Source organism: Corynebacterium fournieri (assembly GCF_030408775.1).
Lineage (GTDB): Bacteria > Actinomycetota > Actinomycetes > Mycobacteriales > Mycobacteriaceae > Corynebacterium > Corynebacterium fournieri.
This window is the reverse complement of sequence record NZ_CP047210.1, coordinates 956692-1011617: the sequence shown is the minus strand read 5'-3', so window position 1 is coordinate 1011617 and position 54926 is coordinate 956692. Positions and strand designations below refer to the sequence as shown.

Annotated in this window: 58 protein-coding genes (2 of these 58 only partly in view); 21 read left to right on the top strand and 37 right to left on the bottom strand. The window is 66.0% G+C overall.

Annotated elements, in window-relative coordinates:
• A protein-coding gene (locus tag CFOUR_RS04960; RefSeq protein ID WP_085956569.1) for a DUF262 domain-containing protein crosses the window boundary here: on the bottom strand, nucleotides 1–291 show its beginning. 1491 nt of this gene lie to the left of the window's left edge; the window shows 291 of its 1782 coding nt (coding positions 1–291); the start codon lies at nucleotides 289–291; its stop codon lies beyond the left edge, outside the window.
• A 22-nt stretch (nucleotides 292–313) separates the two neighbouring features.
• Entirely contained in the window at nucleotides 314–1207 is an 894-nt protein-coding gene (locus tag CFOUR_RS04955) for a cation diffusion facilitator family transporter (RefSeq protein ID WP_085956570.1), read from the bottom strand.
• Between the two features lie 268 nt (nucleotides 1208–1475).
• Here CFOUR_RS04955 and CFOUR_RS04950 point away from each other — a divergent pair, with 268 nt between their 5' ends.
• Nucleotides 1476–2060, top strand: coding sequence for a hypothetical protein (locus tag CFOUR_RS04950; protein WP_085956571.1), 585 nt, complete (start codon nucleotides 1476–1478; stop codon nucleotides 2058–2060).
• 125 nt (nucleotides 2061–2185) lie between these two features.
• Here the strand turns inward: CFOUR_RS04950 and ilvC are convergent, their stop codons facing one another.
• From ilvC to CFOUR_RS04935, 3 genes are all read right to left on the bottom strand, one after another.
• Nucleotides 2186–3202 (bottom strand): ketol-acid reductoisomerase, encoded by a 1017-nt coding sequence (ilvC, locus tag CFOUR_RS04945; RefSeq protein ID WP_085956572.1) that lies wholly within the window; start codon nucleotides 3200–3202, stop codon nucleotides 2186–2188.
• A gap of 73 nt (nucleotides 3203–3275) precedes the next feature.
• Nucleotides 3276–3794 (bottom strand): acetolactate synthase small subunit, encoded by a 519-nt coding sequence (gene ilvN, locus CFOUR_RS04940; RefSeq protein WP_085956573.1) that lies wholly within the window; start codon nucleotides 3792–3794, stop codon nucleotides 3276–3278.
• Nucleotides 3795–3796: 2 nt separating this feature from the next.
• Nucleotides 3797–5623, bottom strand: coding sequence for an acetolactate synthase large subunit (locus CFOUR_RS04935; protein WP_085956574.1), 1827 nt, complete (start codon nucleotides 5621–5623; stop codon nucleotides 3797–3799).
• 288 nt (nucleotides 5624–5911) lie between these two features.
• On the opposite strand from CFOUR_RS04935, the gene CFOUR_RS04930 reads away from it, so the two are divergent.
• Both CFOUR_RS04930 and ilvD read left to right on the top strand, forming a co-directional pair.
• Complete coding sequence (locus tag CFOUR_RS04930; RefSeq protein ID WP_085956575.1) at nucleotides 5912–6448, top strand: PH domain-containing protein; 537 nt, start codon at nucleotides 5912–5914, stop codon at nucleotides 6446–6448.
• 4 nt (nucleotides 6449–6452) lie between these two features.
• Nucleotides 6453–8291, top strand: coding sequence for a dihydroxy-acid dehydratase (gene ilvD, locus CFOUR_RS04925; protein ID WP_085956576.1), 1839 nt, complete (start codon nucleotides 6453–6455; stop codon nucleotides 8289–8291).
• Here the strand turns inward: ilvD and CFOUR_RS04920 are convergent, their stop codons facing one another.
• Nucleotides 8292–9143: a DoxX family protein gene (locus CFOUR_RS04920; RefSeq protein WP_101706337.1), complete on the bottom strand. Its 852-nt coding sequence runs from the start codon at nucleotides 9141–9143 to the stop codon at nucleotides 8292–8294.
• A gap of 181 nt (nucleotides 9144–9324) precedes the next feature.
• Between CFOUR_RS04920 and CFOUR_RS04915 the strand changes: the two genes are divergently transcribed.
• Entirely contained in the window at nucleotides 9325–10731 is a 1407-nt protein-coding gene (locus CFOUR_RS04915) for a YkvI family membrane protein (protein WP_085956577.1), read from the top strand.
• 220 nt (nucleotides 10732–10951) lie between these two features.
• Here the strand turns inward: CFOUR_RS04915 and gatB are convergent, their stop codons facing one another.
• A complete protein-coding gene (gatB, locus tag CFOUR_RS04910; RefSeq protein WP_085956578.1) occupies nucleotides 10952–12454 on the bottom strand; it encodes an Asp-tRNA(Asn)/Glu-tRNA(Gln) amidotransferase subunit GatB in 1503 nt (500 codons plus the stop codon).
• A 36-nt stretch (nucleotides 12455–12490) separates the two neighbouring features.
• On the bottom strand, nucleotides 12491–13438 hold the full coding sequence (locus tag CFOUR_RS04905) for a GNAT family N-acetyltransferase (RefSeq protein ID WP_085956579.1): 948 nt from the start codon (nucleotides 13436–13438) through the stop codon (nucleotides 12491–12493).
• Nucleotides 13439–13504: 66 nt separating this feature from the next.
• Here CFOUR_RS04905 and CFOUR_RS04900 point away from each other — a divergent pair, with 66 nt between their 5' ends.
• The gene (locus tag CFOUR_RS04900) at nucleotides 13505–14026 is read left to right on the top strand and encodes a hypothetical protein (RefSeq protein WP_085956580.1); all 522 of its coding nucleotides are present in this window, start codon (nucleotides 13505–13507) and stop codon (nucleotides 14024–14026) included.
• Nucleotides 14026–14847, top strand: coding sequence for a PrsW family glutamic-type intramembrane protease (locus CFOUR_RS04895; RefSeq protein WP_085956581.1), 822 nt, complete (start codon nucleotides 14026–14028; stop codon nucleotides 14845–14847). The genes CFOUR_RS04900 and CFOUR_RS04895 overlap by 1 nt, the downstream gene beginning before the upstream one ends.
• Here CFOUR_RS04895 and CFOUR_RS04890 read toward each other — a convergent pair.
• The 6 genes from CFOUR_RS04890 to CFOUR_RS04865 form a co-directional block, all read right to left on the bottom strand.
• Nucleotides 14814–15329: a mismatch-specific DNA-glycosylase gene (locus CFOUR_RS04890; RefSeq protein ID WP_085956582.1), complete on the bottom strand. Its 516-nt coding sequence runs from the start codon at nucleotides 15327–15329 to the stop codon at nucleotides 14814–14816. The genes CFOUR_RS04895 and CFOUR_RS04890 overlap by 34 nt on opposite strands.
• A gap of 18 nt (nucleotides 15330–15347) precedes the next feature.
• On the bottom strand, nucleotides 15348–16379 hold the full coding sequence (locus CFOUR_RS04885) for an ATP-dependent 6-phosphofructokinase (RefSeq protein WP_085956583.1): 1032 nt from the start codon (nucleotides 16377–16379) through the stop codon (nucleotides 15348–15350).
• 10 nt (nucleotides 16380–16389) lie between these two features.
• Entirely contained in the window at nucleotides 16390–17652 is a 1263-nt protein-coding gene (locus CFOUR_RS04880; RefSeq protein WP_290180146.1) for an MFS transporter, read from the bottom strand.
• A 22-nt stretch (nucleotides 17653–17674) separates the two neighbouring features.
• Nucleotides 17675–19156: an Asp-tRNA(Asn)/Glu-tRNA(Gln) amidotransferase subunit GatA gene (gatA, locus tag CFOUR_RS04875; RefSeq protein WP_085956584.1), complete on the bottom strand. Its 1482-nt coding sequence runs from the start codon at nucleotides 19154–19156 to the stop codon at nucleotides 17675–17677.
• A gap of 6 nt (nucleotides 19157–19162) precedes the next feature.
• A complete protein-coding gene (gene gatC, locus CFOUR_RS04870) occupies nucleotides 19163–19462 on the bottom strand; it encodes an Asp-tRNA(Asn)/Glu-tRNA(Gln) amidotransferase subunit GatC (protein WP_085956585.1) in 300 nt (99 codons plus the stop codon).
• Nucleotides 19463–19530: 68 nt separating this feature from the next.
• A complete protein-coding gene (locus CFOUR_RS04865; RefSeq protein WP_085956586.1) occupies nucleotides 19531–20670 on the bottom strand; it encodes a cytochrome P450 in 1140 nt (379 codons plus the stop codon).
• An 82-nt stretch (nucleotides 20671–20752) separates the two neighbouring features.
• On the opposite strand from CFOUR_RS04865, the gene CFOUR_RS04860 reads away from it, so the two are divergent.
• The 4 genes from CFOUR_RS04860 to CFOUR_RS04845 are packed head-to-tail and all read left to right on the top strand — an operon-like array spanning nucleotide 20753 to nucleotide 23208.
• On the top strand, nucleotides 20753–21418 hold the full coding sequence (locus CFOUR_RS04860; protein ID WP_085956587.1) for an ACT domain-containing protein: 666 nt from the start codon (nucleotides 20753–20755) through the stop codon (nucleotides 21416–21418).
• A gap of 55 nt (nucleotides 21419–21473) precedes the next feature.
• Entirely contained in the window at nucleotides 21474–21926 is a 453-nt protein-coding gene (locus CFOUR_RS04855; RefSeq protein ID WP_085956588.1) for an ArsR/SmtB family transcription factor, read from the top strand.
• A complete protein-coding gene (locus CFOUR_RS04850; protein ID WP_085956589.1) occupies nucleotides 21926–22933 on the top strand; it encodes a serine hydrolase domain-containing protein in 1008 nt (335 codons plus the stop codon). The genes CFOUR_RS04855 and CFOUR_RS04850 overlap by 1 nt, the downstream gene beginning before the upstream one ends.
• A complete protein-coding gene (locus CFOUR_RS04845) occupies nucleotides 22930–23208 on the top strand; it encodes a hypothetical protein (RefSeq protein WP_085956590.1) in 279 nt (92 codons plus the stop codon). Before CFOUR_RS04850 ends, CFOUR_RS04845 begins: the two co-directional genes overlap by 4 nt.
• Here CFOUR_RS04845 and ligA read toward each other — a convergent pair.
• Nucleotides 23153–25180 (bottom strand): NAD-dependent DNA ligase LigA, encoded by a 2028-nt coding sequence (ligA, locus tag CFOUR_RS04840; protein WP_085956591.1) that lies wholly within the window; start codon nucleotides 25178–25180, stop codon nucleotides 23153–23155. The two genes, CFOUR_RS04845 and ligA, sit on opposite strands and share 56 nt — an antisense overlap.
• Before the next feature lie 70 nt (nucleotides 25181–25250).
• Between ligA and CFOUR_RS04835 the strand changes: the two genes are divergently transcribed.
• A complete protein-coding gene (locus CFOUR_RS04835) occupies nucleotides 25251–25925 on the top strand; it encodes a 3'-5' exonuclease (RefSeq protein ID WP_085958306.1) in 675 nt (224 codons plus the stop codon).
• A 108-nt stretch (nucleotides 25926–26033) separates the two neighbouring features.
• On the opposite strand, the gene CFOUR_RS04830 is transcribed toward CFOUR_RS04835, so the two are convergent.
• The 4 genes from CFOUR_RS04830 to CFOUR_RS11385 form a co-directional block, all read right to left on the bottom strand.
• Entirely contained in the window at nucleotides 26034–26315 is a 282-nt protein-coding gene (locus CFOUR_RS04830; protein ID WP_085956592.1) for a hypothetical protein, read from the bottom strand.
• Nucleotides 26312–27163: a uroporphyrinogen decarboxylase/cobalamine-independent methonine synthase family protein gene (locus tag CFOUR_RS04825; protein WP_085956593.1), complete on the bottom strand. Its 852-nt coding sequence runs from the start codon at nucleotides 27161–27163 to the stop codon at nucleotides 26312–26314. Before CFOUR_RS04825 ends, CFOUR_RS04830 begins: the two co-directional genes overlap by 4 nt.
• The gene (gene mnmA / locus CFOUR_RS04820; RefSeq protein ID WP_085956594.1) at nucleotides 27160–28239 is read right to left on the bottom strand and encodes a tRNA 2-thiouridine(34) synthase MnmA; all 1080 of its coding nucleotides are present in this window, start codon (nucleotides 28237–28239) and stop codon (nucleotides 27160–27162) included. Before mnmA ends, CFOUR_RS04825 begins: the two co-directional genes overlap by 4 nt.
• Nucleotides 28240–28353: 114 nt before the next feature.
• Nucleotides 28354–28650: a hypothetical protein gene (locus tag CFOUR_RS11385; protein WP_435383888.1), complete on the bottom strand. Its 297-nt coding sequence runs from the start codon at nucleotides 28648–28650 to the stop codon at nucleotides 28354–28356.
• On the opposite strand from CFOUR_RS11385, the gene CFOUR_RS04815 reads away from it, so the two are divergent.
• The 8 genes from CFOUR_RS04815 to CFOUR_RS04780 all read left to right on the top strand — a co-directional run bounded on the left by CFOUR_RS04815 (nucleotide 28600) and on the right by CFOUR_RS04780 (nucleotide 36013).
• Nucleotides 28600–30546: a heavy metal translocating P-type ATPase gene (locus tag CFOUR_RS04815; protein ID WP_413540763.1), complete on the top strand. Its 1947-nt coding sequence runs from the start codon at nucleotides 28600–28602 to the stop codon at nucleotides 30544–30546. The genes CFOUR_RS11385 and CFOUR_RS04815 overlap by 51 nt on opposite strands.
• A 34-nt stretch (nucleotides 30547–30580) precedes the next feature.
• Nucleotides 30581–30871 (top strand): metal-sensitive transcriptional regulator, encoded by a 291-nt coding sequence (locus CFOUR_RS04810; protein WP_085958307.1) that lies wholly within the window; start codon nucleotides 30581–30583, stop codon nucleotides 30869–30871.
• Nucleotides 30872–30926: 55 nt separating this feature from the next.
• Nucleotides 30927–32039 carry a sensor histidine kinase gene (locus tag CFOUR_RS04805; RefSeq protein ID WP_085956596.1) on the top strand — a complete coding sequence of 371 codons (1113 nt, stop codon included), beginning with the start codon at nucleotides 30927–30929 and terminating at the stop codon, nucleotides 32037–32039.
• Nucleotides 32036–32716 carry a response regulator gene (locus CFOUR_RS04800; protein WP_085956597.1) on the top strand — a complete coding sequence of 227 codons (681 nt, stop codon included), beginning with the start codon at nucleotides 32036–32038 and terminating at the stop codon, nucleotides 32714–32716. Before CFOUR_RS04805 ends, CFOUR_RS04800 begins: the two co-directional genes overlap by 4 nt.
• A gap of 83 nt (nucleotides 32717–32799) precedes the next feature.
• On the top strand, nucleotides 32800–33714 hold the full coding sequence (locus CFOUR_RS04795; RefSeq protein ID WP_085956598.1) for an ABC transporter ATP-binding protein: 915 nt from the start codon (nucleotides 32800–32802) through the stop codon (nucleotides 33712–33714).
• Nucleotides 33711–34457, top strand: coding sequence for an ABC transporter permease (locus CFOUR_RS04790; RefSeq protein WP_085956599.1), 747 nt, complete (start codon nucleotides 33711–33713; stop codon nucleotides 34455–34457). The genes CFOUR_RS04795 and CFOUR_RS04790 overlap by 4 nt, the downstream gene beginning before the upstream one ends.
• A gap of 3 nt (nucleotides 34458–34460) precedes the next feature.
• Complete coding sequence (locus tag CFOUR_RS04785; protein WP_085956600.1) at nucleotides 34461–35210, top strand: ABC transporter permease; 750 nt, start codon at nucleotides 34461–34463, stop codon at nucleotides 35208–35210.
• A 14-nt stretch (nucleotides 35211–35224) separates the two neighbouring features.
• Entirely contained in the window at nucleotides 35225–36013 is a 789-nt protein-coding gene (locus tag CFOUR_RS04780) for a spermidine synthase (RefSeq protein WP_085956601.1), read from the top strand.
• Here the strand turns inward: CFOUR_RS04780 and CFOUR_RS04775 are convergent.
• Genes CFOUR_RS04775 through CFOUR_RS04755 form a run of 5 tightly spaced genes read right to left on the bottom strand, consistent with a single transcriptional unit; the run spans nucleotide 36010 to nucleotide 41052 of the window.
• Entirely contained in the window at nucleotides 36010–37065 is a 1056-nt protein-coding gene (locus CFOUR_RS04775) for a glycoside hydrolase family 25 protein (protein WP_085956602.1), read from the bottom strand. The two genes, CFOUR_RS04780 and CFOUR_RS04775, sit on opposite strands and share 4 nt — an antisense overlap.
• 51 nt (nucleotides 37066–37116) lie before the next feature.
• Complete coding sequence (locus tag CFOUR_RS04770; protein WP_290180123.1) at nucleotides 37117–38226, bottom strand: cysteine desulfurase family protein; 1110 nt, start codon at nucleotides 38224–38226, stop codon at nucleotides 37117–37119.
• Between the two features lie 10 nt (nucleotides 38227–38236).
• Entirely contained in the window at nucleotides 38237–39376 is a 1140-nt protein-coding gene (locus CFOUR_RS04765; protein WP_085956603.1) for a THUMP-like domain-containing protein, read from the bottom strand.
• Complete coding sequence (locus CFOUR_RS04760) at nucleotides 39366–40241, bottom strand: NUDIX hydrolase (protein ID WP_085956604.1); 876 nt, start codon at nucleotides 40239–40241, stop codon at nucleotides 39366–39368. Before CFOUR_RS04760 ends, CFOUR_RS04765 begins: the two co-directional genes overlap by 11 nt.
• A 16-nt stretch (nucleotides 40242–40257) precedes the next feature.
• Entirely contained in the window at nucleotides 40258–41052 is a 795-nt protein-coding gene (locus CFOUR_RS04755) for an ABC transporter ATP-binding protein (protein WP_085958308.1), read from the bottom strand.
• Between the two features lie 152 nt (nucleotides 41053–41204).
• Between CFOUR_RS04755 and CFOUR_RS04750 the strand changes: the two genes are divergently transcribed.
• Nucleotides 41205–43232, top strand: a complete 2028-nt coding sequence (locus CFOUR_RS04750; protein WP_085956605.1) for a maltotransferase domain-containing protein — start codon at nucleotides 41205–41207, stop codon at nucleotides 43230–43232.
• An 8-nt stretch (nucleotides 43233–43240) separates the two neighbouring features.
• On the top strand, nucleotides 43241–45430 hold the full coding sequence (glgB, locus tag CFOUR_RS04745) for a 1,4-alpha-glucan branching protein GlgB (RefSeq protein ID WP_179154756.1): 2190 nt from the start codon (nucleotides 43241–43243) through the stop codon (nucleotides 45428–45430).
• Here the strand turns inward: glgB and CFOUR_RS04740 are convergent.
• The 13 genes from CFOUR_RS04740 to atpB all read right to left on the bottom strand — a co-directional run.
• Entirely contained in the window at nucleotides 45427–46257 is an 831-nt protein-coding gene (locus tag CFOUR_RS04740; RefSeq protein WP_085956606.1) for a tetratricopeptide repeat protein, read from the bottom strand. The two genes, glgB and CFOUR_RS04740, sit on opposite strands and share 4 nt — an antisense overlap.
• A gap of 1 nt (nucleotide 46258) precedes the next feature.
• The gene (locus CFOUR_RS04735) at nucleotides 46259–46561 is read right to left on the bottom strand and encodes a thiamine-binding protein (RefSeq protein WP_085956607.1); all 303 of its coding nucleotides are present in this window, start codon (nucleotides 46559–46561) and stop codon (nucleotides 46259–46261) included.
• 10 nt (nucleotides 46562–46571) lie between these two features.
• Nucleotides 46572–46859: an Rv1322 family protein gene (locus tag CFOUR_RS04730; protein WP_085956608.1), complete on the bottom strand. Its 288-nt coding sequence runs from the start codon at nucleotides 46857–46859 to the stop codon at nucleotides 46572–46574.
• Nucleotides 46859–47551 (bottom strand): endonuclease NucS, encoded by a 693-nt coding sequence (gene nucS / locus CFOUR_RS04725; protein ID WP_085956609.1) that lies wholly within the window; start codon nucleotides 47549–47551, stop codon nucleotides 46859–46861. Before nucS ends, CFOUR_RS04730 begins: the two co-directional genes overlap by 1 nt.
• 22 nt (nucleotides 47552–47573) lie before the next feature.
• Nucleotides 47574–48074, bottom strand: a complete 501-nt coding sequence (locus CFOUR_RS04720; RefSeq protein ID WP_179154757.1) for a DUF2550 domain-containing protein — start codon at nucleotides 48072–48074, stop codon at nucleotides 47574–47576.
• A gap of 96 nt (nucleotides 48075–48170) precedes the next feature.
• Complete coding sequence (locus tag CFOUR_RS04715; RefSeq protein WP_085956611.1) at nucleotides 48171–48539, bottom strand: F0F1 ATP synthase subunit epsilon; 369 nt, start codon at nucleotides 48537–48539, stop codon at nucleotides 48171–48173.
• Nucleotides 48540–48550: 11 nt separating this feature from the next.
• Entirely contained in the window at nucleotides 48551–50068 is a 1518-nt protein-coding gene (gene atpD, locus CFOUR_RS04710; protein WP_230471720.1) for a F0F1 ATP synthase subunit beta, read from the bottom strand.
• 3 nt (nucleotides 50069–50071) lie between these two features.
• On the bottom strand, nucleotides 50072–51049 hold the full coding sequence (locus tag CFOUR_RS04705; RefSeq protein ID WP_085956612.1) for a F0F1 ATP synthase subunit gamma: 978 nt from the start codon (nucleotides 51047–51049) through the stop codon (nucleotides 50072–50074).
• Between the two features lie 49 nt (nucleotides 51050–51098).
• On the bottom strand, nucleotides 51099–52763 hold the full coding sequence (gene atpA, locus CFOUR_RS04700) for a F0F1 ATP synthase subunit alpha (protein WP_085956613.1): 1665 nt from the start codon (nucleotides 52761–52763) through the stop codon (nucleotides 51099–51101).
• Nucleotides 52764–52771: 8 nt separating this feature from the next.
• Complete coding sequence (locus CFOUR_RS04695; protein WP_085956614.1) at nucleotides 52772–53605, bottom strand: F0F1 ATP synthase subunit delta; 834 nt, start codon at nucleotides 53603–53605, stop codon at nucleotides 52772–52774.
• Nucleotides 53606–53610: 5 nt separating this feature from the next.
• On the bottom strand, nucleotides 53611–54183 hold the full coding sequence (locus CFOUR_RS04690; protein ID WP_085956615.1) for a F0F1 ATP synthase subunit B: 573 nt from the start codon (nucleotides 54181–54183) through the stop codon (nucleotides 53611–53613).
• Nucleotides 54184–54231: 48 nt separating this feature from the next.
• Nucleotides 54232–54477: an ATP synthase F0 subunit C gene (locus tag CFOUR_RS04685; RefSeq protein WP_034999811.1), complete on the bottom strand. Its 246-nt coding sequence runs from the start codon at nucleotides 54475–54477 to the stop codon at nucleotides 54232–54234.
• Between the two features lie 97 nt (nucleotides 54478–54574).
• Nucleotides 54575–54926, bottom strand: the 3' end of a protein-coding gene (gene atpB / locus CFOUR_RS04680; RefSeq protein WP_085956616.1) for a F0F1 ATP synthase subunit A. 443 nt of this gene lie beyond the right edge of the window; 352 of the gene's 795 nt are visible here — the last part of the coding sequence; its start codon lies off the right edge, out of view — the gene reads right to left on this strand; the stop codon is at nucleotides 54575–54577.

Genomic DNA, 54926 nt, shown 5'->3' with positions numbered 1-54926 from the left:
CTGGTAGAGGGAGGTGAGGCGCTGTTGACCGTCGAGAAGCAACAGCCCTGGCTCCACGCCGTCTGCGCGCACCCCTTCAATCGGGCGCGGCTTAAACCGTTGCCCGGTGTTGCGGGTGTCGAGCGCGAGAAACGCACCAACCGGGTATCCGCGCAGCACCGAGGCCACCAGGGTGCGGATTCTATCGACGTCCCACAGGTACGCCCGCTGGAAGTCGGGCAGCTGCAATTCTGCACGCTCCGCGCGGGAAAATAGGTCCTTGAGCGAATAACTCGGTGTGGTGAAGCCCATGGCCCTCAAGGGTAGTTCAGTTTCAGCACACCTTCTCGTGGGAGATGTGCTCCGGCGGCTCGACCTGCACCGTGGCGTGCTCCACCCCAAGCTCCGCGAGCGCAGCCTGCACGCGGTCGAGGAGCTGGTCGCGGTCCACGCCGGGGGCGGCAACAACGTGGACGGTAGCGAGCACGTTCACCCCGTCGAGGGACCACAGGTGCAGGTCGTGCGTGCCGGCGGCGCCTTCCACTCTGCGCAACGCGCGCTCCACCTCTGCGGTGTCGAAACCGGCCGGAACGTGTTCCAGCATGACCCGGGTCGAGCGGATCATCAGCTGCCACGCCCGCGGCAGCACGAGCGCGGCGATGATCAGCGAGGCGAGGACGTCCGCGCCGGTAAATCCCGTCGTCGCAATCACTGCGCCTGCGACGAGCACCGCCACCGAACCGAACATGTCCACCAAGACGTGCAGGTAGGCACCTTGGACGTTGATGGAGCCACCGCGGTGCCGCGCGAGCACCCAGGCAGACAGCGCGTTGGCCACCAGGCCGATCACGGCGATCACCATCATCGGGCCCACGTCCACCGGTTGCGGGTCGCGCACCCTGCGCACGGCCTCCACCACGATCCACACGGAGATGCACAGCACCCCGACCGCGTTGAGCAGCGCCGCGAGCACTTCCGCTCGCCGGTAGCCGTACGTTGCGGTTGCAGAGGCCGCCTTTTTGCCCACGAGGATGGCCACGAGAGAGATGATCAGCCCCGCGGCGTCAGAAAGCATGTGCATCGCATCCGCCAGCAGCGCCATGGATCCGGAGAGCAATCCGCCGACCACCTCTGCGACGAAGACTGTGCCGGTGATCGCGAGCGCGATCGCGAGCGCCCGCAGCGGAGTGCCAGGCTGCGCGTGGTCGTGGTGCGCGTGATCGTGCATCTCAAGCTCCCTTCGCAATGCTTCTCGACGACCAACGGTATGCGCCAAAACGCTTAATGACAATTAATTGAAAATAGTTTCCCCTCCCCACGGCCACCCGCCCGTGCTGGGGAAATGCTGAGTTACGTCGCCTTCCTAACACACGATCTGCGGCTACGCTCGGGGAAGGTTTGTTACAGTGGGCGGTCGTTCACCGAGGATGCTGGCACGTCCACGCGTCCCTCGCGAACGTTTGCCAGCACTTGTGTTAGCACGAAAGGAATTTACAATGAACAACCCCATCGACCCGAAGCGTAACCCGAAGGATTTTGCCAAGGACGCAAAGAACCTTGGCGAGGATAAGATTCAGGATGCTAAGCACTTCGGCGAGGACAAACTGAACGATCTGCGCGGCCACAAGCACGCGGATGACGTGAAGGAAGTTAAGAACGTCAAGGACGCCAACGTCGATCCGAACAAGGATGTCCGCGTTGAGCGCACCACTACCGAGCGCACCACCTCTACCCCGGCTCGCACCACCGGCGGCTCCACCGCTGTGACCGAGGAGAGCAACGGCGGCGGCTGGTGGAAGTGGCTGCTCGGCCTCCTGGTCGCTCTGCTGCTGCTGTGGCTGCTGTGGTCGCTGTTCTCCGGCAACGACGATGAGGGCGGCACCGTTACCTCCACCACCACTGCCGCAACCGAGGTTGTCTCCGAGACCACCACCCTCGACGGCGCAGAGGAGTCCGCAGCTACCGGTGCTGCGAACGAGTCCGCTGCCGGCGAGGCCGCAGACGACACCGTCACCCAGACCGAGGTTGTCGACGAGATCACCGAGACCCTCGCACCGGAGGGCGCACCGGCGACCAACTAGTCGCTCGCGATAAAGCACCACCCCGCGTCTCCCCTTTCGGGAGCGCGGGGTTTTTGCTGCGCTGATGCGCAGACACAAAAACGCGGCGGAGCCGAGATGGCCTCCGCCGCGTTTGTTCGCCGGGGTTAGCGCGCGGTGTCGCTGAGTGGCGATTTCACCCAGCTCATCATTTCGCGCAGCTCAGTGCCGGTCTTTTCGATCGGGTGCTGGGAGACCTTCTCGCGCAGATCCTCCAGCTCCTTGTTGCCGCCTTCGACGTTGGCGACAAGCTGCTTGGTAAAGGAGCCGTCCTGGATATCCTTCAGGATCTCGCGCATGCGGTCCTTCGCGCCGTCGTCGATCACGCGCGGGCCGGAGAGGTAGCCGCCGAACTCCGCGGTGTCGGAGATGGAGTAGTTCATGTTGGCCAGTCCGCCTTCGTAGATCAGGTCCACGATCAGCTTCATCTCGTGCAGGCACTCGAAGTAGGCCATCTCCGGCTCGTAGCCGGCCTCAGTCAGCACCTCGAAGCCCTTCATGATCAGGTCTTCCAGGCCGCCGCACAGCACTGCCTGCTCACCGAAGAGGTCGGTGACGGTCTCCGCTTCGAAGGTGGTGGGGATGACGCCGGCGCGGGCGCCGCCGATCGCGGCGGCGTAAGACAGCGCCAACTCCTTGCCGTTGCCCTGCGGGTCCTGCTCCACGGCGATCAGCGCCGGCACGCCCTTCCCGTCGACGAAGGTGCGGCGGACCAGGTGGCCCGGCCCCTTTGGCGCGACCATCGCAACAGTGATGTTGTCGGCCGGCTTGATCAGGTCGAAGTGGATGTTCAGACCGTGGCCGAAGAACAGGGCGTCGCCGTCGTTGAGGTTCGGCTCGATGTCGTCAGTGAAAATCTGGGCCTGCGAGGTGTCCGGCGCCAGCAGCATGATCACGTCGGCCCACTTCGCGGCCTCCGCGTTCGTCTTCACCTCAAAGCCTGTCTCGCGGGCCTTGTCCGCGGACTTCGAGCCATCGCGCAGGCCGATGACCACCTGGACACCGGACTCGCGCAGGTTCTGTGCGTGGGCGTGGCCCTGGGAGCCGTAGCCGATGATGGCGACCTTCTTGCCCTGGATCAGGGACAGATCTGCGTCGTTGTCGTACAGCACGTCGATTGCCATGTGTTCGTCACTTCCTTCATTATGTGAGACGGTCATTTCACATTATGACATACCCGTCTCTGGGTTTGGGGTTCTACTCAGGCTTTGCCATTGTCTTGGATCCGCGCGACAGCGCCACCGCACCGGAGCGCGCCAGCTCGCGGATGCCGAAGGTCTCCATCACCTCCAAAAACGCCTTGAGCTTCGCGGAGTTTCCGGTGGCCTCGATGATCACGGAGTCCACAGCCACGTCTATCACGCGGGCGCGGAACAGGTTCGCCGCGTCCACCACCTGCGGGCGGGTGAGGTTGTCCGCGTTGACTTTGACCAGGAGGAGTTGGCGACCGACGGAGGTATCGCTGTCCAGCTCGAGCACCTTGTGCACCTGAATGAGCTTGTACAGCTGTTTCGTGATCTGCTCGACGGCGTGCTCCGACGCATCCACGACAACGGTGAGGCGGTTGATGCCCTCCGTCGCAGTCTTCGCGGAGACCAGAGAGACCAGGTTGTAGCCACGGCGCGTAAACAGCGCGGTGACGCGGGTGATAATGCCGTCGACGTCCTCGACGAGCACCGACAGGGTGTGTCGAGTGATGGTGTCTTGCTGCGCCATGGTTAGTTTCCCTCCTGCTCGAGCGCTTCAATGGTGCCGTTGATCGCCTCCGGCGTCTCCGCCGCAGACTCTTCCTCACCGAAGAACGGGCGCATCCCGCGCGCGTACTCGATGTCGGAGTTGGACGTCCCGGCCGCGATCATCGGCCAGACCTGCGCGTCCTCGCCGACGACGAACTCCACCACCACCGGGCGGTCGTTGATCTCGCGGGCGCGCCGGATCGCCTCCTCCACCTCGTCGGCGGACGTGACGCGGAACGCGACCGCGCCGAGCGCCTCGGACAGCTTCACAAAATCCGGCACGTAGACCTCGCCACCGAGCTTGGTGTGGGAGTAGTTACCCTCGTAAAACAGGTTCTGCCACTGGCGCACCATGCCCAGGTTGCCGTTGTTGATCAGGCACACCTTGATGGGAAAGCCCTCGAGGGCCGCGGTGGTGATTTCCTGGTTAGTCATCTGGAAACAGCCGTCGCCGTCGATCGCCCACACTTCTTTGTCCGGCATGGCCGCTTTCGCGCCCATCGCGGCGGGGATGGCAAAGCCCATCGTGCCTGCGCCGCCGGAGTTGATCCAGTGCCGCGGCTTGTTGTAGTCGATGAACTGGGCGGACCACATCTGGTGCTGGCCCACGCCGGATACGTAGATGGCATCCTGGCCCGCGGTCTTGGACAACGTCTCCAGCACGAACTGGGGCGCGAGAGACCCGTCGGCGTGCTCTTCGTAGCCGCGCGGGAAGCGCTCCTTCAAGTCCTGCAGGCGCGCAATCCACGGCTCGATGCTCGGGGCCTTGTACTTGCCCTTGTGGCCGAAATAGTCGCTCAGCTCCGAAAGCACCTTCTTGGCGTCGCCGACGATCGGCACGTCGGCGGCGCGGATCTTGCCCACCTCGGCCGGGTCGATGTCGGCGTGAATGACCTTCGCCAGCGGGGCAAAGGTGTCGGTGTCGCCGGTGACGCGGTCGTCGAAACGCGCGCCGATGGCGATAAGCAGATCGGACTCCTGGAACGCGCCCACCGCCGGCACGGTGCCGTGCATACCAGGCATACCCAGGTAAAGCGGGTGGTCCTGCGGGAACGCGCCGAGCGCCATCAAAGTGGTCACCACGGGGATGCCGGTCGCCTCCACGAACTCGGCGAGCTTCTTGTGCGCGTTGGCCTTCACCACACCGCCGCCAATATAAAGGACAGGGCGCTTCGCCTTGGCGATCATCTTCGCCGCCTGCGCAATCTGGCGGTTGTGCGGCTTCGTGTTCGGCTTGTAGCCAGGCAAATCAACCTTCGCTGGCCAGCGGAACTCGACCTCCGTGTTCTGCACGTCCTTCGGAATGTCCACCAGCACCGGGCCCGGACGGCCGGTGGAGGCGATGTGGAAGGCCGTGGCGATTGCGCTGGGTATCTCTTCCGCCTTCGACACCATGAGGTTGTGCTTGGTTATCGGCATAGTGATGCCGCGGATGTCCGCCTCCTGGAACGCGTCGGTGCCCAGCAACGGTGATCCGACTTGCCCGGTAATCGCCACCAACGGCACCGAATCCAGGTAGGCGTCCGCGATTGGGGTGACCAGGTTGGTCGCGCCCGGCCCGGAGGTGGCCATGCACACGCCGACCTTGCCGGACGCCACGGCGTAGCCCTCCGCGGCGTGGCCAGCGCCCTGTTCGTGGCGCACCAGCACGTGGCGGAGTTTCGTGGCGCGAAACAGCGCGTCGTAAAGCGGGAGCACGGCGCCGCCAGGCAGGCCGAAGACAATCTCGGTGCCAAGTTCTTCGAGGCTGCGCACGACGGCGTCCGCACCCGTCATGCGCTCGGGCGTACGTTCTTTTGAAGCTCCCATGTGAAGGCTCCTTGTTAGCTCGGTTGGCTCGACTCTTTCCTACGTTGCGATCCCCTACAACAAAAGCCCCCGACGAGCGTCGTGCTCTCGAGGGCGCTTGGTGTGTGAGCGGCGTGTAAAACGCACCCGCTACGGCCAGCGCCGTCGGGCTACGAGAATTACAAGTCGCTCGTTGATCACGGTTTCGAACTTTAGTGGCCCACGTAACTTGATTCGAGTTTTTATTCAGGTATTTAAATTGCGGGCTATTGCCTATCGACGTTCCAAAGGTGACTACCATCGCCAACTATGACTGACACGCCGGAGCGCACCCAGCACGTTTTCAAACCCACCCGCGAACACATCCTCGCCATCGTGATCGCAACTGGCATCGCGCTCATGGGCATCCTCTGGGCCCCGAAATACCTGGCCTGGCTGCTCATCTTCCCGGCGCTGTGGCTGGCCTGGGTACTGTCGTCCTCCACCACCGTGGACGAGCGCGGCATCACCGTTAAGTACTTGGTGCGCAAGAACGTCACCCTGCCGTGGCGCGACCTCCAAGGCCTCGCCTTCAAAGGCTCGCGCGTCAACGCCGTGACCGTCGCCGGCGCGGAGCACCCGCTGCCTGGCGTGACGTTTAACTCCCTGCCGGAGCTCGCCGAGGCGTCCAACGGGCGCATCACCGACGTCATCACCGCCGCTGCCGAGGCCGCGGACGGCAAGTACGAAATCATCGACAAGGGCGGCCACAAGGTCTTGCTTTCCCGCGAGGAGTACGACGCTTACGTGGCCGAGCACCCCGACCTGCCGGGCCCCAGGCCCGCCGCTTCCGACTCGAAGGAGTAATACCGTGATTCCGCTTCGCTCTCGCGTCACCACCGTCGGCCGCCAGGCCGCAGGTGCCCGCGCGCTCTGGCGCGCCACAGGCACCGGCGAAAACGAGTTTGGCAAGCCGATCGTGGCCATTGTGAACTCCTACACCCAGTTCGTGCCAGGCCACGTGCACCTGAAGGAGGTCGGCGACATCGTCGCAGACGCCGTGCGCGCAGCTGGCGGCGTGCCCAAGGAGTTCAACACCATCGCCGTCGACGACGGCATCGCCATGGGCCACGCCGGCATGCTCTACTCGCTGCCGTCGCGCGAGATCATCACCGACTCGGTGGAATACATGGTCAACGCCCACACCGTGGACGCGATGGTGTGCATCTCGAACTGCGACAAGATCACCCCGGGCATGCTCAACGCCGCGATGCGCTTGAACATCCCCGCAGTGTTCGTCTCCGGCGGGCCGATGGAGGCCGGCAAAGCCTTTTCCGTCGGCGGCGTGACCAAGCCGAAGTCCGACCTCATCGACGCCATCGCACTGTCCGCCAACGACGACGTCACCGACTCCGAGCTGGACGACATCGCCAACAGCGCCTGCCCCACCTGCGGCTCGTGCTCCGGCATGTTCACCGCAAACTCCATGAACTGCCTCACCGAAGCGCTCGGCCTGTCCCTGCCGGGCAACGGCACTACTTTGGCCACCCACACCGCACGCTGGGAGCTGTTTGAAAAGGCCGGCCGCACCATCATGGAGCTGTGCGAGCGCTACTACGGCCAGGGCGACGAGTCCGTCCTGCCGCGCAGCGTGGCAGGCGTCCACGCCTTCCGCAACGCGATGGCGCTGGACATGGCGATGGGCGGGTCCACCAACACGATCCTGCACATCCTCGCTGCGGCGCAAGAGGGCGAGATCGACTTCGACCTGCACGACATTGACGATCTGTCCCACCAGATCCCCTGCCTGTCCAAGGTGGCTCCGAACGGCGAGGCGCACGTGGAAGACGTCCACCGGGCCGGCGGCATCCCGGCCATCCTGGGCGAACTCAACCGCGCGGGACTACTGCACGATGACGTGCATTCCATCGCGTATCCGTCGCTAAGCACATGGCTCGCGGACTGGGACATCCGCGGCGGCAGCGCAACCGAGGAAGCGCTGGAGCTCTACCACGCGGCGCCCGGCGGCGAGCGCACCACCAAGGCGTTTTCGCAAAGCGCGCGGTGGGCGGAGCTGGACACCGACGCGCACACCGGCGTCATCCACGACGCGGAACACCCGTTCACCTCCGACGGCGGCCTCGTTGTCCTGCGCGGCAACCTCGCCCCCGACGGCGCGATCTTGAAGACCGCCGGCGTGGAGGAAGGCCTGTGGGAGTTTTCCGGTCCGGCCCGCGTGGTGGACTCGCAGGAGCAGGCGGTTTCCATGATTCTCAACCGCGAAGTGCTCGAGGGTGAGGTTGTGGTGATCCGCTACGAGGGCCCCGCGGGCGGGCCGGGCATGCAGGAGATGCTGCACCCGACATCGTTCCTCAAAGGCGCCGGATTGGGCAAGAAGTGCGCCCTGATCACCGACGGCCGATTCTCCGGCGGCACGTCCGGGCTGTCCATCGGGCACATCTCCCCCGAGGCTGCCGCGGGCGGGCTGATCGGCTTGATCGAAAACGGCGACACCATCTCGATCTCGGTGTCCAACCGCGAGCTCACGCTCGACGTGCCTGACGACGAGCTTCGCGCCCGCCGCGAAACAATGGAAGCCTCCGACAACCCCTGGACGCCGAACCGCGTCCGTGAGGTGTCGAAGGCGTTGCGCGCGTACGCATCCATGGCCACCAGCGCCGATAAGGGCGCTGTGCGCCAGGTGGACTAGCTAGGAGAACGGGTTGACCTCGGTGCCGAACCACCAGATCAGCCCGGCCGCCGCCAGGCCGAGCACCGCGCAGATCCAGCTGGAGGCCAGCGGGCGCTTGGCCCAGCCGCGCGAGGCGTCGATGCCGTAGCGGCCCGGACCGGTGAACTGCACCGCCAGGGACGCGGCCAGGAGCATGACCGGCACCCAGGTCTCCGGGCTCCACGCGAAGACGTTGAAGCCGTCCGACTGCTGCGTGAACGCGTGCAGCGCCATGAACCCGGAAACCGTGATCGCCACCAGCGCAGCCACCGGGGTGAGCAGGCCGAGGACCAGGAATACGCCAGCCGCCAGCTCCAAGGTCGGCACGACAACGGCGAGACCGTCACCGTACGGGTAGTCGGCAAAAGCGCTTTCCAGCCCGGAGATGCCCTCGTTGCCGCCGAGTCGGAAGAACGTGCCCACCGAGCCGATGATGAAAAACGCGCCCAGCGCCAGGCGCAGCAGGAACAGGCCGAAATCCGTGGTGCCGCGGCGCGTGTCGTCCTCCACCACGACCGGCTCGGCGGTCTCTGCGTAGGTCGGCTCAGTGCTCTCCGCCACGGCGGTCGACGCAGCCGGCGCCGCGTAAGCAGGCTCACGCTCGACGGAAGCGGTCTCGAACGCGGTGGTCTCCGGAGCCTGCGCCTGCGGGATCAGCGGGCCGGAGTCCTGCTCGCCGCGCGGGACGATCTCCGTCGGCGCCGCCTTTCCGGTGCGGGTGTACATGCCGCCGGACGTGGTCTCTCCGGTGTAGGCCGGAACGTCCGGGCCGTTCAGGTCGGTCAGATCATGTTGCTCATTGGGAGTCAGATCACGTGGGTTGTTTGCCATGTCCAACAATGTATGCGAAAACGCTGCCTATTCCTTGGTAACGCGCCGTTGAAACAGGAAAAGCAAGCCTGTGCGCTGCACCGTTGAGGCGGGAAACCTGTGGACGTCGTTTAGCAAAGGCCCTCCAATGGTGTTACCGTCGATCCCGTTCATTTTTAATTCACTTCTATTGAGGATTGTTATGGGTAAAACATTCAAAGTTGCCCTTGCGCTGGTGGGACTCACCGTCGGCGCGGGCTTTGCCTCGGGCCAGGAGGTGATCCAGTACTTCCTGTCCTTCGGTTACTGGGGCATCCTCGGCGCCGCAGTCGCAGGCCTGAGCATCGCCGTCTTCAGCGGCTGGGTCTACCAGCTCGGCTCCTACTACATGGCCGACGACCACAGTGCTGTGTTCAAGAGCGTCTCGCACCCGTGGATGGCCAGGTACATGGACATCACCACCATGTTCACGCTGTTTTGCATCGGCTTCGTCATGGTCGCAGGCGCCGGCGCGAACCTGGAGCAGCAGTTCGGCTTCCCCACTTGGGTGGGCTCCGTCATCATGGTCGTGCTGCTGTTGCTGTCCGGCCTGCTCGACGTGGACAAGCTGACCAGCGTCATCTCTTTCATCACCCCGCTGCTGATCATCTGCCTGCTGGGTGCGTTCGTGATCACGCTGACCAACATGCCGGACAACGTCGGCCAGATCAACGAGATCGCACAGACGAATCCGCACGCCTCCGGCACCTTCGATAACTGGCTGATCACCGCGTTGAACTACGCCACGCTGGTGATGATCATGGACACCTCCATGATGCTCGTGTTCGCCGGTTCCCACATGAACCCGGCGCTGGCCGGCAAGGGTGGCCTGCTCGGCGGCATCATGTTCGCCGTCCTGCTCCTGATCTTGACCTTCGTGCTGTTCATGAACATGGAAAACGTCATGAACGCGGACCTGCCGCTGCTCAAGGTGTTCGACAACATGCACCCGACCGTGGGCGTATTCGTCTCCATCGTCATCTACCTGATGATCTACAACACCGCAGTGGGCCTGTTCTACGCGCTGGGCCGCCGCCTGAGCCACGACAAGCCGAAAAAGTTCTTCCCTTACTACGCCATCGTGGTGCTCATCGGCTTCGCGCTGTCCTTCATCGGCTTCGCGGACCTGGTCGGCTGGGTCTACCCGCTGCTGGGCTACCTGGGCCTCGTGCTCGGCGTGGTCATGGGTGTCGCCTGGTTCCGCGACCGCAAGAACATCCAGGAAGAGACTGGCCGCCGCGAACGTCTGGCGGCGCTGGCGGAAACGCAGCTCACCCCGGGCACCGATGACCTGACTCCGGAGGAGCGCCACGAGATCGATTCGCTGACCTCCGACTCCCACGTCGGCGACCAGGAGCTGTGGCAGTCCGTGCAGGAGGAGGTCGCCGCCGACATGGACGCGGACTCTTCCAACGACTTCAGCCTCAAGGATGTCCCGGCGCTCGACCCGGAATCCAAGGGTTACGGCGCCGCGCCCGACACTCCGGGCGACAACATCCAGTGGGACGCGTACGAGGAGATGTACAAGACCGGCGAGTTCCCCGCCGTGAAGAAGCCTGAGACGAAGTAAGCAGTAGCTTTACGACGCCTCCCCGCCCCGGCCAGCCCCGCGCTGGCCGGGGTTTTGCGTTGCGGGCCCAGTCCCCGCCCCGGCTTCGTCGGCGACCGCGGCGGCCCCCGGCCTCGTCGGCGACTGCGGCGGGGAAATGGAAAACCGGCTACCCACTCCCGGCTACCAGCACGATTTTCGCCTGGTAGCCGGCTCTAGGTAGCCGGTTTCGGGGTGGTTGCTACTCCGCGAGCTTCTTCGCGATGAGCTGGTTGACCTGGCCCGGGTCAGCCTTGCCCTGCGTCGCCTTCATCACGGCACCGACGATGGCGCCGGTGACCTTCTTGTTACCCGCGCGGTACTTCTCCACGATGTCCGGGTTGGCGGCCAGTGCCTCGTCCACAGCCTTCTCGATGGCCCCGTCGTCGCGCACGACCTCCAGGCCGCGGGCGGCGACAACCTCGTCGACGTTGCCTTCGCCGGCGATGACGCCGTCGATGGCCTGGCGGCCCAGCTTGGTGGTCAGCTTGCCTTCCTTGACCAGCTCGACCACGCGGGCGACGTCCGCCGGGGTGACGCCGATCGCGTCGAGGTCCTTGCCCGCCTCGTTGGCCTTGCCGTTGATGTAGGAGACCCACCAGGCGCGCGCCTCGTCCGGAGTGGCGCCGGCCTCGACGGTGTCCACGATCAGGTCGAGAGCACCGGCGTTGACAAGGTCGCGGAACTCCTTCTCCGGCAGCTGCCACTCCTCCTGGATGCGGGCGCGGCGCACCCAGGGCAGCTCCGGCAGGGTCGCGCGGATCTCCTCGACCCATTCCGGCTTCGCAATCACCGGCGGCAGGTCCGGGTCGTTGAAGTAGCGGTAGTCAGACGCCTCTTCCTTCGGGCGGCCCTTGGAGGTTGTGCCGTCCTTTTCCTGGTAGTGGCGGGTTTCCTGGACCACTTCCCCGCCGTCGTCCAAAACGGCGGCTTGGCGCTGCATCTCAAAGCGCACGGCCTGCTCGACGGACTTCAGCGAGTTGATGTTCTTCGTCTCGGTGCGGGTGCCGAACTTTTCCTGGCCGACCGGGCGCAGGGACACGTTCGCGTCGCAACGCATGCTGCCCTGGTCCATGCGCGCGTCGGAGACGCCGAGGGCCTTGACCAGCTCACGCAGCGCGCCGACGTAGGCCTTTGCCACCTCGGGGGCGCGCTCGCCGGCGCCGATGATCGGCTTGGTCACGATCTCGATCAGCGGAATGCCCGCGCGGTTGCAGTCCACCAGCGACGCGGTCGCGCCGGTGATGCGGCCGGAGGCGGAACCGAGGTGGGTGAGCTTGCCGGTGTCTTCCTCCATGTGCGCGCGCTCGATTTCCACGCGCCACTCGGTGCCGTCTTCGAGCACGACGTCGAGGTAGCCGTCGTAGGCGATCGGCTCGTCGTACTGGGAAATCTGGTAGTTCTTCGGCTGGTCCGGGTAGAAGTAGTTCTTGCGCGCGAAGCGGGAGCTCTCGGCGATCTTGCAGTTGAGCGCAAGCCCGATCTTGATGGCCCACTCCACGCCCTTGGCGTTGACCACCGGCAGCGCACCCGGCAGGCCGAGGGAAACCGGGTCGATGTTCGTGTTCGGCTCTGCGCCGAAGTGGGCGGAGGAGGTGGAGAACATCTTCGTCTCGGTGGCGAGCTCGACGTGCACCTCAAGGCCCATTACCGGGTCGTACTTTTCCAGTACCTCGTCGTATTCCATCAGGTCGTACGCAGTCATGCGCCCCAGTCTACTGCCCCGCCCCGCGCGCCCGCGCTACAGCTCGCCGCGTCGCGCGACCCACACAAACGCGGCGATTTTCTCGCGTCCCACAGCGAGCGCATTGCCTATCGACGGCCCATTGCCCGCGTGAATCGTCCCCCACAACGTGTCGGTGGCATTGGCCGGCAGGACGTCGCAAAGCAACTGCATCACCGCTGGTGCGAAACCGCGCCCGCGCGCATGGTCGTCGAGCAAGAATTCGTAGACCTGGAACCCGCGCATGCCGTTGGCGTCGTCGCGGGCCGCGGCGATGACCCCGGCGCGCTGGCCGTCCACCTCGACCGTGCACAGCGCACCGGTCTCCGCGCAGCTTTGCAGCTGCTCCAGGGTCGCGTTCTCCGTCCAGGTGCGGACTTCGGGGTTTTGCTTGGCTACGTTGGTCAGCACCTCGTCGGCGTAGGCCGCCATCTCCGCGGGATCTGCTGGGGTGAGCCGGACGCGCTCGTATTGCGGCCGACGGGGCCGCTCGCGCAGCTCGGAGACTAAGCCGGCCAGAATCCACTGGTCGACGTCCGCGTCCTCGGGCGGGTTCGGCAGCTCGAAGCGGATGGCCAGCGGGCTGAACTCCGCGAACTCGCGGTGGAGCTGCTCCGCGTAAAAGCGCAGTCCGTCGTGCTCCGGGGGCACGGATGTCGCGACGACGTGCACGAACGCCTTGTCGGGGTCCAGGCCCAGAAAGCGGATCCCGGCGACGCACCACTGCCCGTCGGCGAACTCGACACGCCGGTTTGCCCACGCCAGCGGGTCGGGCACGTCCGGGCCGCCGAGAGGTTTCAGATGGTCGCGAAAGCCCGCGCCGAACTCCTCGTTTGCCACATGCTGCGCCTGCGGGCGCATCTCTGCCACCGCTAGCTCGCGGCGCTGGTCTGCGATGTACCACTCGTGCAGTTGGCGCGGCATCCACGCCTCGTAGGCAGCCGCCATCTGGTTGAGCAAAGTCATGGGAGACACGCTAATGCCAAAAGTACATATAGGTGGCCGCTGCGGTAAGGAGCGATTTTCCCTATAATGCCCGAAGTGTTTTACCCGGACTTCTCTGACAGAAATACCCGCACCGGAACCGTAGGGCTTGTGGCGGCCGGCGCTTTGCTCCTGGCGGCCCCGTTCATGGCCCAGGCGGCAACGCAAAGCGACGAGCCCGAAGTCCCCGAAGTCACGGAGGTGACTGCGGGTGGCGTCACACTGCGCAACGCAGACGGCTCGGTGCTGCAGTGCCCCCAAACTGACGGTGGCTCCGACACGGCGAAATGGGATTGCGGCGACACGCGGATCCAGCTGCGCACCGAAGACTCTTTAGGCGATGAAGCCGAGCTCGCCAACGCCGTCACGCGCTTGTATTGGCTAGCCTCGAATGGCGAACGAATCACCCCGGACGAGCTCGATCACCCTGCCTCCGGTGTCTATGCGGTGCACCACGACGGCGTGTCTATCGCCGCCACCGAACGCGACAACCTGACGGTGTACGTCGCGGCTTCGGACACCGACGGCCACGAGATCGTCGACCGCTTCGTCGCTGAGGAGGCCCGTTGATGCGAACGAACGTCGTACTCCAAGCCCTCGGCGGACTCGCTATTTTTGCGTGTGCGGCACGCTACATCTTCGCGCTCACCCAAGTGCTATGGACGCCCGTGTTCGGTGCAGTGGCGGCCGCGTTCGTCCTCATCGCCGTGGCGGCGCTGTGGCTCCTGTTGCGCCGGCACCCTGGGCGGCCAGAAGCTTCGTGGTGGCTGCCAGTTGGCGTGATCGCCGGAGTGGGCGTGAGCGGCGTAGTCCCACGCGTCAACTCCGCCTACCTCACCGCGACGCAGCAGCTGCCCGACGCTGTGACGTACCTGTTTTCTTCGATTCCTGAGGAGACCGCCAAGTTGCTGGCTGCGTTGCTCGTCATCTCCGCCTTCGCACCGGTGCGCCGACCCGTCGAGGCGGCTGTGGTCGGCATGGCGGTCGGAGCAGGCTTCACGGTCGGCGAGACGCTGAGTAATTCCGCAGTCGCGGCGGTGCTTGATCTGCACTCGGAGTACCGCGACGGTGTGGTTGCCATGCTTGCGTTGGTTGTTTTGGGACCATTTGCTCACGCGGTCTATACCGGGGTGGCTGCGTGGGGCCTCGGTGTATTCCTGTGTCGCACCGACCAGCCCCTCGGCTGGCGTCTCTCCCGGCTCGCGGGCTGGTTTGTGCTGGCCGCCGCGCTCCACGGTGCCTTCAACGGCTCCCGTGAGCTTCCCGGCACTTTCGGAATTGTGGCTATGTTGGCAGTCTCTGTCCTGCTCTGGGTGCTGCTCATCTGGCTCTATCGCCGCTCCTGCCGCATCGGCCGTCAGGAGCCGGTCGCTTCCCACACCTCGCGGTAGCTCTCCGCGAGGGACGCCAGCGTCTCGTGGGCGTTGAGCCCGCTGGGGTTGCCCACCACCCACACCGGCACCCCGGCGAACGTTTCGGGTTGGAGGCCGCGGGTGGCCTTTGGTCGTCGATAGGCATCGCGATAGGCCCCAACTCCCGCGAACATCACGGCCTTTGGCTCATGCTTTGCGACGACGTCCCGCACCACCTCACCTCCCTTGACCAACTCCGCCTTGGTCAGTTCGGAGGCGCGCGGCGTCATGCGGTTCACCAGGTTGGTAAATCCGATGCCGAGCTCGGCAAGCATGGCGGCATCCTTGTCGGACAGCCCCTCGTTGGCGTGGACGCGGTACGGCGTGATGCCGGCAGCCTCGAGCGCGGGCCAGAAGCGGTTGCCGGGGTAGGCGAACGGCGCGTCGACTTCCTCGGTCAGGCGGCCGGGGTTGATGCCGACGACGAGCAGGCGGCAAGGATCCGGAACTCTATCTCTCATAGCGTGAGCGTGCGTGCGCTATGTAAACATCGCGCGCGCGGTGGCGTAGCGGTGTTCCGGCACCGTCTTCAGGTGCGCAACCGCGTCCTCGAGGGCGACCAGTTCGATGTCCTCGCCGTGCAGGGCAACACAGCTGCCGAAGTTGCCCTCGTGCGCCGCGCGGGTAGCGTGCACACCGTAGCGGGTGGCCAGCACGCGGTCGTAGGCGGTCGGCGTGCCACCGCGCTGGGTGTGGCCGAGCACGGTGGTGCGCACGTCGTAGCCGAGGCGCTTTTTCACCTCGTCGCCGATGATCTGGCCCATGCCGTTAAAGGTGATGTGGCCGAACTCGTCTTCTTTGCCCAGCCCGGCATCCATCGTGCCTTCCTTGGGTGTTGCGCCCTCGGCGACGACGATGATGCCGTACTTCTCCCCCATCTGGAAGCGGCGCTCCATGGCCTTGCAGATCTCCGCGATGTCAAAGGGTTCCTCGGGGATCACGGTATAGTGCGCGCCGCCGGCCATGCCTGCGTGCAAGGCAATCCATCCCACGTGGCGTCCCATCACCTCCACGATGAGGATGCGGTTGTGGGACTCTGCAGTGGTGTGCAGCCGGTCGATCGCGTCGGTGGCGACCGAGACAGCCGTGTCGAAGCCGAAGGTGTAGTCGGTCGCGGCGACGTCGTTGTCGATGGTCTTGGGCACGCCCACGACAGGAACGCCGTTGTCGGAGAGCCACTTCGCGCCCTTGAGCGTGCCTTCGCCGCCGATGGCGATAAGCGCGTCCACACCGGCATCGTCCAAGTTGGCCTTAATCTGGTCCAGCCCCGCCTTGAACTTGTCCGGGTGCAGGCGGCCGGTGCCAAGCACAGTGCCACCGCGCAGGAGCAGGGAGTCCATGTAGGCGTCGTCGTACAGGTCGACGCGGCGGTCTTCCATCAGGCCCACCCAACCGTCGCGGTAGCCCACGACGGTGGAGCCGTATTCCGTGTTGGCGGTACGGACGATGCCGCGGATAACAGCGTTGAGGCCGGGGCAGTCGCCGCCGGAGGTCAAGGTGGCAAGTCGCATACCCGCCAGGCTACCCGCGAAGCCCCAGCGACGACACTGCCCCGACAGCCATGGCCACCAGCGGCAGGGCCAGCGCCCAACCTGCGGTGGAAGCGACCTCGCCGGAGGCGAGCACCATGCCCACCAGCGCGACACCGAGCACGCTGCCCACCTGGCGCGCCGTGTTGTAGAGCCCGGAGGCCGCCCCCGTCTCATGCTCGGCGATCCCGCGCATAGTCACTGCCGCGTTGGGTGCCCACACAAACGCCCCGCCGATACCCAGCAGTGATGTCACCGCCGTAAACCACCACACCCCGGCACCGGAGTGGATGAGCGCGATGGCGAGCGCCAGCCCGGCAGCGGAAACAGCAAACCCGGCCGCGCAGAGCTTGCCCGGGTCGCGCCGGTCGGTCAGGTATCCCGCCACCGGGGTGAGCACGAGCGCGAACACGGACATCGGCGCGGTGATGGCCCCGGATGCCGTCGGCGAGGCGCCAGCCACGGTTTGCAGCCAGTACATCAGCGGGATGAACATGGACGCGACGGTGAACCCCATCGCCGCCACCCCGAGCGCTCCGAGGGCGAACGAGCGGTCCGCCAACAGGTCCACGGGCAAAAAGCCGTCGTCAGTGCCGTTGCGGGCCGACAGCACCAAAATGCCGAGCAAGACCGCTCCGAACAGGATGGCGGGCCACCGGCCGAACTGAATGCCGTAGACGAGCAGCCCCAGCCCGCCGAAGGACAGCAGCGCCGACAGCAGAGTCACCCGCTCGCCGCTGCGCGGCAGACGCGGCAGGGCGGCAAATCCGGCGATGAGGGCGACTGCGCCGAGCAAGGCCTGGGACAAAAATGCGGCGCGCCAGCCGAATTGCTGAGCCACTGCCCCACCGGCCACAGGCCCGATCAGCGAGGCGACAGAACCGATCACGCCCCACACGGCGAAAGCACGGCCTTGCTTGTCGTGGGCGAACACGCGCGGGATCAGCCCGAACGCCTGCGGCAGGAACACCGCCGCGCCCAGACCTTGCAGCCCGCGCGCAACCATCAGTGAACCGAACGACCACGACGCCCCAGCGAACACCAGCGCCGCCACGTAGACGGCCAAGCCGATGAGGAAGATGCGGCGTTGGCCGAAGGCGTCGCCAAGCTTGCCTGTGGCCGGCATCGGTGCGACCGTGCACAGCAGGTAAATGCTAGTCAACCACACCGCGCCGGAGACCTCGAAGGGCAGAAGCGGGGTGATCACGGGCATGAAGCCCTGGTCGATCAGCACAAGAAAATACCCCGCAGCCAAGGCTGCGAGGGTATTCCAGGGGTTAACGGCCGGCTTCAAAAGCGGCACCCACGCGGTACAGACGCGCGTCCTCAAACGCGGGGGCGATCAGCTGCAGGCCCACCGGCAGGTTGGTGTCGGATGCCTCGCCCGCCGGAACCGACATGCCGGGCAGGCCAGCCAGGTTCAGCGGCAGGGTGAACAGGTCGAAGTTGTACATCGCCAGCGGGTCGTCCACCTTATCGCCGAGCTTGAAGGCGGTGGTCGGGGTGGACGGCGCTGCGATGACGTCGCACGCCTCGAACGCCTTGGCAAAGTCCTGCGCCACCAAGGTGCGCACGCGCTGCGCCTGCAGGTAGTACGCGTCGTAGTAGCCCACGGACAGTGCGTAGGTGCCCAGGATGATGCGGCGCTTGACCTCGGCGCCGAAGCCCGCGCCGCGGGTGGCGGCCATGACTTCCTCGGCGGAGTGCGTGCCGTCATCACCGACGCGCTGTCCGTAGCGCATGCCGTCGAAGCGCGCGAGGTTCGAGCTCACCTCGGAGGTCTGGATGAGGTAGTAGGCGCCCATGACGTCTTCGAAGCTGGGGCAATCCACCTCGACGATCTCCGCACCTTGGCGCTCCAGCTGCGCGTAGGCGGCGTCGACGGCTTCCTTCACGCCCTCCTGCGTGCCGGGGCGCTCGAACTGCTTCACGCGACCGATCTTCACGTCGCTGAGGTCGCCCTTCGCGCCTTCGCGTGCGGCTTCGGCGCACGCCGGCACATCGCGGTCCACGGAGGTGGCGTCGAACTCGTCGTGGCCGCCGATGATCTCGTGCAACAGCGCGGTATCGAGCACGTTGTTCGCGCACGGGCCGACCTGGTCCAGGGAAGACGCGCACGCGATCACGCCGTAGCGGGACACCCCACCGTAGGTCGGCTTCACGCCCACGGTGCCGGTCAGCGACGCCGGCTGGCGGATGGAGCCGCCCGTGTCGGTGCCGATGCCCAGCGGGGCTTCGCCGGATGCGAGCGCCGCCGCAGTGCCGCCGCCGGAGCCACCCGGCACGCGCTTGAGGTCGTGCGGGTTCTTCGTCTGCTTGTACGCCGAATTTTCCGTCGAAGACCCCATGGCGAACTCGTCCAGGTTGGTCTTGCCCAGAATCGGGATGCCGGCCGCGTGCAGCTTGGACACCACGGTGGCGTCGTAGGGGCTCATGTAGCCCTCGAGCATCTTCGACGCCGCGGTGGTCGGCGCGTCGGTGGTGACCAGCAGGTCCTTCAGCGCCAGCGGCACGCCCGCGAGCGCGGAGGCCGGCTCTTCACCGTTCTTGACCTGCTCGTCCACCTTGTCCGCGGCCGCCAGCGCCTCGTCGGCACCGACGTGCAGGAAGGCGCCGAGCTCCCCGTCGACCTCAGCGATGCGGTCGAGGAAGGCTTGCGTGACTTCGCGGGAGGTGACCTCACCGGACTGGATCATTGCTGCGAGCTCGTGCGCTGGCTTTGCGACGATACCTTCGGCCGGAATCGTGTACTGCGTCATGTCTGCTTAGTCTCCCTCTCCCAGAATCTGGGGCACCACGAAACGGTCTTCCTCCACCGCCGGTGCCTGGTCCAGCGCCTCAGCCTGCGTCAGCGTCTTCTTCTCCACGTCCTCGCGCATGCCTGCGTCGATGGAGTGCGGGTGGCTCATCGGGGTCACGCCCTCGGTGTCCACGCTTTGCACCTTCGAGACCGCGTCCACGATCGTGTCCAGCTGCTGGGCAATGTCGTCCAGCTCCTCGTCTTTGAGCGCAATGCGCGCCAAGCGTGCGATGCGCGACACCTCGTCGCGTGAAATCTCAGCCACAGTCCCGTCCCTTCGTCCATCACGTGGGTTGCGATTAACGCGCCTAATCTTACGTCACGGCAATTCGCTTACCCGCGGGCGGTAAGACGCACCGGCAACGATGCCCACCCACCGACCGGGTGGATCTCCCGCTCGCCCTCGCCTGCCCTGCTGACCGTCGCGGCAGCCAGCAGCTCCTCGAAGAACGCCTGCAGCTCGACGATCGACAGGGCCTTGCCGGGACACGCGTGAGGGCCCGCGCCCCAGACCAGGTTGTCGTCCGCGTGAGCGTCCGGCTTGAATCCATCCACATCTGCGAACACATCTGGATCCCGGTTCGCTGCGGTCCAATGGATGCGCACGCGCTGCCCTTCCGGCAAATCGTGCCCGCCGAGCGAGACGGGGCACGTGGTCACGCGCCGGTTGCTCACAAACGGCGAATCGGCGCGGAGAACCTCGTCGGCAATCGCGGTGAACTCCCTCTGCGCCACGCCGCCAGCGAGACGGTCTTGCAGCTCCGGGTGCTCGATGAGGGCGTCAAGCACCACGCCAATGCAGTACGCCATTGAGCTCAGGTCACCCGCGGTCCAGTTGCGCAGCACGGACACGATTTCTTCGAACTCCAGACGGCGTCCGAGGCTGTCGTCGTGGACGAGCCGCGAGGTGACAGAGCCGTCCGGGTTGTCTCGCAGCGGTTCGACCACAGAGCGGATGATGGCGTCGAAACGCTCCGCGACCGCCGCGGTGCGCTCGAGCTCACCGGAACGGGTGGCCGCGTTGTTGTCCGCCACCCATTCCACAAGGGTGTCGTTGAGCCCGCTTGGCCATCCGAGCCACGCGGTCATCGCCCGAACCGCGTACTGCGCCCCAAGATCCATCACCGCGTCAACTTCGCCGGCTGTGAGAGCGTTGCCCACTAGGTCACGTGCAATCTTCCGGAACATCGGATCGAGCTGCCCGACCTCTTCCGTACTGAGGTAACGGTCAATCAACGCGCGCATCTCCGTGTGCTTCTCACCGTCGAGACCGTTCGGCAGCTGCAAGAAGCGCGACACACCGGACGAGAACTGTTCCGGCTTTTCCGCCACCTCGCGGGCGAGAACGTTGCTCGTAACGACGATCTCTTCACCGTCACGAGCCAGCCTCGCTTCGTCGCGAAGCAACGCGTCTCCAACGGCGCGCGGTTCGGCTCCTGCGAGCGTGGTCTGCTGAATTTCAGTGCGATCCATGGTGATTCTCCCCAGCTCGAAAGTTGTTGCGTTTTCGACCGTACACCCGCTCACGATGTGCTGAATTGCTATAAATAGGGCCATGTCGTACCTCATCCGCGTTTCCCTTCCGGACGTCCCGGGCAGCCTCGGACAGCTCGCCGACGCTTTCGGCTTGGCAGACGCCGACATCAATTCCGTCGACATCGTCGAGACGTCTCACGACGGCACGGTCACCGACGACATCGTGGTCACCCTTCCCACCGGCGTCATGGTGGACACCCTGATCACCGCCGTCGCCTCCGTCGACGGCGCCGAGGTGGACTCCATCCGCCCGTTCACCGGCCGTGTGGACCGTCGCGGACAGATTGAAATGCTGGCAAAGATCGCCGAGCACACCGGCAAGGAGACCGAAACCCTCGACGAGCTAGTCGACGTCATGCCGAGCGCCGTGACCTCCTCTTGGGCCGTGGTCCTGCACGTCTCTGAGGACGGGCTCACCCGTGTCGCCGCCTCCCCCGCCGCGCCGGAAGACGACGGATCAACCCCGCAGATGCCGCCCGTCGAGGCCGCACGCATCCTCCAGCCGGACTTCGACGATTGGGCTCCCGATTCGTGGTTCCAGCTCGGCACCGCGCTGACCATGACGCCGCTGCACGGCACCGACATGGTGCTGGTGGTCGGCCGCGTGGGCGGGCCGGACTTCCTGGCCTCCGAGGTGCGCGAGATCGGCGACCTCGGCTGCATCGTCGGCGCGATGCTGCGTTAGCGCTCCAGAGTAATTCCCCTTGCATAGTTTCTAGAATTCTGAAATTCTAGAAACTATGCAATCCGTTGAAGCACGCCTCACTGACCTCGAAGCACGCGTCGTCGCACTTGAACAGGCATCCCAGCCACCAACCACCACCTCAGACAGCGGTGGAGAAGGCACGGTGTCTTTCGGGGGCGATGTCTCTTTGCCAACCGGCGCCTACTCGTACGAGTGGATTCGCCCAGCAACCTGGATTACGGATCAACCGTGGGGCGATGCCATGGAGCGCATCGCCGCACTCGCGCACCCGGTACGCGGGGCCATTCTGCGCCACCTTTTAGCCGCACCGGCAAGTGTGACGGAGCTGGTCGAAATTGAGCTGGTCTCCTCCACCGGCACCGCGTACCACCACCTGAAAGAACTGCAGGCCGCCGGCTGGGTGCGCAAGCAGGGCGGGGTGTTCGAGATCCCCCCGGCCCGCGTCATTCCGCTCATGGCGATCGTGATCGCCGGGGAGGACCACTGATGCGCGCACCCGCCATTGCCGCCGGCGGAATCGCCGCCGCCATCGCCGCCGCGTTGATGCTCTCCACTGGACCCCGCGACATTTCCGTGGCCTCCGAGCACACCGGCGATGCTGAGATATCCGCTGCCCTCGAGTACCTCGCAGAGGACGGTCACCACAACCTCGCCGCGTTTACCTTCGAGGATGGCGAGGCACGTTTCGGCGGTCTCGGCGCTGACGAACACACCGAATTCGAGATCGGCTCGATCACCAAAACCTTCAACGCAGAGCTGGTCCGCCAGTTCATCGACGCCGGCGAGCTCAGCCTGGACACTCAGGTGCAGGAGCTTATCGACGTCCCCTCCGTCCCCGTTGCCGATGTGACCATCGAGGAGCTGCTCAACCACACCTCCGGGCTCGCCGCCACCGAAGGCCTCAGCCTCGCGGACATGTTCGCGGCGAACATCCGAGACGGCGGCAACCCCTACCGGCGCGACACTCCGCAGGACATTCTCGACGCCGCCGGTGCCGCCGAGCTGAACAACCGCGGCCAGGAACAGTACTCCAACTACGGCCACGCGCTGCTCGGCCAACTGCTTGCCAAGCATGCCGGCGTGCCCTACCACGAGCTGCTACGCACCCGCATCTTCGAGCCCGCCGGCATGACCTCGACCTATGTGGCACTGCCCGGCACCGTCGACGACGCACCACCAGGCCTGGCCGCCAATGGACACCCCGCCGGCCCGTGGGATATGGACGGCTGGGCCCCGGCCGGCGCGATCCGCTCCACCGCGGCCGACATGGCGAAATACGTGGCATGGGTTTCTTCACACGGCGTTCCCGACTATGGGTGGGCCAGCCTCGAGGAAAACGGCGAAGAGATCACGTTCCACAACGGCGGCACCGGCGGTTTCAGGACCATGCTGGTCTGGGACCCCGAAGATGACAGCCACGCCGCGTTCGTCGCGGGCGACACCGAAGCCTGGGTGGACGCGCTCGGCATCGATCTGTTGAAGGAGACCCGATGATTGCCCTCGCCATGATTCTGCTGTTGCTCGTGTCCGCGACCTTCAGCGCCGTTCGGAACACCAAAGGCCCCATCTACGCCCTCGTCAACGCGGTCATCTCCGCAGCGGTGGTGTGGATGCTCTCATTTGGCGTGAACTGGAACGGCCAGTTCCCTATCTGGCTGTGGTGGGCCATCGTCGTGTGGGCGGCGGCCCTGGTGGGGCTGAGCGCCGCTCGGCTTATGCGAGCGCGTCCGGCCCGCCCTCGAGTAGCTGCACAAACTGCTCCTCGTTAAGGATCGGCCGGCCCAGCTCCTCCGCCTTCGTGGCCTTGGAGCCGGCGTTTTCTCCGACGACGACGTAGTCGGTCTTCTTCGACACGGAACCGGCCGCCTTGCCGCCGCGCGAGAGGATCGCTTCTTTGATCTCATCGCGGGTGAAGCCCTCCAGCGTGCCGGTGGCGACAATGGTCAGCCCCTCCAGGGTTTGCGGGGCGCGGTCCTCTTCCGCCGACTCCATGGTCACACCGGCCGCGGCCCAGCTATCCACGATGTTTTGGTGCCAGTCCACGGTGAACCACTCCTTGAAGCTTTCGGCGATCACTGCGCCGACGCCGTCGGTTTCGGCGAGGGTGGCCGTAGGTGCGTCGATAAGCGCCTGCATCGAGTGGAAGCGCGAGGCGAGCGCGCGCGCCGCGGTGGGACCGACGCGGCGGATGGACAGCGCGGTGATCACGCGCCACAAATCCGCGTGACGGGCGGTTTCAAGGTTGGCCAAAAGCTTCTTGCCGGAGGCGTTGACCTCGCCGTCCTTGCGGGTGTACACGCTGGACTTTTTCAGGTCCTCCTCGGTGAGGTCGAACAGGCGGGCCTCGTCCTCCAGCACGCCCGAGGCGATGAGGTCCTGCGCGCCCTTCTCCCCGAGCGCCTCAATGTCGAACACGCCGCGCGAGGCGATGTACTCCAACCGTGCCGACAGCTGCGCCGGGCACGAGCGGGTGTTCGGGCAACGCCAATCCGCGTCGCCTTCCTTCGCGGGGGCGAGCTTCGTGCCGCACACCGGGCAGTTTTCGGGGTAGACGAACTCGCGCTCGGTGCCGTCGCGAAGATCCGCGACAGGCCCGAGCACCTCCGGGATGATCTCGCCTGCTTTGCGCACCACCACCGTGTCGCCGATCATCACCCCCTTGCGCTTGACCTCGTGCTGGTTGTGCAGCGTTGCCATGGACACCGTCGAGCCGGAGACGAACACCGGTTCCAGCACCGCGAACGGGGTGGCGCGGCCGGTGCGCCCCACCGAGACCTCAATGTCCTTCAGCTTCGTGGTCACCTCCTGCGGCGGGTACTTGTAGGCGATAGCCCAGCGCGGTGCGCGCGAGGTTGCGCCCAGCGCGCGCTGCTCGGCCACGGAGTCGACCTTGACCACCAGGCCATCCATCTCGTGGACTGCGTCGTTGCGATGCTCGCCCCAGTACTGCACGGACTCGATCACCTCGTCGGCCGTTTCCGCCCGGCGCGTGTACTCGCTCACCGGCAGTCCCCACTTCGCCAACGCCTCGTAGGCCTCGTGCTGGGTTTCAGGGGTGAAACCCTCGCGCGCGCCGATGCCGTGGCAGATCATGTGCAGCTTGCGCTTCTTCACGTCCTCCGGATTCTTCTGCCTCAGGCCGCCAGCGGCGGTGTTGCGCGGGTTGGCAAACGGCTTGCCGCCCTCCTTTTGGCGCAGCTCGTTAAGCTCCGGGAAGTCCTCTGGTCGGATGAACACCTCGCCGCGGACCTCTAAAAACGCCGGAGCGTCGCCGGTGAGCTTCTGCGGGATGTCCTCGATCACCCGCGCGTTGGCGGTGATGTCCTCGCCGGTGGTGCCGTCGCCGCGGGTGGCAGCGCGGGTCAACTCGCCGTTTTCGTAGACGAGGTCGATGGACAGCCCGTCGATCTTCAGCTCCGTCAAGTACGGGCCGGGGGCTTTGGCGAGCCACTCGCGCATCTCGTCTTCGTTAAAGACGTTGTCCAGGCTCATCATGCGCTCTGGATGGGTGACGTCCGCGAACGCGGTGTCGGTGGCGGGTGCGCCGACCTCCTTGGTGGGCGAGTCCGGCACAGCCAGCTCTGGGTGGTCCTCCTCCAGCTTCTGAAGGCTGCGGAACAGCTCGTCGAACTCGCCGTCGGTGATCACCGGCTGGCCGTTGTAGTACAGGTCCCGGTGCTTGCGGACCTTAGCGGCCAGCTCGTCCCATTCGCGGTGCAGATCAGCGGAAATTTCACTCACGGGGCACGAGTCTAGCGCCGCGTTCAGCGTTCAGCGGGTGCGCGTCGGCGCGCTCATTACAATGTCGCTCATGGCCACTTTCGACGCCTCCCGCATGCTCTCGTTCGACCTAGAGACCACCTCTGCCAACCCGCGCAAGGCCCGCGTAGTCACCTCCGCGCTCGTGCGTATCGACGGCTCCGAGGTCGACGCCACCGAGACCCTCGCCGACCCGGGAGTGGAAATCCCCGAGGAGGCGGCGAAGGTGCACGGCATCACTACCGAAAAGGCGCGCGCGGAGGGCCGCGACCACGACGAGGTGGTGCGCGAGACCGTCGAGGCGATCAAGCAGGGCTGGGAGGACGGTCTGCCCCTGATCGTGTTCAACGCCCCCTACGACCTGACGGTGCTGCGCCAGCTCACCGGCGATTTCACGGTGACCGGGCCGGTGTTCGACCCCCTGCTCATCGACCGAGCGAAGGACCGCTACCGCAAAGGCCCGCGCAACTTGACCTCCATGTGCGAGCACTACGGTGTGCGGCTGGACAACGCGCATGAGGCCACCGCGGACGCGTTCGCCGCCGCCCGCGTGGCGTGGATGCAGGTGCGCAAGCACTACCCGGAGCTAGCGCAGATGGACGCAGGCGAGCTCATGGAGTACCAAGCGGTGGAGTACTTCACGCTGCAGGAGGACCGGAAGAAGTATTTCGAGTCCCAGGGCCGCGACGCTTCGAACGTGCTGCCCGGCTGGCCGATGCTGGGCTAGTTGCAGGCTAGCTCAGCGCCAGCTCCGCGCGCAGCTTCTCCGCGAAGTCGTGCAGCCCCCGGTTGTCGCCCTCGGATTCGACCGAGTACGTCTCCCCTGCCTTCGTCTTCACCACCATCGCCCCGACTCACTGATGATCACATCGTCGATACTGGCGGCGTCGAGCTCTGTGGTTTCCTTCTTGTCCACTAGACGCAGCGTCTGCCCGTCAAAATCGGCCTCGCGCTTGTCCGCCAAGAGCCCAAACGCGACGAAGAACACAGCGCCGATTCCGGCGCCCACCAGCATGTCGTCCATCATGAGGCCGAAGGCTACGAAGAGCATCACACCAAAGACGATTCCCATCGAGAAATCGACCTTCTTCTTGTCCCAATGCAGCGGTTTAGTCATACCTCCATTGTAAGCGCCTCGGCCATCTCCCGAGCCCCACGGTAGTTCGCCGCGATTCCCACTAGCGTCGCCGCCGGCTCCGCGTAGACGTCCACGGTCGTTTCGGCGGGGTCGATCTGCAACTCGTCGAACAGGTTGAACAGCTCGCGCGGGGCCATGGTGGGAATAGCGATGCGGGCGCCGGCGTCCAGCAGCCTCACCAGCGCATCTTTGTCGGCGCGACGCGGGTCGCAGGTCAGCCACGGGACGTCGATAAGCTTCGGCGTGTGCAGCAGATGCTCGCCGAAGCGCGCGAGCGTCTCCTCGGGCTCGGGGATCGCGCGGATAGTCTCGAAGTCGGTGGCGCCCTGCAGCGTTCCGGCGATCACCTCGGGCAGGCGCGGCTCGTCCAGCTGCAGCACACTTTTGCCAAATCGCTTCTCGACGTCCCTCCGGTGGACCTCGCACACCTGAAGCAGCGCGTCTGTGAGGTCGCGAAGCGCGCCGGGATCGGTGATCATGCGGTGGCCGTTGGCCATCTCGATCTCGGCTGCCAGCGTGAACGGGCCGGCCAGCTGCACCTTCACCGCATCTGTCTTGCCGTGCCAGAGTTCCTCCAGCTGGTCGAGGTCGCGCTCCATCCGGTCCGCATCTGCGCGTTTGCGGGCAGCCACGCGCCAGCCGCGGGGCCCGCGCGCGACTGGGATTTCCAGCATGGCGGCGGTGCGGCCGATCAAGTCCGAGCCAACACCGCGGTCCGGCAGCTGCGGGATGTGCGGCAAGGGCGACTCTGAGAGCACCACGTCGGCGGCGTCAGCGAGGTCGGTGCCGGGAAGCGGTCCGAGGCCGAACGCGGTTGGCGCGATCATGCCGTCGCGCAGATGGTGCCGGAGCCGAGCACGATGTCGCCCAAACCGTCCGGGTCCGGCAAGTAGAGCACCGCCGCCTGGCCGCGGGCCACGCCTTCGAGCGGCTCGTGCAGGGCAAGCGTCATCTGATCGCCCTCGATGCGGGCGGTGCACGGCACGACCCCGCCGTGGGCGCGGATTTGCACGTTGGCGGCGAGTTCGCCCTGCATCGCCGGGTGCAGCACCTTGAGCCGGTCGGCGGTGATCTCGTGGACCTTCAACGCCTCGCGCGGTCCGACGGTCACCGTGCCGGTGGCGGAGTCCACGTCCGTGACGTAACGCGGCTTGCCGTCGGCTGCTGGCACACGGATGTTTAACCCCTTGCGCTGGCCGATCGTGTACTGAAACGCGCCGTCGTGCTCTTTCAGCTCACGGCCCTCGGAGTCCTTGATCATGCCGGGGCGCATGCCGATGGAGCGGCCTAAAAACGCCTGCGTGTTGCCGTCCGGGATAAAGCAGATGTCGTAGGAATCCGGCTTCGAGGCGGTGGCGAACCCGTGGCGGGCCGCCTCCTCGCGGATTTGCGGCTTTTCGGTGTCGCCCACCGGGAAGAGGCAGCGGTCCAGCTCGTCTCGGGTGAGCACGCCGAGGACGTAGGACTGGTCCTTCAACGGGTCGGTGGAGCGGCGCAGGTTGCCTTCGTCGTCGATGATCGCGTAGTGCCCGGTGGCGATCGCGTCGAAGCCCAGGGTCACCGCCCGGTCAAGCAGCGCCGCGAACTTGATCTTCTCGTTGCAGCGCAGGCACGGGTTCGGGGTCTCGCCGTGCTCGTAGGACCAGACGAAGTTGTCGATGACCTCTTCTTTGAACTTGTCCGAAAAATCCCACACGTAAAACGGGATGCCCAAGTGGTCGCACACGCGTCGCGCGTCCGCAGAGTCCTCCAGGGAGCAGCACCCGCGGGCGGATTCGCGCGTCTGCTGCGCGTCCTTGCTCAGCGCGAGATGGACACCGACGACGTCGTGGCCCGCCTCCACCAGGCGCGCAGCAGCGACAGAGGAGTCGACTCCCCCACTCATGGCCGCCAATACTCGCATGTCGGCGCAGTGTAGTCCCGTGAAGGCGAAAGGTGAAACGTCCGGCTGAATGCATGGAAACACCCACTAGACATATACCCCCATGGGGTATTAACGTGGGAGACGGCCGTCGTGCTAGGCCCCCGGCACGGCCGAACCGACCACAACGATGAACTGCAACGAGAGGACAGAACCATGAACGACAGACACGCCCATTCCGGCACCCGACCCGGTGGGCACGCCAGCCATCACGAACACAGCAACCACGAAGGCCATGCCGGCCGCCACCACACAGAGCACACGGGCCACGGAGGCCACGGAGGCCATGGCCACGCAGGCCACGGAGACCACGTTGCCCAGTTCCGCAGGCTCTTCTGGATCATGCTGGTTCTCGCGATCCCGGTCGTCGGATTTAACGAAACCTTCGCCCATCTCATCGGCTACCAGCTGCCTGACGCGGAATGGGCCCGGTGGATCTCGCCGCTTTTGGGCACGGTCATTTACTTCTGGGGAGGTCGCCCGTTCTTGACGGGTGCTGTCTCCGAGATCCGCTCCCGCAAACCCGGCATGATGCTGCTGATCGCGCTCGCGATCACGGTCGCCTTCGTCTCCTCTTGGGGTGCGAGCCTGAACTTGCTGGACCGCGACCTGAATTTCTGGTGGGAACTGGCGCTGCTGGTGGTCATCATGCTGCTGGGGCACTGGATCGAGATGCGCTCACTCGCCCAGACCACCTCGGCCCTGGACTCCCTCGCCGCACTTCTGCCCGACGAGGCCGAAAAGATCGACGGCGACGAAGTGGTAAAGGTCACCCCGGCGGATCTTGAGGTCGGCGATATCGTGATCGTGCGGCCCGGCGCGTCTGTACCTGCCGACGGCACAATCGTCGACGGCAGCGCCAGCATGGACGAGTCGATGGTCACCGGCGAATCGAAAACGGTGCGCCGCGGTGAAGGAGAGCACGTGGTTGCTGGCACCATCGCGACCGACTCGGGTCTGCGCATCAAGGTCACGGCCACGGGTGGCGACACCGCGTTGGCCGGCATTCAAAAGCTCGTCACCGATGCGCAAGAATCGTCATCGCGGGCACAGCGCCTCGCAGACAAGGCCGCCGCGTGGTTGTTCTGGTTCACCCTCGGCGCGGCCATCATCACCGCTGCCGTCTGGACGACGATCGGCCTGCCCAACGAGGCGGTTGTCCGCACCATCACGGTGCTGGTCATCGCCTGCCCTCACGCCCTAGGCCTCGCAATCCCGTTGGTCGTCTCCATCGCGACCGAGCGCGCCGCCCGCGGCGGGGTGCTGATCAAGGATCGGCTCGCACTCGAATCCATGCGCACCGTCGACGCAGTACTCTTCGACAAGACCGGCACCCTCACCAAAGGTGAGCCCACCGTCACCGCGATCGACCCCGCCGGTGGGCGTGATAAAGAAGACGTGCTTGCCCTAGCGGCGGCCGCCGAGGCAGACAGCGAGCACCCGCTCGCACGCGCCATCACCGGGGCTGCTCAGGCCCGTAGCGTAGCCGTCCCGCAGGCAATCGACTTTTCTTCGTCCCCAGCAGTGGGCGTGAAGGCAACTGTTGGCGGTGAGGTAATCGAGGTCGGCGGCCCCTACCTGCTTGAGCAGCATTCCGCCGAAGAGCTCCCCATCGCAGACAAGTGGCGAAAGGAGGGCGCGATCATTCTCCACGTCCTCGCCGACGGCGAAGTGATCGGAGCACTCCGGCTTGCCGACGAGATCCGTCCCGAGTCCCGCGACGCCGTCGACGCACTGCACTCTGCGGGCGCCCAGGTCGTCATGATCACCGGCGATGCGCAGGCCGTCGCGGACACCGTAGCCAAGGACCTGGGCATTGACCGGGTCTTCGCGGGTGTGCGTCCCGAGCACAAGGCCGCGAAAGTCAAGGAACTGCAAGGCGAGGGCCACAAGGTCGCCATGGTCGGCGATGGCGTCAACGACGCCCCCGCGCTGGCCCAGGCCGATGTCGGCATCGCGATCGGTGCCGGCACAGACGTGGCGATCGGCTCGGCGGGTGTCGTCCTGGCAAGCTCCGACCCGCGATCGGTGCTTTCGGTCATCGAGCTCTCCCGTGCGACCTACCGGAAGATGAAGCAGAACCTGTGGTGGGCGGCCGGCTACAACCTGCTGTCCGTTCCGCTGGCTGCCGGTATCCTCGCCCCAATCGGGTTCGTGATGCCAATGAGCGTCGGCGCAATCCTGATGTCGGCTTCGACCGTCGTCGTCGCCCTCAATGCGCAGCTGCTCCGCCGCCTCGACCTCACCCCACAGAGCAGCACCGACCGGATGTTTAACCGGTCCAAGTGACCCGACACCGTCCACACCATCCAGGAGACCAATGATGAACACCCCCACCCACGGCTACATCAGCGAGAAAGACCGTTACCTCGCTCGGCTCAAACGTATCGAGGGGCAGACCCGCGGTATTCACCGCATGATCGACGAAAACGCCTACTGCATTGACATCCTCACCCAGATCAGTGCGGTCAACGCGGCGCTGAAGGGCGTAGCACTGGGTTTGCTGGACGACCACTTGAAGCACTGTGTTGCCGATGCGATCAGCGACGGGCAGGAAGCCGACGCCAAGATCGAAGAGGCGTCCGCCGCAATCGCGCGGCTGGTGAAGTCCTAATCGTCATACCGCAGTACGACGCGGCTGCCCGCGGCGGCAAGTAGCGTGGACGGCCATGAACTTTTCCACTACCCGTGCAGTGCGGATCCGCAATGCGGGCATGGCAGCGTTCATGCTGGTCGCCTGCCTAGTTGGGCTACTGCCGGATTCGCGGCAGTTGGTCGTCGGGCTCGCACTGCTGGCCTGCGCCGTTGCAGCCCCGTTTACCCGCTGGCGCTGGCCGCTGGAAACGTTCGCTGCGATCCTTACGGTGCTCATTCCCGCGGCGTTCTGCAACACGCTCCCCGTCGGCGCAATCGCCGTGGCGCCGTTCGCCGCCTACATCGCCAGGCGCCACCTACCCGCCCCGCACCGCGACATCGCCACGGGAGCACTGTTGCTTGGCGACGCCGCAGCCACCGCGTTCGTCATCCCCGCGCTCACCGCGCTCGAGCCTGCCGAGCGACTCCCCTACGTCTTCTGGAGCATCATTCTGCTGACCGTGGCGCTGCTGTTCGGCGAGCTGCGCCGCCGTGCCAAAGAGACCGCGGAGAAGGATCTGGCCCGACAGCGTGAGCAGTTCGAGCGCGATGCCCAGGAGCAGCGCGCCCACCTCGCGCGAGAGATCCACGACATTGTCACCCACTCGCTGACCGTCATCGTCGCGCAGGCCGACGGCGCGCGCTTTGCCGCCACCCCGGAGGCGAAGGACGAGGCGCTGCGCACCATCGGCAACGTCGGCCGCGACTCGCTGCGCCAGATGCGCGGCGTGGTGCAGCTGCTCCGCGACGCTGAACAGCGCCCCCTTGAACCAGCAACGCAACTGGACATCGACGGCCTGGTCGCCACCAGCCGCGCGGGCGGGCTTAACGTCGAATACACCGCCGAGGGCACCCCTCCCGAGCACCTGGCCCCGGCCACCGCGCTTACCGTCCAGCGCATCGTGCAGGAGTCCCTGACCAACGCCATGAAGCACGGCACCGGCCGCGCCGAGCTCGCGGTGCGCTGGGACGCAGATAACGTCGTGGTAGAAACGACGAACCCGGTCGCTCCCGGCGCGACCACTCGTCCGGGCCACGGAGTGGAGGGCATGCGGCAGCGCGCGGCGCTTTCCGGCGGCACGGTGACCGCATCCGCCACCCCCGCCGGCACCTGGACCACAACGGCAAGGATCCCGCTGAACTCATGATCACTCTCGGACTCACAGACGACCAAGCGTTGTTTCTCCACGGCATCCGCAACGTGCTGGACTCCCAGCCGGACATGGAGGTCCACTGGCTCGCCGCGAACGGCGAAGAGGCAGTGCAGGCGTGCGACAGCGATCCGGTGGGCATTGTGCTTATGGACGTGCAAATGCCCGTCCTCGACGGCATCGCCGCCACCCGGCGTATCACCCAGCACCATCCGGACACCAAGGTGATCGTGCTGACCACGTTCGACGACGAGGACTACGTGCTCGGCGGGATTGGCGCGGGCGCGAGCGGGTTCCTGCTCAAGGACGCGGAACCGGAGGCGCTGCTGGACGCGATCCGCACGGTTGCAGGCGGTGACGCGGTGATTTCGCCGAGGGCGACGAACCGGATCGTCGCAAAGCTTGCTGCTCCGACAGAGGAGGCTGTGGCCCTGTCCCCCGCGGACCGCCTCGCGCTGGGTGAGCTCACCGAGCGCGAGCGCGAAGTACTCATCGCGATTGCCCGGGGCTGGAGCAACGGTGAGATCGCCGAGCGGATGTTCATCTCCATGCCCACGGTGAAGACCCACGTGGGCCGGGTGCTGGCGAAGACGCAGTCGCGCGACCGGGTGCACGCGGCACTTTTCGCGTACCGGACCGGGTTGGTCTCGCGCGCGGACCTGCTGGATTCCTAAGCCGCGTCATACCTGGGTATCACGCCCAAAATCGTGCCCCGCGCCGACGCGGAAGGCCCGTGCCATGCGCGAACCTTGAACGCATGGAAACACCGATCATTCACACCCGGGGTCTGACCAAGACCTACGGAAACACGGACGCTGTCCACGACCTCAACCTCGAAGTCCAGCCGGGCGTGGTGCACGGGTTGCTCGGGCCGAACGGCTCCGGCAAGTCCACCACCATGAAGATGCTGCTCGGGCTGATCGCGCCGACCGGCGGCGAGATCACGATGCTGGGCCAGCCGATCACCCGCGCCAACCGGGCGAAGGTGCTCTCCGGCGTCGGTTCGCTCATTGAGGCGCCGGCCGCCTACCCGCACCTGACCGGCGGGGAGAACATGCGCATCGTCACCCGCCTGCTCGGCGCCGACAAAGAACGGGCGCGCCGCGCGGTACGGCTTGTGCGCCTTGAAAACCACATGGACAAGCTGGTGAAGAACTACTCGCTGGGCATGAAGCAGCGTCTCGGCATCGCGATGGCGCTGGCACGTGACCCGCAGCTTCTGATCCTGGACGAGCCCACCAACGGCCTCGACCCTGCCGGCATCGAGGAGATCCGCGAGCTGATCATCAGCCTCGCCCGCGACCACGGCCGCACCGTGCTGGTGTCCAGCCACCTGTTGTCCGAGATTGAGAAGATGGCCTCGGATCTGACCATCATCAACCACGGCGAGCTGGTGTTTCAGGGCTCGCAGGACGAGCTCTACAGCGCGCAGCTGCCGGACGTGTTCATCCAAACTCCTCACCCGGATGCGGCCGCCGAGGTGCTGCGGGCACTTCACCCCACCTTCGTCGAGGGCGGCCTGCAGCTTTCCGGGCTTAGCGACGCCCAGGTCGCCGAGACTTGCGCCCACCTCGTCTCCCACGGCGTTCCGCTGCACCAGGTGGTGCGCAAGCGACGCACCCTGGAAGACGTCTTCATCGGCCTGACGAGCAAGGAGGCGATGGGCGCATGATGGTCGAGTTTGCCAAGCTCAAGCGCACCAAGATTGTCTGGCTGTGCCTGCTCATGTGCGCCGGCATCGTGCTGTTTTCCAACATGAACCTGTTCGCGGGCGATCCCATCGCAGATTTCCAGGCCGACCCGCACACCCAGTGGGCCAGCCACCTCGTCGGACTGGGCATGGCCCTGGCGTTTCTTACTCCCCTGCAGCTGGCGCTGGTGGCCAGCCGCATCGTCGACGCGGAACACGCAAGCGGCGGGTGGCGGCTCAACGCCATTGCCGGCACGAGGCCGGGGACGCTGCTTTTCCGGAAGTTCGCCGTGGCCAGCCTGATCGTGGTCGTGTTCACCGCGCTCGAATTCGCCGCAGCACTCGCCCTGCCCGTCGCTTTGGGCGCGCCCGCGCCTAGCGGGGCAATGGTTTCCACATGGCTGCGCTTCGGGCTCGGGGCCTTGGGCGCCAGCATCGCCCTGCTGGCTGTGATGCTGCTGCTCGCGGCGGTGGTCGATTCACAGATCGTCGTGTTGGGCGTTGGCATCGTCGGCGGGTTCTTGGGCGTCGCCGCACTGCTGTCCCCCGCCTGGCTCGCAGCGCTGAACCCCTTCGGCTACTACGCCGTGCTGCTGCCGTTCGGATTCACCGAGTCGGGCGTCGCTCCAACCCAGCCCGGCTGGTGGCTGTGGGCCGCATACCTTGTCCTCGCCGCCGCAGTGTTCATCGCAGGTTCGAGGGCCCTGGACCGGAAGGAAATCTAAACCATGCACCTGATCACAAACGACCTGCTGAAGTTCAAGCGCTCCCACATGTGGGCGGTGGTGGTCCTCGTGCCGCTTATCGCCGTCGGCGTCGGCGTCGGCAACTACTCCGCCAATGCCGAGACACTGTCCGCGGGCTGGGACAGCTACTTCTCCCAGATCATGCTCTTCTACGGCATGCTGTTCTGCACCGCCGGCATCGCGGTGCTGGCCGCCTACGCCTGGCGCGTGGAGCACCGGGGACACAACTGGTTGACCATGCTCACTTCCACCCGCGGCACCGGCAGCCTGGTGGCCGCAAAGATTGCGGCGATCAGCATCGCGGCCGCGACGATGCACGCGGTGCTGGTGATCCTCGCGCTCGTTGCCGGTTTCGCCCTGGGCGTACCGGGCGCGTTACCCGTCCACCTCCTCGCCGCCGCTGCGCTGTCGTTGGCGCCGATAGTGGCGGTGGCTGCCTGGCAGTCGCTTCTCTCTATGGTCATCCGCAGCTTCGCGGCCCCCATCGGCATCGCCGTGGTGGCCAGTCTCATCTCCTTCGGCGCGCTCGCATCCGGCATGCCCGGCGTGCGGTTCGTCTCGGCGCCGGCTCTGTTGTCGGAAACGCTGTGGCTGGGCAGCACCGCCGTCGCCGATGCCGGCGCACTCGACGTCGGGACTGTCCTGAGCGTGATCCTCGCCTCGGCCGCGCTCGCGGCAGCCGCGTGGGCCGCCTCTGTGGCCTACCTGCGAGGGACCGACGCGCGCCTCTAGTACTCTCACCTGCCATGGTCGCAAAAAGCGAGTTTTACGAGATCGACACCGGCGTCGCCGAGGTCCTGCACGAGCCGGACGGCTCCATGGTGCTGCTTGTCAACGGCGTGCCCAGCTCGCACATCGTGCCGGGCGAGCCGACCCGGCTGGATTTCGAGTACATGCGCTGGATGGCAGATTTTCTCGACTCCGCCTACCCGGAATCACACCGGGCAAAGTCACGTCTGACGCACCTCGGCGGCGGCGCGTGCACACTCGCCCGCTACTTCGCCGCCGCGTGGCCCGGCTCCCGCAGCACGGTGGTGGAGATCGATTCGGAGCTTGCAGTGCTTGCACGCGAGCTTTTCGACGTCCCCCGGTCCCCCACCGTGAAAATCCGCATCGGCGACGCCCGCGAGGTCACCGACGCGTTCAAACCGGCGACCCGCGACGTGATCATCCGCGACGTGTTTTCCTCCGCCACCACGCCGCGCAGCCTGACCACGGTGGAGTTCTACACCGCGGCGTGGACGTCGTTAAGCGAGAGTGGCTTCTACGTGGCCAACTGCGGCTCGCACTCGGATCTGAAGGAGGCCAAAGAGGAGCTCGCGGGCATGTGCGAGGTCTTCCCGCACGTCGCGGCGATTGCGGATCCGCCGATGTTTAAGGGCCGCCGCTACGGCAACATCGTGCTCATCGGGGCGAACCGCCCGCTTGAGGCGAGCGATACGCTTACCCGCAACCTGCTCAAGGGCGCGGTGCCGGCGCAGTTCAAGGGCGAGTCGTGGGCGCGCCGCTTTGCCACGGCCCCACGCCGCGACTAAGCAGCCTTCGCGGCGTTGTCCAGCAGGATGAGCAGGTCGCCGATCTGGTAGTCGCCGGCCATCATTTTGCGCAGGTCCTCAATGGGCAGCTCGCCCTGGCCGGACAGGGTGCGAACCAGGTTGGCGATGTTGTCCGCGTCGGTGGGATCGAAGCCGGCGGCGCGGGCGGCGTCGATAAGCTGCTGCGCACCCAGGCCACCCGCCGCGAGGGCGAGGATGGCCACCACGAGTGCGGTGCTGTCTTGCTCCAGCACCTCCAGCTCGCCCGAGTCGGGGGCCTGGAACGCCTCGAGCACACCGCCGCCTGCGCGTAGGTCGCCGGCCGCGAACTGCCCCAGCTGGCCTTCGTTGCCGTTGAAGACGTTCATGTCTACCGGGGTGTTAATCCCCACGACGCGGCCGGACTCGCTGCGCTGCCAGATGCTGATCTTGTCCCAGCCGCCGACAGGTCCCGGTGGGCGGTTCTGGAACGCCGCCAGCCACAGCGGGTAGGAGGTGAACGCGTTGGTGTTGTTCATCCGCTCGTACCAGAAGTAGCGGTAAGTGTAGATCATCGGGCGCTTGCCGGTGCGCGCCTCCACCTCGGAGAGGAAGGCCTGCGTCCAGCCGGCCAGCTGCACCGGGCCGAGACCCTCATCGACCTCGAGGTCCAGCACCGGCGGCAGCTGGGTAGCCGGGCCCTCATTGATCACCGAGGCGAAGTAGCGCGCCTGGGCGACCGGGTCTTCCGCGGGACGGGCGTAGTGGTAGGCGCCCACCTTCAGCCCCGCATCGGCGGCGGCTTTGGCGTCCTCGTCGTAGTAGTCGTTTTTCCAGCCGTCGCCCTCGGAGGCCTTGACAAAGGCGAAGTCCTGGCCGCCGGCGGTGCGAACGGAGTGCCAGTCGATGGCGGCGCCGCCCGGACGTTGGTGGCCCGCGACATCCACGCCGGAGACCATGCCTGGGATGGACTGCGCGTCGGCGGGGCCGGAGGCCGGGTTGACCATGCTGAGCCCGACGGCGAGCGCGGTCACGGCGGCGGCTGCGGTACGGATGCGGCGAGAGATCTGCATGGCAGACACCCTAAACCACTCAAATCACACACGCCACATACGACACGCCCATTACAGTGCGCCGGCCGCGCGGGCCCGCTCCACCACATCCGGGATAGCAGCCAAAAACGCGTCGACGTCCTCGCGCGTGTTCGTTCGCCCCACCGTCACGCGCAGCGCCCCCATCGCTTGGCGCTGGGAAAACCCCATCGCCTCAAGCACGTGGCTCATACGCACCACCCCGCTGGCGCACGCCGAGCCAGCCGAAACCTGGACGCCCTGGGTATCCAGCAGCATGATCAGCGCATCCGCGTTCGCGCCGGGGAACATGAAGTGCGCGTGACCCGGCAGGCAGGGCTCGTGCTTTGCGACGATCACCTCCGGCACCGCCGCTTCCACCCCCGCGATCACCGCGTCGCGCAGTTCACGGACCCGGGTCTGCTCGCGCTCCATCTCGGCGACCGCCTCCTCCAGCGCTGCCGCCGTCGCCGCGGCTGAGGCGACGTCCACCGTGCCGGAGCGGATGCCGCGCTCCTGCCCGCCGCCGAGGATCACCGGCTTGGGCGCAGGCGAGCGCCGGGCCAGCAGGATCCCCGTCCCACGCGGCCCGCCGAACTTGTGCGCGCTGGCCGCGAGCGTGGCCGCGCCGAGTGCGTGAAAGTCCACCGGAATATGCCCCACCGCCTGCACCGCGTCCACGTGCACTGGGGTGCCCGCAGCGCCCGCGCGCCGCACCACCTCCTGCACGGGTTGGATCGCGCCGGTCTCGTTGTTCGCCCACATCACCGCCGCCACCGCGGCCGGGCTATCCAAGACGCTCAGATCCTCCACGACACCGTCGCGCCCAACCGGCAGCAACTCAGTCTGGCCCAGAGACTTGACCACCTCCAGCACCGCCGGGTGCTCGATCGGCGTGGAAACAACCCGGCCGCCGCCGGAGGCACCGTGCAGCCCGCGCACCCCGATGTTGTTCGCCTCGGTGCCGGAGCCGGTGAAGACCACCTCCACCGGGTCCGCGCCGAGCACCGCGGCGACGCGCTCGCGGGCGTCGGCGAGCACCGCATTCGCCCGCCGCCCCGCACTGTGCTGGCTGCCCGCGTTGAGCGCCCCGGCGTGTTCCACCCACGCGTCGATGGCGCACTGGCGCATGGGGGTGGTAGCTGCGTGATCGAGATAGACCATGCCCCACAGATTAGGCGTGCACGCGCGGGCCGCACACGTGCGCCACCGCGTCGTCGCCGATGCGCGCGATCACCACACCCATCTGCCTGTCCCCGCGCAGCTTCAACTTCTTGCGCAGCTGGTCCGGGTCCACGTCCACCCCACGCACGAGAATCTCCGCGGACCCGGCGCCGTGGCCGGCCAAGGTCTTCTTCAGCGCCCGCAGCGGCACGGCTTCGATGAACTCGAAGCCGCTGTAGCCCGCCGGAAGCTGCTCGCCCGTGGTGAAGGCGATGTGCTCGTCCAGCATGCTCAACCCGTGGCGCGCCGCCCACTGGCGCACCAGACCCGCGCGCACCACCGCGCCGTCCGGCTCGACTATCCAGCGCCGTGGCGCGGTGACCTCCACTTCGTCGGGTTCGGTGTCGTATACGCGCTCTTCAAACGCCCGCAGCACGACCGCTTCCCTGCCCGCGCCGCCTGCGAGCCCCGGCGTGTACAGGCACGCCTCCTTCACGCCGCCATCGACGGAGACGACACTGACTAAGCCCTCCCACCCCGAGTAGTCGATGCCCGGCGCGCACTTCACCGCCAGCTCGCGTCCCGCGTGGGCTGCCAAAAGGTCCGGCAGGGGCGGCAAGAGCTTGGCGGGGTCGGTGATGCGCTTGCCGTCTGCGCGCCGCGCCGGGTCGGCTACGACCACCCCGCCGCGGCTGACGGGCGCGAGCGCGTCCGCGCGGGCGAGCCAGGCATCGGGCCCGAGGTTGTGGCGCGCCATGACCAGCCGCGCGGCGTCGAGGTCCGAGCCGAGCCAGGCCGCGCCGAGACCGGCGAATGCGGGCGCTTCGGAGCCGACGGAGCAGGTCACGTCGTGGACGAACTGCGCGCCTGCCGCCGCGATGCGCTCGGCGCGCACCCGCGAGACCCGCGCGGGGGTGGCTTGCTGCGCGGCGTCTGCGTCCGTGAGCCAACTCCCGGGGAACTTCCCCGCCGCCGCGCGCTGGGAGGCGATGCACACGCTCGCCGCGCGTGCGTAGTCGCCGAAGTGGCGCTCGAGCACCCCGCGGTCCGCGAACACGGATTTCTTCGTCAGCGCCACCTGCGACGCCACCGCGGCAAGCTCTGCCGCGTTAGCCGCCAGGTAGCGGGCTTCTTCAACGCTAAATCCCACCGCGGCGTCCAATCCGGTCCACGGGGGTGAACGAGAAGAAGTCGAGGTAGCGCTCGTCGTCTACCGGGTCCCCCACCACGGGCGACAGGAAGGAAGTGCCCACCGCCGCGAGCGCTTCTTGCGTGGTGGAGAACTTGGCTACGTCCTTCAGCTGCGCCCAGGTCGAAGGCGCGAGGCGCACAAGCCCGTGGCGCCAGCCGTCGAGGAGCAGCTGCGGCGGAAACCAGTTCGCGTCGTCCGCCTCCTCGGTGTCACCGTCCGGTTCCTGGCCCCCGGGCTGCGCGGCGACAAAGGTGAAGGTGTCGAACCAGTTGCCGGATTCAGAGCGTCCCACCCAGCGCGCTTGGGGCTTGAGCAGGTCGGCGCAGACGTTGAGGTTGGACTCGCGCAACACGTCGGTCAGGGACAGCTCGTGTGACTCCAGCTTCAGGCGTCGGTCGTGGAACGGGCGGGCGTCGTCGAGCAGCACGCCGTCGTCGTCGACCGCGAGCAGCGTGCCGGTTTCCTCGAACAACTCGCGCACCGCCGCAAACAACAGGGCGTACGCCTTGTACTTGGTCACACCCAGCTGGCGCCCAAGTGAGATGGCGGAACGGCCCAGCCACAGCTCGCCGTCGTTCCACGCGCGCGGAGGGAAATCGCGCGAATCCACCCCGCCGCCGGGAAAGACGGTGATGCCGGGGTAATTGGGCATGGATAACACGCGCTCTTGCATCCAGACCTCCAGGCCGGATGCGCCGTCGCGAAGCAGCATCACCGTCGCAGAGAGCCGGGCCCCGTGAAACCCGCTGCGCTCGTGGACGTCGATGGTGTCGGCGACGTCGTGCGTTTGCACGCCCTGTGTGCGATTCCTTTGCGTGGGCATGACCGCTGCCCCGGGCCTACGCCCGGTGCGCACCTCCGCGCTTCGAGCGCGCCCGGCGCGCCGTGTAGCGGCCGTCGTCGTAGGTGACCTCGATGGGCTGGTGGTAGGCCCGCGAGACGTTCTCGGAGGTGAGCACGTCGTCGATGAGCCCTTGGGCGACCACTTCGCCCTCGTCCAGCAGCATTGCGTGGGTGAACCCGGCCGGGATCTCCTCCAGGTGGTGGGTGATCATCACAATCGCCGGGGCGTCCGGGTCCAGGGCCAAATCCCCCAGGTAGGCCAGCAGGTCCTCGCGCCCGCCCAGGTCCATGCCCGCGGCCGGCTCGTCCAGGATAAGCAGCTCCGGGTTGGTCATCACCGCGCGCGCCACCAGCACGCGCTTCTTCTCGCCGTCGGAAAGCGTGCCCCAGCGCCGGTCGATCAGGTGGATCGCGCCGACCTGCTCGAGCACTTCGAGGGCCTGCTCGTAATCCATCTCGTCGTAGTCCTCGCGCCAGCGGCCCAAAATGGCGTAGCCGGCGGACACCACCAGGTCGCCCACCTTTTCGTTGTCGGGCACGCGCTGCGCCACCGCGGACGAGGTCAGGCCGATCGCCGCGCGCAGATCGCGCATGTCGGTCGCGCCGACTCGCTCGCCGAGGATGAACACGGTGCCTTTGGAGGGGAACTCCTGCGCCGAGGCCATACGGATCAGCGTGGTCTTGCCAGCGCCGTTCGGGCCGATGACGACCCAGCGCTCGTCCAGCTCCACCTGCCACGTCACGGGGCCGACGAGAACGTTGCCTCCGCGGATGAATTCCGCGTCGCGCATGTCCACCAGCAGGTCCGGGTCTGTGGTCAATTCCTCGGTGCTTTCCTCGTTCGCATTCACGCTCCCATCTTTACCTATTTCGGCCCGCGTGTGTGGGAGGCCCGCGCTACCCTGTCAGATGGAATGCAGGCAGGTTGAGAGGGTCCGATTTTATGGTTGCTCGCTTTGGCATCGACGATGTGCGCCCGCAGGTCTCCGGGCGCACGTTGCCCGCAAAGGCCGTGGTCGGCGAGGTGGTGCCGGTCTCGGCGCTGGTCTGGCGCGAGGGCCACGACGCGATCGCGGCGACGCTGGTACTCGTCGCACCATCGGGCGCACAGTACCAGGTGCCCATGCATCAGGAGGTCTACCGCCCGGACTACGTCCACGGCATTTTCATCCCCCGTGAACAGGGCCTGTGGCGCTACCGCGTGGACGCGTGGAGCGACGTGATGGCAACGTGGCGCAACGCGGTGGAAAAGAAACTCGCCGCGGGCCAGACCGAGGCGGAGATGGCCAACGACATCGCCCACGGCGCGGATCTGTTCGCCGCCACCATCGCCCAGACGCCGGAGCCGAAGGTGCTCGAAAAGGCGCGTGCGACGCTTCTCGACGCCTCGTTGCCGCTGGCCGAGCGCATCGCGGCGTGCGTCTCCCCCGAAGTACGCGACGTGTTGGCCGCCTCCCCGCTGCGCGAGCTGGTCACTCGCGGGCCGGTGGCCGACATTCTGGTGGAGCGCCGCGAGGCGCTGGTGAATTCCTGGTACGAGCTGTTTCCCCGGTCCACCGGCGGCCTGGATGAGAAGGGCAACCCGGTGCACGGCACCTGGGCCACCACCGCGGCGCAGCTGCAGCGCGTGGCGGACATGGGCTTCGACACCGTCTACTTCCCGCCCATCCACCCCATCGGCGAAGTCAACCGTAAAGGCCGCAACAACACGCTCACGCCGGAAGACGGCGATGTGGGCTCGCCGTGGGCGATCGGCTCCAAGCACGGCGGCCACGACGCCTTCGACCCCAACCTGGGCGGCGAGGACGAGTTTTTGGACATGATGGACCACGCCAACGAGCTGGGCCTGGAAGTTGCGCTCGATTTCGCCCTCCAGGCTGCCCCGGACCACCCGTGGGCGCGCGAGCACCCGGAGTTTTTCACCGTGCTGGCGGACGGCACCATCGCGTACGCGGAGAACCCGCCGAAGAAGTACCAGGACATCTACCCGCTGAACTTCGACAACGCGCCTGAGAAGCTCTACGCGGAGATCTACCGCGTGCTCATGTACTGGGTGGACCTGGGCGTGACCACCTTCCGCGTGGACAATCCGCACACCAAACCGGTGAATTTTTGGCACTGGCTGATTTCCAAGGTGCACGAGACAGATCCGGACGTGATCTTTTTGGCGGAGGCGTTTACCCGCCCGCCGCGCATGTACGGCCTGTCCAAGGCTGGCTTTTCGCAGTCCTACACCCACTTCACGTGGAAGACCACGAAGGCGGAGCTGACCGATTTCGCGCAGTTGCTTGTCGACGTCGCAGACGTCTCCCGCCCGAACCTCTTCGTCAACACCCCCGACATCCTGCACGCCACCCTGCAGCAGGGCGGCCCGGCAGCGTTCGCGCTGCGCGCCACCTTGGCTGCCACGATGAGCCCGCTGTGGGGCGTCTACTCCGGCTACGAGCTCTACGAGGACCGGCCCGTTGCCGAGGGCAGCGAGGAGTACCACGACAGCGAAAAGTACCAGCTGCGCCACCGCGACTTCGCCGCGAAGCTGGAAAGCGGTGAGTCGCTCGAGCCCTACCTGACGCTGCTCAACGCCATCCGCCGGGACAACCCGGCGCTGCAGCAGCTGCGCCAGATCCACTTCCACGACATCGGCAACGACAACATCATCGCCTACTCCAAGGTCGATGCCGAAACGGGCAACGCGGTGCTGGTGGTGGTCAACTTGGACCCGACTTCCACCCAGGAGGGCATGCTGCGCGTCGACGCCTCCGCCGTCGGGCTCAACGACGGCGCCACCTTCGAGGTGGCCGACCAGATCACCGGCGAGAGCTACACCTGGACCACCGCTGAGACCGGCAACTTCGTCCGGCTCGCCCCGGAGAAGAATGTCGCGCACATTTTCCGGTTGCCGGAGGTGCCTTCGGCTCGTCGAGAAGCACTTGCGTACCGTCAGATCTCAGACCACGACTACCGCCCCTAAGGAAAGCCATGAACACCGACCTGCTCATCCCCGAAGGCGACCGCCAGCGCCTCACCGCGTGCAAGCACCACGCACCGCACGACTTCTACGGCTGGCACCGCACAGGCGCAGGCTCCGTCGTGCGCACCCGCTTCCTCGGCGCGGAAAACGTGGAGCTGCTCATCCACAACTCCTCTAAGCCCATGGAGCCGATCGGCGACGACATGTGGGCAGTCGCGCTTGACGACGAGCATTCGCCCGACTACCGCTTCCGCGTGACCTACCCCGGCGCCGAGCCGCGCATCCTCGCCGATGCTTACCACTTCCTGCCCACCTTGGGCTCGCTGGACCTGCACCTCATCGGCGAGGGCCGCCACGAGCGCCTCTGGGAGGTCCTGGGCGCGAACGTGCGCTCCTACGAAACCTCCCTCGGTGAGGTCCGCGGCACCTCGTTTGCCGTGTGGGCGCCCAACGCGCAGGGCGTGGCCGTCATCGGCGACTTCTGCGAGTGGAACCCGAATCAGTACCCCATGCGCTCTCTCGGCGTGTCCGGCGTGTGGGAGATTTTCATCCCCGGCATCGACGACGGCACGACCTACAAGTACGCCATCCAAACCGCCGAGGGCACCCGCATAGACAAGGCTGACCCGCTGGCCAAGCGCACGCTCACGCCGCCGGAGACCACCTCCGTGGTGGCGGCGCCCAGCCAGTTCGAGTGGACCGACAGCGAATGGATGCACGCGCGCGCCGGCAGCGATGCGACCAACTCCGCCATGAGCGTCTACGAGTGCCACATCGGCTCCTGGAAGCAGGGCTCCAACTACGCGTCGCTGACCGAGGAACTCGTGCCCTACCTGGTGGAAAACGGCTTCACCCACGTGGAGTTCCTCCCCGTCGCGGAGCACCCCTTCGGCGGCTCCTGGGGCTACCAGGTCACCGGCTACTACGCACCGACCGCGCGCTGGGGTACTCCGGACGAGTTCCGCGCACTCGTGGACACCTTGCACGCCAACGGCATCGGCGTCATCGTGGACTGGGTGCCCGCCCACTTCCCCAAAGACGACTTCGCACTGGCGCGCTTCGACGGCACCGCCTTGTACGAGCACCCCGACTGGCGCCGCGGCGAGCAGAAGGACTGGGGCACCTACGTCTTCGACTACGGCCGCCGCGAGGTGCGCAACTTCCTGGTGGCCAACGCGCTGTACTGGTGCGAGGAGTTCCACCTCGACGGCCTGCGCGTGGATGCGGTGGCCTCCATGCTCTACCTGGACTACTCCCGCGAGCCCGGCGAGTGGCTACCCAACCAGTACGGCGGCCGCGAGCACTGGGAGGCCGTGCAGTTCCTCCAGGAGATGAACGCCACCGTGCACCGCGAGCACCCCGGTGTGCTCACCATCGCGGAGGAATCCACCGCCTGGCCGGGCGTGACCGCGCAGACCGACGCGGACGGGCTGGGCTTTTCTCTGAAGTGGAACATGGGCTGGATGAACGACACGTTGGAGTACTTCTCCCTCGATCCCATCCACCGCTCCCACCACCACAACGAGATCACGTTCTCGCTTGTGTACGCGTTCTCCGAGCGCTACGTCCTGCCGTTTAGCCACGACGAGGTGGTCCACGGCAAAGGCTCGCTGTGGCAGCGCATGCCTGGCGACGATTGGAACAAAGCCGCCGGCCTTCGCGCCCTGTACGGCTACATGTTCTCCCACCCCGGCAAGCAGCTGCTGTTCATGGGGTGCGAGTGGGGCCAGACCACCGAGTGGGACGAAGCGCACTCGGTGAACTGGGACAACATCGCCGATAGTTGGGGCCACGGCTACCACCGCGGCGTGCAGCGCCTCGTGCGGGATTTGAACCTGGTCTACCGGGACACCCCGGCGCTGTACTCCCAGGACAACACCCCCATGGGCTTCCAGTGGGTCAAGGGCGACGATTCGGCGAACAACATCCTTGCCTACGTCCGCTGGGGTGTGGACGCCACCCCGGTGCTCGCGGTGGTCAACCTCTCCGGGGTCTCCCAGCCCAACTACCGCCTAGGCCTGCCTGAGGCCGGCGAGTGGGAGCTGTTGGTCAACACCGACGACGCCGTCTACGGCGGCGCCGGCAACGACCTGCCGCGCATCGTGCACACGCAGCCTACCGAGTGGGACCGCTTCGAGCAGTCCGTCGAGGTGCACGTGCCGGCGATGAGCGCGCAGTACTACATCCTGCGCCGCTAGAACAGTGCGCTGGCCAGCCGGGTGCGCGCCGCAATCACGCGCGGGTCGCCCGGCTCGAGCAGCGTGAGCAGCTCCAGCAGGCGCTCCTTCGCGCGCGGCTCGGCCTTGACCAGCGCCAGCAGCCGGTCGAACGCTGCTTCCGGGTCGCCTGCGACGAACTCTTGGTCCGCGGCGAACAGCTGCTTTTCGACGTCATCCTCCGGCTCCCCCTGCCCCTGGACCCGCTTCAACACAGCGACGGTGGCCTTCGCCTGCTTGATCTCAGCGTTGGAAGGATCGTCGGCGAGGATCTCGTCGTAGACCGCCGTGGCGCGGTCGAAGTCGCCCGCGTTCAGCGCCTCGGTGGCCTGGTCCAGACGGGGGTCCTCGGCGGGTTCTGGCGCATCGGCTTCCTCGGACAGCCCCTGCAACTGCGGCCCGACCTGGCTCACTAGCGCACCGACCCACTGTTCCAGCTCGTCCGCGGGCTGGTTGCCCTCGAAGTTCGCCACCGGGCGCCCGCCCGCGAGCGCGAGCACGGTGGGTAGCACGCGCACGCCCATCGCCTGCGCGATCTGCGGGGTGGCATCCGCGTCGACGTAGCCGACCATGAAGGCGCGCTGCCCGGCCGCCAGCTTCTCAAACTGCGCCTTCAAGCTCTCCGAATCGGGGCTGCGCGGCGTGCCGATGAGCAGCACAACCGGGATCTGCATGGAGCGCTGGATCACCTGCTGCTCAATGCCTGCCTCATCGACGGTGATGAACGGCTCGAAGCCGCCGGTCTGTTCTTTCCGGTCCGCGAGCGCCCCAAGATCGATAGCGCCCCCGGTGAACTGCGGGTTGGTCATCTTATGCCTCCAAATGCTTGTTCAACGACTCCACCTTCTGGTGCAGCATGTCCGTGTACCCCGGCCGGATGTCCGCCTTGACCACCAATGAGACACGCGGCGAGACTTCCTCCACCGCCTGCGTGGCACGTTTGATCACGTCCATCACCTCGTCCCACTCCCCCTCAACGGTGGTAAACATCGCCGTGGTCTCGTGCGGCAGTCCGGACTCCCGGACCACCCTCACCGCCCTGGCGACAACGTCGGACATCTCCGCATTGGAGTTTTCAGTCATGGTCGGAGCCACAGAAAACGCTGCAATCATGCGGCCAAGTCTAGCGCCGCTGCCAGCAGTGCTTGTGCCAGTGCCGTCGGTCGTCCGCACCCCGGCCCGTATCGCGCGGCCAGGCCACCACGTGCGCCACCCCCGGCGGAATGTTTTGGTTGCAGCCCGGGCACACGTAGTACTTCGTCGCGGCCGCCGAGCCGATCTGGCGCACCTTGAACACCTCGCCGTTAGTCCAGCTCGGCCCCTCGACCTCCTGGGTGCCGATGAAGGTGGAGCCATCGCGCGGCAGCACGTAGCGCGGCGAGTGGCGCTGGCGGCGGTTCCTGCGCGGCATTAGAACAGCCGCAGCTCCGCGGACTCGATGCCGCGCAGCTCGTCGTAGTCCAGCGTCACGCACTCGAAGCCACGGTCGCCGGCCAGCGTGCGAGCCTGCGGCTTGATCTCCTGGGCCGCGAATACCCCGCGCACCGGACGCAGCAGCTCGTCGCGGTTGAGCAGCTCCACGTAGCGCGATAGCTGCTCCACGCCGTCGATACCTCCGCGGCGCTTCACCTCCACCGCAAGCGTGCCGCCCTCTGGGTCGCGAGCGAGGATGTCCACGGGCCCGATCGCGGTGGGATACTCGCGGCGCACCAGGGTCACCCCCTCGCCCAGCGTGGTGATGTGCTCCGCCAGAAGCTCCTGCAGGTGGGACTCCACGCCGTCTTTGACCAAGCCCGGGTCCACGCCGAGCTCCTTTGTCTCGTCCATCATCACCTCTGAGACGGTGATGCGCAGCTGCTCGCCCTTGGGGTTCTCCACAATCCAGAGCTCTTCGCCTGTGTCCTCGCCGTCCAAGTCCACCACCTGCTCCACTCGCGTGGTGCACGGCGGCGTCATCCAGTTCAGCGGTTTGTACGCGCGGTCGTCGGCGTGGACGGACACGGATCCGTCAGCCTTGACCAAGATCAGGCGGGTCGCCTCCGGCAGGTGCGCATCTAAGCGGCCGACGTAATCCACAGAGCAACGTGCAATGACAAGACGCATGCGGATCAGGGTACAGCCGCGATCACGCCGGCTTGGAATCGCGGTGGGCGCGCTGGGCAAGCGAATGCACGTCGATACGCTCCTTGCGCGCGTCTGGTGCCGCCTCCACCCAGGAAATGAGCCCCATCTCGGTGTGGATGTCCGCGGCGAACTCGAAATCGCCGGTGGGGCCGGAAAAACAAAGGACGTGACCGATCTCGGGCATGAACTCGCGTTCGCCCGCAGTCACGTCCCTGAAGCCCTCAAACTCCACTCCGCGGCGATCCAGCTCCACATCGTGGTGGAAGGTCAACGACCGAAGCTTGAAAAACAGCAGCCGCTCACCGTCGTAGCGCAGCACTCCGTGCCGCCAGCCGTGGACGCCGTCGGCAGGCAGCTCGCGCATCATCGCCCGCGCGCCGGAATTGCGCACCATGGCAAACCGCCACGCGGCCGCGGCAGCGAGGACGACCAGGACAATCGCTGCAACAATTGCGACGACGAGCATCCCGGCCCAACCTCCTCGACCACGCTGGATAAACATTGTCTTGATCATATCGCACAAATGCGAAACACCCCCTCCCGGTTTCCCGGGAGGGGGTGGATGCGTGGCGGTCGGCGTCTATGCCTTCCAGACCAGTTACTGGTTCAAGCGGCGCACCGCGGCGAGCTCCGCCTCGGAACGAGCCTTGACAACGCTGTCCTCGTCGTTGAGGTGCGACTCCGCGTCGGCGGTGTCGACCTCGGAGGCGAAGACGGCGAAGTCGGCCAGGATGGTCACCTTCTCGCCCACAACGGACAGGAAGCCACCCTGGACGGCAGCGACAATGCGGTCACCGTCCACCGGGCGGATGGTCACCACACCGTTGTCCTTGAGCTGGCCAAGGAGCGGCTCGTGGCCAGGAAGGATGCCGATCTCACCCTCCGTGGTCTGGGCGGTGACGATGCTTGCCTGGCCTTTCCAGAGCATGCGGTCAACCGCGACCAGTTGAGCGGTAAGTTCAGCCATGTTCTACCCTCCTACGCCTGCAGCTTCTTGTACGCAGCCTCGACGTCGTCCAGACCGCCGAGACCGTTAAAGGCCTGCTCCGGGTAGTGGTCGAACTCACCCTCGCAGATACGGTCGAACGCGTCGATCGTGTCCTCGAGCGGGACGTAAGAGCCCTCGTCGCCGGTGAACTTCTTCGCCACGAAGAAGTTCTGGCCCAGGAAGCGCTGGATCTTACGTGCGCGCTGCACGGTGATCTTGTCTTCCTCGGACAGCTCGTCCATACCCAGGATGGCGATGATGTCCTGCAGCTCCTTGTTCTTCTGCAGAATACCGATGACCTTCTGGGCGACGTTGTAGTGGCGCTCGCCCACGATGCCCGGCTCGAGGATACGAGACGTGGAGGTCAGCGGGTCCACGGCCGGGTAGATGCCCTTCGACGCGATCGAACGGGAAAGCTCGGTGGTCGCATCGAGGTGGGCGAAGGTGGTGGCCGGAGCCGGGTCGGTGTAGTCGTCCGCCGGCACGTACACGGCCTGCAGCGACGTGATCGAGCGGCCCTTGGTCGAGGTAATGCGCTCCTGGAGCACACCCATCTCGTCGGCCAGGGTCGGCTGGTAACCCACGGCAGAAGGCATACGGCCCAGAAGGGTCGACACCTCGGAGCCCGCCTGGGTGAAACGGAAGATGTTGTCGATGAACAGCAGCACGTCCTGGTTCTGCACATCGCGGAAGTACTCCGCCATGGTCAGACCGGACAGGGCCACGCGCATACGGACCCCCGGCGGCTCATCCATCTGGCCGAAGACAAGCGCGGTATCCGGAAGCACGCCCATGTCCTCCATCTCGAGGAACAGGTCGGTGCCCTCACGGGTGCGCTCGCCCACGCCGGCGAAGACCGAGGTACCGGAGAACTCGCGCGCGATACGCGTAATCATCTCCTGGATCAGCACGGTCTTGCCCACGCCAGCGCCGCCGAACAGGCCGATCTTGCCGCCCTTGACGTACGGGGTGAGCAGGTCGATGACCTTAATGCCGGTTTCCAGGATCTCGGTCTTACCCTCGAGGTCCTTGAAGGCCGGCGGCTCGCGGTGGATGCCCCAGCGCTCGCCGGTCTCGCCTACCGACGGGTCGTCCAGGCACTGGCCCAGCGCGTTGAACACGTGGCCCTTGACCTGGTCGCCCACCGGCACCGAGATCGGGTTACCGGAGTCTGCCACCTTGGCGCCGCGGACGAGGCCGTCGGTCGGAGCCATGGCGATGGTGCGCACGAGGTTATCGCCCAGGAACTGGGCAACCTCGAGCACGATGGTGCGGGACATTTCGCCGAGGTCGATGTCGACCTCGAGCGCGTTGTACAGAGCGGGCAGCTCGCCACGCGGGAACTCCACGTCGACGACTGCGCCGATGACGCGCACGACACGGCCGTTCTCGGAACCGCGCGGGTTCTGAGTGTTCTCGACCTGAGCCGGGGCCTGGGCGTCGGAATCGTTCAGCGCCGCGCCCGCCAGCTCGTCGTTGCGCTCATCAAAAGAGTGAGCAGTTGTCATGATTTAGTCACTTTCTCCACTACCGGACAGCGCGCCAGCGCCGCCGATAATCTCGGTGATTTCCTGGGTGATCTTTGCCTGACGGGCTTGGTTAGCTTCACGGGACAGGTTGTTAGCCAGATCCGTAGCGTTATCCGTCGCGTTCTTCATAGCCGTGCGGCGCGAGGCCGACTCTGCGGCGGCTGCTTCCAAGAAGATCGAGTAGAGCAACCTGGAAACGTACACCGGCAAAAGCTCGTCCATCAGCGTGTCAGGGTCGGGCTCGAAGTTCATGTCCGGAGCCACCTCGCCGGAGGTGGTCAGCATGTCCTGCTGTTCGTACTTGAACTCCTCCAGCACCGGCTCGATCGGCAGAAGCTGGGTGACCCGCGCCTCCTGCGACAGCATGGAGACGAACTCGGTGTAGACGACATGCACGACATCGAAGCCACGCACGGAGCCAGTTTCGGCGCCCTCGGCACCGTCGACACGCAGCGGCACCGAGGACTCGGAGCCGGCCATGTAGCCGTCGATGATCTGGTGGCGCACGTTGTGGGTGTCCTCCCACGACGGCTGCTGCGAGAACCCGGTCCAAGAACCAGCCACGTCCATGTCGCGGAACCTGAAGTGCGTGACACCCTTGTTGCCGGTGACGTAGCGAACTACCTCGTACCCGGCATCGGTGAGCATGCGCTCCAGCTGCGCCGCCTTCTTCAGGACGTTGTGGTTGTAACCGCCGGCCATACCGCGGTCTGAGGTGACCACGAGGATTGCCGCGACCCGGCCGTTCTCACGCTCGTGGAGCATGGGGTGGGCCAGGGAGCTCGCGGACGCGAGGCGTTCCATGACGTCTTTCAGCTCGTCGGCGTACGGCTTAGCCGCCTCGACTCGCTGCTGGGCCTTGGTGATCTGCGCGGTGGCGATCAGCTCCTGGGCCTTCGTGATTTTCTTCGTAGAGTTGACGGACCTGATGCGGTCGCGCAATTCGCGAAGCGTTGCCATGGTGTTTCCTCCCTTCCTTTATGTAGTAGTCCTAATGCGCTCGCGCGCATTAGGAGCGGCTGACGTTGAGCTGGTTCTTGCCGACCTGCTTGGCCTCGAGCGGCTCCGCCTCTGCCTCGCGGACAATGCGCTCGCCGGAGGTGGCCTGGAAGTTGCGTGCCAGGTCCTCGTTGATGCGCTTGATCGCGGACTGGGAGTCGTCGTCAAGCTGCTTGCCGCCCGCAATCTGGTCGTAGACCTGCGGAGCGTTGGCACGAATCGCCTCGTGCAGCTCGCCCTCGTAGCGGCGAACGTCCTCGACGGGAACGACGTCGAAAACGCCCTGGTTCGCTGCCCAGATCGAGATGATCTGGTACTCGACCGGCTGCGGTGCGTGCTCGGACTGCTTCAGCAGCTCCACCAGACGCTGGCCGCGCTCGAGCTGCTTCTTCGAAGCGGCGTCGAGGTCGGACGCGAAGGCGGCGAACGCCTCCAGGTCGCGGTATGCGGCGAGGTCCAGACGGAGGTTACCGGCAACCTTCTTCATACCCTTGGTCTGCGCAGCGCCACCGACACGGGACACGGAGATGCCCACGTCGATAGCCGGACGCACGCCCTGGTTGAACAGGTCGGACTGGAGGAAGACCTGGCCGTCGGTAATCGAGATGACGTTGGTCGGAATGAAGGCGCCCACGTCGTTCGCCTTCGTCTCAATGATCGGCAGTGCGGTCAGGGAGCCGGCGCCGAGCTCGTCGTTGAGCTTGGCGGCACGCTCCAGCAGGCGGGAGTGCAGGTAGAACACGTCGCCCGGGTATGCCTCGCGGCCCGGCGGGCGGCGCAGCAGCAGGGAGATGGCGCGGTATGCCTCAGCCTGCTTGGTCAGATCATCGTAGATCACCAGGACGTGCTTGCCCTGGTACATCCAGTGCTGGCCCAGGGCCGCACCGGAGAACGGAGCGAGCCACTTGAAGCCAGCGGAGTCGGATGCCGGAGCTGCCACGATGGTGGTGTACTCCAGCGCGCCGTTCTCCTCCAGAGTCTGGCGCACACCAGCAATGGTGGAGCCCTTCTGGCCGACGGCGACGTAGATGCAGCGGACCTGCTTCGACGGGTCACCAGTCTCCCAGAATTCCTTCTGGTTGAGGATGGTGTCGATGCAGACCGCGGTCTTGCCGGTCTTGCGGTCGCCAATGATGAGCTGGCGCTGGCCGCGGCCGATCGGCGTCATGGCGTCGATCGCCTTCATGCCCGTCTGCAGCGGCTCCTCGACCGGCTGGCGGTCGAGGACGCCTGCGGCCTGGAGCTCCAGGGCGCGCTCTTCGTTGGTTTCGATGGGGCCGAGGCCGTCGATCGGCTGGCCCAGGGGGTTGATCACGCGGCCGAGGAAGTTCTCGCCGACCGGGATCGAGAGAACCTCGCCCGTCCGCTTGACTTCGTCGCCCTCGGAAAGGGTCTCAAAATTACCCAGCACCACAACACCGATGGAATCGGTCTCGAGGTTCTGTGCGACGCCGATGACGCCGTTCGGGAACTCGAGCAGCTCGTTCGTCATGCAGCCTGGCAGCCCGGAAACCTGGGCAATACCATCTGCAGCCGAAGTCACCACGCCGACCTCCTCACGGGAGGCCTCCGCGGAGTAGCTCGAGGTGTAGTTCGCTATCGCGCTACGGATCTCATCGGAGGAGATCGTCAGCTCCGCCATGTTCTTCCTGCTCTCGGTAGTTTCTTCCAGCATGTTGTTTTCTATTTGGTCGCCTGGGCCGCCATGTCGGTGCGAAGGCGGCTAATCTTGCCGCGCGTCGAACCGTCGATAACCTCATCGCCCACACGGACAACCATTCCGCCGAGGAGGCTGGGGTCAACCTCAGAGTGGATGGCCATCTCGCGACCGTAAATCTGCTCCAGCTTGCGGGCCAGTGCATCGCGCTGGGTGTCGCTGAGTGCCTCAGCGGACTTCACGCGTGCGACAGCCTTGCCACGCAGCTCCGCGACGTCGGAGGCCAGTTCGGCCAAGTCGTCGACGGGGTTGTGCTGCGGACGGCCGATGACCTGCAATGCCAGCGCCTCGGTGAACATCGTCACCTTGCCGTAAATCACGCTAGCCAACAGTCCGCGCTTCTGCGCCGGGGTCGCGGTGCGGTCGGAGAGCAGCTGCGTCAGCTCCTTCTCCCCCTCGAGCAGGACGGAGAGCTGGTACAGCTCGTTTTCCACCTGCTCCAGCTGACCCTGTTCCTTTGCGCCCAGCTCCAACGCGCGACGGCCGAGGTTGACCAAGCCAGCGCGGAACTCGCGCGGGGTCGACCACTCCTGCTGCGCTGCAGCGGTCAGGATGTTCAGGGTGGGCTCCGCAACCTTGTTGCCGAAGATGTCGCGGACGATGCCCTCCCGCTGGGAGGACTCGAGCGACGTATCGGCGACGGCGACACGCAGTGCGCGCTCGGTGTCGAGCTGATCCACGGTGAGGAACAGCTCGGTGCCGATCTGCGCAGCCACGGCGACGGAATTGTCGGCGTTCCGGATCAGCTCCTCGAGCTTGTCCGTAACGTGCGACTGTGCTTCGCGACTAGCTGCCTTCATCTCGCCTACTTCCTCGTCGACACGTGGTCGAGTTCGTTCAGGAACTCGTCGATCGTGTTCGAGCGGCGGGTCGAATCCGACAGCTCGGTGCCCAGCAGACGCTCAGCCAGCGAGATGGAGTTCTGGCCCATCTCGTTGCGCAGCTCAGCGACAACCTGCTCGCGGGAAGCCTGCAGCTGCTTTTCACCGGACTCGATGATGCGGCGGGCCTCGTCCTCGGCACGGGCGCGAGACTCAGCCTCGATCTCCTTGCCGCGGGTGCGGGCGGCTTCACGGATCTCGGCGGCCTCGTGGCGCGCCTCCGCGAGCTCGGCGTTGTTCTTCTCCAGGGCAGCCTTGGCTTCCTTTTGGGCGACCTCAGCACGCTCGATGCCACCCTTGATTCGGTCTTCGCGCTCCGCCAGCACTTCCTGGAACTTCGGAATGACGTACTTCGCAAAAAGTAGGCCGACGATGATGAAAACGACAAGAGACCAAACCACGTCGTACGCGGCCGGCAAGAGAATGGAAGGTTCACCCTCGCCCGGCAGCGTCTCATGGCCCTCTGCGGCCATGAGGAATGCAGTGACGTCAGTCATTGGTTGCTCCTGATCTAAAAAATGTACGGGGTTACTCGTTCTTGTTTTTTAGAACAGGAAGCCGGCGACGAGGCCGATCAGGGCGAGCGCCTCAACGAAGGCGATACCCAGGAACATGGTGGTGCGCAGCTGGCCAGCCATCTCCGGCTGACGTGCCATGCCCTCAACGGTCTTGCCGACGAGCATGCCGATGCCGATGCCCGGGCCGATGGTTGCGAGGCCGTAGCCGATGGTGCCGAGACCCTCGTAGCGGTTCACGGTCTCCGCTGCCTGAGCAAGAATGATGTCGTTCATGTGAAAGTCGTTCCCTTTCTAGGTGCCCTCCCGCGGGGTGCGGGTGAGCGAGTGACAGATTGTGGGGTTATTCAGTTGGCCGTGTGGTCGCGCTTTGTTAGTGCGCATCCGCGTGCAGCGACAGCTCGATGTACACCGCAGTCAGCAGGGCGAAGATGTACGCCTGCAGGAAGATGATGATCAACTCGTATGCGGTAAACAGCAGCGCTGCAATAAGGGTCAAGCCACTCACTGCCGTCCATGCGTTCAGCTGCCAGAAGAAGAAGTTCGTGGCGGAGTACAGCAGGACGAGAATGATGTGGCCAGCCAGGAAGTTCGCCATAAGACGAAGAGCCAGGGTGACCGGACGCAGGATGAACGTCGAGAAGAACTCGATCGGCACCACCAGAAGGTGGAGCAGCGGCGGAAGGCCGGGGATAACCGTCGAGTGCTTGAAGTATGCGATGCCG

Bases quoted from the DNA above. Each gene is read 5' to 3' on its own strand.
- CFOUR_RS04920 (WP_101706337.1), bottom strand. From the start codon at position 9,143: ATGGCAAACAACCCACGTGATCTGACTCCCAATGAGCAACATGATCTG.
- CFOUR_RS04860 (WP_085956587.1), top strand. From the start codon at position 20,753: ATGTCGTACCTCATCCGCGTTTCCCTTCCGGACGTCCCGGGCAGCCTC.
- CFOUR_RS04790 (WP_085956599.1), top strand. From the start codon at position 33,711: ATGATGGTCGAGTTTGCCAAGCTCAAGCGCACCAAGATTGTCTGGCTG.
- CFOUR_RS04930 (WP_085956575.1), top strand. From the start codon at position 5,912: ATGACTGACACGCCGGAGCGCACCCAGCACGTTTTCAAACCCACCCGC.
- CFOUR_RS04715 (WP_085956611.1), bottom strand. From the start codon at position 48,539: ATGGCTGAACTTACCGCTCAACTGGTCGCGGTTGACCGCATGCTCTGG.
- atpA (WP_085956613.1), bottom strand. From the start codon at position 52,763: ATGCTGGAAGAAACTACCGAGAGCAGGAAGAACATGGCGGAGCTGACG.
- CFOUR_RS04735 (WP_085956607.1), bottom strand. From the start codon at position 46,561: ATGATTGCAGCGTTTTCTGTGGCTCCGACCATGACTGAAAACTCCAAT.
- CFOUR_RS04825 (WP_085956593.1), bottom strand. From the start codon at position 27,163: ATGATCGCGCCAACCGCGTTCGGCCTCGGACCGCTTCCCGGCACCGAC.
- CFOUR_RS04850 (WP_085956589.1), top strand. From the start codon at position 21,926: ATGCGCGCACCCGCCATTGCCGCCGGCGGAATCGCCGCCGCCATCGCC.
- gatA (WP_085956584.1), bottom strand. From the start codon at position 19,156: ATGACGCAGTACACGATTCCGGCCGAAGGTATCGTCGCAAAGCCAGCG.
- CFOUR_RS04720 (WP_179154757.1), bottom strand. From the start codon at position 48,074: ATGTTTATCCAGCGTGGTCGAGGAGGTTGGGCCGGGATGCTCGTCGTC.
- CFOUR_RS04740 (WP_085956606.1), bottom strand. From the start codon at position 46,257: ATGACCAACCCGCAGTTCACCGGGGGCGCTATCGATCTTGGGGCGCTC.
- gatB (WP_085956578.1), bottom strand. From the start codon at position 12,454: ATGACTGCGTACGACCTGATGGAATACGACGAGGTACTGGAAAAGTAC.
- CFOUR_RS04685 (WP_034999811.1), bottom strand. From the start codon at position 54,477: ATGAACGACATCATTCTTGCTCAGGCAGCGGAGACCGTGAACCGCTAC.
- CFOUR_RS04690 (WP_085956615.1), bottom strand. From the start codon at position 54,183: ATGACTGACGTCACTGCATTCCTCATGGCCGCAGAGGGCCATGAGACG.
- nucS (WP_085956609.1), bottom strand. From the start codon at position 47,551: ATGCGTCTTGTCATTGCACGTTGCTCTGTGGATTACGTCGGCCGCTTA.
- CFOUR_RS04885 (WP_085956583.1), bottom strand. From the start codon at position 16,379: ATGCGACTTGCCACCTTGACCTCCGGCGGCGACTGCCCCGGCCTCAAC.
- atpD (WP_230471720.1), bottom strand. From the start codon at position 50,068: ATGACAACTGCTCACTCTTTTGATGAGCGCAACGACGAGCTGGCGGGC.
- CFOUR_RS04905 (WP_085956579.1), bottom strand. From the start codon at position 13,438: ATGACTTTGCTCAACCAGATGGCGGCTGCCTACGAGGCGTGGATGCCG.
- glgB (WP_179154756.1), top strand. From the start codon at position 43,241: ATGAACACCGACCTGCTCATCCCCGAAGGCGACCGCCAGCGCCTCACC.
- CFOUR_RS04730 (WP_085956608.1), bottom strand. From the start codon at position 46,859: ATGCCGCGCAGGAACCGCCGCCAGCGCCACTCGCCGCGCTACGTGCTG.
- CFOUR_RS04915 (WP_085956577.1), top strand. From the start codon at position 9,325: ATGGGTAAAACATTCAAAGTTGCCCTTGCGCTGGTGGGACTCACCGTC.
- CFOUR_RS04950 (WP_085956571.1), top strand. From the start codon at position 1,476: ATGAACAACCCCATCGACCCGAAGCGTAACCCGAAGGATTTTGCCAAG.
- CFOUR_RS04865 (WP_085956586.1), bottom strand. From the start codon at position 20,670: ATGGATCGCACTGAAATTCAGCAGACCACGCTCGCAGGAGCCGAACCG.
- CFOUR_RS04750 (WP_085956605.1), top strand. From the start codon at position 41,205: ATGGTTGCTCGCTTTGGCATCGACGATGTGCGCCCGCAGGTCTCCGGG.
- CFOUR_RS04800 (WP_085956597.1), top strand. From the start codon at position 32,036: ATGATCACTCTCGGACTCACAGACGACCAAGCGTTGTTTCTCCACGGC.
- CFOUR_RS04895 (WP_085956581.1), top strand. From the start codon at position 14,026: ATGCGAACGAACGTCGTACTCCAAGCCCTCGGCGGACTCGCTATTTTT.
- CFOUR_RS04845 (WP_085956590.1), top strand. From the start codon at position 22,930: ATGATTGCCCTCGCCATGATTCTGCTGTTGCTCGTGTCCGCGACCTTC.
- mnmA (WP_085956594.1), bottom strand. From the start codon at position 28,239: ATGCGAGTATTGGCGGCCATGAGTGGGGGAGTCGACTCCTCTGTCGCT.
- CFOUR_RS04780 (WP_085956601.1), top strand. From the start codon at position 35,225: ATGGTCGCAAAAAGCGAGTTTTACGAGATCGACACCGGCGTCGCCGAG.
- CFOUR_RS04900 (WP_085956580.1), top strand. From the start codon at position 13,505: ATGCCCGAAGTGTTTTACCCGGACTTCTCTGACAGAAATACCCGCACC.
- CFOUR_RS04805 (WP_085956596.1), top strand. From the start codon at position 30,927: ATGAACTTTTCCACTACCCGTGCAGTGCGGATCCGCAATGCGGGCATG.
- CFOUR_RS04935 (WP_085956574.1), bottom strand. From the start codon at position 5,623: ATGGGAGCTTCAAAAGAACGTACGCCCGAGCGCATGACGGGTGCGGAC.
- CFOUR_RS04830 (WP_085956592.1), bottom strand. From the start codon at position 26,315: ATGACTAAACCGCTGCATTGGGACAAGAAGAAGGTCGATTTCTCGATG.
- CFOUR_RS04795 (WP_085956598.1), top strand. From the start codon at position 32,800: ATGGAAACACCGATCATTCACACCCGGGGTCTGACCAAGACCTACGGA.
- CFOUR_RS04770 (WP_290180123.1), bottom strand. From the start codon at position 38,226: ATGGTCTATCTCGATCACGCAGCTACCACCCCCATGCGCCAGTGCGCC.
- CFOUR_RS04785 (WP_085956600.1), top strand. From the start codon at position 34,461: ATGCACCTGATCACAAACGACCTGCTGAAGTTCAAGCGCTCCCACATG.
- CFOUR_RS04835 (WP_085958306.1), top strand. From the start codon at position 25,251: ATGGCCACTTTCGACGCCTCCCGCATGCTCTCGTTCGACCTAGAGACC.
- CFOUR_RS04705 (WP_085956612.1), bottom strand. From the start codon at position 51,049: ATGGCAACGCTTCGCGAATTGCGCGACCGCATCAGGTCCGTCAACTCT.
- ilvN (WP_085956573.1), bottom strand. From the start codon at position 3,794: ATGGCGCAGCAAGACACCATCACTCGACACACCCTGTCGGTGCTCGTC.
- CFOUR_RS04695 (WP_085956614.1), bottom strand. From the start codon at position 53,605: ATGAAGGCAGCTAGTCGCGAAGCACAGTCGCACGTTACGGACAAGCTC.
- CFOUR_RS04760 (WP_085956604.1), bottom strand. From the start codon at position 40,241: ATGCCCACGCAAAGGAATCGCACACAGGGCGTGCAAACGCACGACGTC.
- CFOUR_RS04815 (WP_413540763.1), top strand. From the start codon at position 28,600: ATGCTGGTTCTCGCGATCCCGGTCGTCGGATTTAACGAAACCTTCGCC.
- CFOUR_RS11385 (WP_435383888.1), bottom strand. From the start codon at position 28,650: ATGGGCGAAGGTTTCGTTAAATCCGACGACCGGGATCGCGAGAACCAG.
- CFOUR_RS04755 (WP_085958308.1), bottom strand. From the start codon at position 41,052: ATGCGCGACGCGGAATTCATCCGCGGAGGCAACGTTCTCGTCGGCCCC.
- CFOUR_RS04855 (WP_085956588.1), top strand. From the start codon at position 21,474: ATGCAATCCGTTGAAGCACGCCTCACTGACCTCGAAGCACGCGTCGTC.
- CFOUR_RS04890 (WP_085956582.1), bottom strand. From the start codon at position 15,329: ATGAGAGATAGAGTTCCGGATCCTTGCCGCCTGCTCGTCGTCGGCATC.
- ilvC (WP_085956572.1), bottom strand. From the start codon at position 3,202: ATGGCAATCGACGTGCTGTACGACAACGACGCAGATCTGTCCCTGATC.
- CFOUR_RS04955 (WP_085956570.1), bottom strand. From the start codon at position 1,207: ATGCACGATCACGCGCACCACGACCACGCGCAGCCTGGCACTCCGCTG.
- CFOUR_RS04775 (WP_085956602.1), bottom strand. From the start codon at position 37,065: ATGCAGATCTCTCGCCGCATCCGTACCGCAGCCGCCGCCGTGACCGCG.
- CFOUR_RS04810 (WP_085958307.1), top strand. From the start codon at position 30,581: ATGAACACCCCCACCCACGGCTACATCAGCGAGAAAGACCGTTACCTC.